General features: G+C 68.2%; 55 protein-coding genes (1 of these 55 running past the window's edge). 27 read left to right on the top strand and 28 right to left on the bottom strand.

Annotation, left to right across the window (positions count from 1 at the left end; all coding sequences use genetic code 11):
* Positions 1-1,149: the 5' portion of an acetyl-CoA C-acetyltransferase gene (locus DI276_RS46940; RefSeq protein WP_112276505.1), read on the bottom strand. The gene continues 57 nt to the left of window position 1, outside the view; the window shows 1,149 of its 1,206 coding nt (coding positions 1-1,149); it begins with the start codon at positions 1,147-1,149; the stop codon falls past the left edge of the window.
* Positions 1,150-1,202: 53 nt separating this feature from the next.
* Here DI276_RS46940 and DI276_RS46935 point away from each other — a divergent pair, with 53 nt between their 5' ends.
* Both DI276_RS46935 and DI276_RS46930 read left to right on the top strand, forming a co-directional pair.
* Positions 1,203-2,438, top strand: a complete 1,236-nt coding sequence (locus DI276_RS46935; protein WP_112276503.1) for a 3-oxoacyl-ACP reductase — start codon at positions 1,203-1,205, stop codon at positions 2,436-2,438.
* Positions 2,438-3,199 (top strand): MaoC family dehydratase, encoded by a 762-nt coding sequence (locus DI276_RS46930; RefSeq protein WP_112276501.1) that lies wholly within the window; start codon positions 2,438-2,440, stop codon positions 3,197-3,199. Before DI276_RS46935 ends, DI276_RS46930 begins: the two co-directional genes overlap by 1 nt.
* Here the strand turns inward: DI276_RS46930 and DI276_RS46925 are convergent.
* Positions 3,188-3,823: a TetR/AcrR family transcriptional regulator gene (locus DI276_RS46925; protein ID WP_112276499.1), complete on the bottom strand. Its 636-nt coding sequence runs from the start codon at positions 3,821-3,823 to the stop codon at positions 3,188-3,190. The genes DI276_RS46930 and DI276_RS46925 overlap by 12 nt on opposite strands.
* Before the next feature lie 101 nt (positions 3,824-3,924).
* Here DI276_RS46925 and DI276_RS46920 point away from each other — a divergent pair, with 101 nt between their 5' ends.
* Together DI276_RS46920 and DI276_RS46915 are read left to right on the top strand one after the other, a co-directional pair.
* Positions 3,925-4,554: an SCP2 sterol-binding domain-containing protein gene (locus DI276_RS46920; RefSeq protein WP_112276497.1), complete on the top strand. Its 630-nt coding sequence runs from the start codon at positions 3,925-3,927 to the stop codon at positions 4,552-4,554.
* 15 nt (positions 4,555-4,569) lie between these two features.
* Positions 4,570-5,784, top strand: coding sequence for an acyl-CoA dehydrogenase family protein (locus DI276_RS46915; protein WP_112276495.1), 1,215 nt, complete (start codon positions 4,570-4,572; stop codon positions 5,782-5,784).
* Positions 5,785-5,897: 113 nt separating this feature from the next.
* Here DI276_RS46915 and DI276_RS46910 read toward each other — a convergent pair whose 3' ends face one another.
* Positions 5,898-6,653: a class I SAM-dependent methyltransferase gene (locus DI276_RS46910; RefSeq protein ID WP_112276484.1), complete on the bottom strand. Its 756-nt coding sequence runs from the start codon at positions 6,651-6,653 to the stop codon at positions 5,898-5,900.
* A gap of 268 nt (positions 6,654-6,921) precedes the next feature.
* Entirely contained in the window at positions 6,922-7,332 is a 411-nt protein-coding gene (locus tag DI276_RS46905) for a hypothetical protein (RefSeq protein ID WP_157985381.1), read from the bottom strand.
* A 124-nt stretch (positions 7,333-7,456) separates the two neighbouring features.
* On the opposite strand from DI276_RS46905, the gene DI276_RS46900 reads away from it, so the two are divergent.
* Both DI276_RS46900 and DI276_RS46895 read left to right on the top strand, forming a co-directional pair.
* Complete coding sequence (locus tag DI276_RS46900; RefSeq protein ID WP_157985380.1) at positions 7,457-8,185, top strand: thermonuclease family protein; 729 nt, start codon at positions 7,457-7,459, stop codon at positions 8,183-8,185.
* 97 nt (positions 8,186-8,282) lie between these two features.
* Positions 8,283-8,783: a hypothetical protein gene (locus DI276_RS46895; RefSeq protein ID WP_112276478.1), complete on the top strand. Its 501-nt coding sequence runs from the start codon at positions 8,283-8,285 to the stop codon at positions 8,781-8,783.
* Here the strand turns inward: DI276_RS46895 and DI276_RS46890 are convergent.
* From DI276_RS46890 to DI276_RS46880, 3 genes are all read right to left on the bottom strand, one after another.
* Positions 8,746-9,075 (bottom strand): hypothetical protein, encoded by a 330-nt coding sequence (locus tag DI276_RS46890; protein WP_112276476.1) that lies wholly within the window; start codon positions 9,073-9,075, stop codon positions 8,746-8,748. The genes DI276_RS46895 and DI276_RS46890 overlap by 38 nt on opposite strands.
* Before the next feature lie 75 nt (positions 9,076-9,150).
* The gene (locus DI276_RS46885) at positions 9,151-10,071 is read right to left on the bottom strand and encodes a helix-turn-helix domain-containing protein (protein ID WP_112276474.1); all 921 of its coding nucleotides are present in this window, start codon (positions 10,069-10,071) and stop codon (positions 9,151-9,153) included.
* Positions 10,072-10,115: 44 nt separating this feature from the next.
* Positions 10,116-11,615 carry a carboxylesterase/lipase family protein gene (locus tag DI276_RS46880; RefSeq protein WP_112276472.1) on the bottom strand — a complete coding sequence of 500 codons (1,500 nt, stop codon included), beginning with the start codon at positions 11,613-11,615 and terminating at the stop codon, positions 10,116-10,118.
* An 84-nt stretch (positions 11,616-11,699) separates the two neighbouring features.
* Between DI276_RS46880 and DI276_RS46875 the strand changes: the two genes are divergently transcribed.
* The gene (locus DI276_RS46875) at positions 11,700-12,995 is read left to right on the top strand and encodes a pentapeptide repeat-containing protein (RefSeq protein ID WP_112276469.1); all 1,296 of its coding nucleotides are present in this window, start codon (positions 11,700-11,702) and stop codon (positions 12,993-12,995) included.
* On the opposite strand, the gene DI276_RS46870 is transcribed toward DI276_RS46875, so the two are convergent.
* From DI276_RS46870 to pdhA, 3 genes are read right to left on the bottom strand one after another with little or no spacing between them, the layout of a single operon-like run.
* Complete coding sequence (locus DI276_RS46870; RefSeq protein WP_112276467.1) at positions 12,989-14,362, bottom strand: dihydrolipoamide acetyltransferase family protein; 1,374 nt, start codon at positions 14,360-14,362, stop codon at positions 12,989-12,991. The genes DI276_RS46875 and DI276_RS46870 overlap by 7 nt on opposite strands.
* A 14-nt stretch (positions 14,363-14,376) precedes the next feature.
* Complete coding sequence (locus DI276_RS46865) at positions 14,377-15,402, bottom strand: alpha-ketoacid dehydrogenase subunit beta (RefSeq protein ID WP_030465748.1); 1,026 nt, start codon at positions 15,400-15,402, stop codon at positions 14,377-14,379.
* Positions 15,402-16,598 carry a pyruvate dehydrogenase (acetyl-transferring) E1 component subunit alpha gene (pdhA, locus tag DI276_RS46860; protein ID WP_112276465.1) on the bottom strand — a complete coding sequence of 399 codons (1,197 nt, stop codon included), beginning with the start codon at positions 16,596-16,598 and terminating at the stop codon, positions 15,402-15,404. Before pdhA ends, DI276_RS46865 begins: the two co-directional genes overlap by 1 nt.
* Positions 16,599-16,952: 354 nt before the next feature.
* Here pdhA and DI276_RS46855 point away from each other — a divergent pair, with 354 nt between their 5' ends.
* Positions 16,953-18,371, top strand: coding sequence for a M20/M25/M40 family metallo-hydrolase (locus DI276_RS46855; protein ID WP_112276462.1), 1,419 nt, complete (start codon positions 16,953-16,955; stop codon positions 18,369-18,371).
* Here the strand turns inward: DI276_RS46855 and DI276_RS46850 are convergent.
* Entirely contained in the window at positions 18,322-20,442 is a 2,121-nt protein-coding gene (locus DI276_RS46850) for a hypothetical protein (RefSeq protein WP_157985379.1), read from the bottom strand. The genes DI276_RS46855 and DI276_RS46850 overlap by 50 nt on opposite strands.
* Before the next feature lie 137 nt (positions 20,443-20,579).
* Here DI276_RS46850 and DI276_RS46845 point away from each other — a divergent pair, with 137 nt between their 5' ends.
* The 8 genes from DI276_RS46845 (at position 20,580) to DI276_RS46810 (ending at position 31,700) form a co-directional block, all read left to right on the top strand.
* Positions 20,580-23,234 carry an MGH1-like glycoside hydrolase domain-containing protein gene (locus tag DI276_RS46845; protein WP_112276458.1) on the top strand — a complete coding sequence of 885 codons (2,655 nt, stop codon included), beginning with the start codon at positions 20,580-20,582 and terminating at the stop codon, positions 23,232-23,234.
* A 240-nt stretch (positions 23,235-23,474) separates the two neighbouring features.
* Positions 23,475-24,287 carry a basic amino acid ABC transporter substrate-binding protein gene (locus DI276_RS46840; protein WP_112276456.1) on the top strand — a complete coding sequence of 271 codons (813 nt, stop codon included), beginning with the start codon at positions 23,475-23,477 and terminating at the stop codon, positions 24,285-24,287.
* Between the two features lie 72 nt (positions 24,288-24,359).
* On the top strand, positions 24,360-25,157 hold the full coding sequence (locus DI276_RS46835; RefSeq protein WP_112276454.1) for an amino acid ABC transporter permease: 798 nt from the start codon (positions 24,360-24,362) through the stop codon (positions 25,155-25,157).
* The gene (locus DI276_RS46830; protein ID WP_112276452.1) at positions 25,154-25,921 is read left to right on the top strand and encodes an amino acid ABC transporter ATP-binding protein; all 768 of its coding nucleotides are present in this window, start codon (positions 25,154-25,156) and stop codon (positions 25,919-25,921) included. Before DI276_RS46835 ends, DI276_RS46830 begins: the two co-directional genes overlap by 4 nt.
* A 5-nt stretch (positions 25,922-25,926) precedes the next feature.
* Complete coding sequence (locus DI276_RS46825; protein WP_112276450.1) at positions 25,927-28,035, top strand: hypothetical protein; 2,109 nt, start codon at positions 25,927-25,929, stop codon at positions 28,033-28,035.
* A gap of 51 nt (positions 28,036-28,086) precedes the next feature.
* On the top strand, positions 28,087-30,258 hold the full coding sequence (locus tag DI276_RS46820) for an NEW3 domain-containing protein (protein WP_112276448.1): 2,172 nt from the start codon (positions 28,087-28,089) through the stop codon (positions 30,256-30,258).
* Between the two features lie 27 nt (positions 30,259-30,285).
* Positions 30,286-30,789, top strand: a complete 504-nt coding sequence (locus DI276_RS46815) for a hypothetical protein (RefSeq protein WP_112276446.1) — start codon at positions 30,286-30,288, stop codon at positions 30,787-30,789.
* 11 nt (positions 30,790-30,800) lie between these two features.
* Entirely contained in the window at positions 30,801-31,700 is a 900-nt protein-coding gene (locus DI276_RS46810) for an ROK family protein (RefSeq protein WP_112276444.1), read from the top strand.
* On the opposite strand, the gene DI276_RS46805 is transcribed toward DI276_RS46810, so the two are convergent.
* Positions 31,688-32,467 (bottom strand): LamB/YcsF family protein, encoded by a 780-nt coding sequence (locus DI276_RS46805; protein WP_112276442.1) that lies wholly within the window; start codon positions 32,465-32,467, stop codon positions 31,688-31,690. The two genes, DI276_RS46810 and DI276_RS46805, sit on opposite strands and share 13 nt — an antisense overlap.
* A gap of 96 nt (positions 32,468-32,563) precedes the next feature.
* Here DI276_RS46805 and DI276_RS46800 point away from each other — a divergent pair, with 96 nt between their 5' ends.
* The 5 genes from DI276_RS46800 (at position 32,564) to DI276_RS46780 (ending at position 37,429) form a co-directional block, all read left to right on the top strand.
* On the top strand, positions 32,564-33,277 hold the full coding sequence (locus tag DI276_RS46800) for a GntR family transcriptional regulator (RefSeq protein ID WP_112276440.1): 714 nt from the start codon (positions 32,564-32,566) through the stop codon (positions 33,275-33,277).
* Between the two features lie 100 nt (positions 33,278-33,377).
* Complete coding sequence (locus DI276_RS46795) at positions 33,378-33,644, top strand: DUF3311 domain-containing protein (RefSeq protein WP_112276438.1); 267 nt, start codon at positions 33,378-33,380, stop codon at positions 33,642-33,644.
* Positions 33,644-35,278 carry a monocarboxylate uptake permease MctP gene (mctP, locus tag DI276_RS46790; protein WP_112276436.1) on the top strand — a complete coding sequence of 545 codons (1,635 nt, stop codon included), beginning with the start codon at positions 33,644-33,646 and terminating at the stop codon, positions 35,276-35,278. Before DI276_RS46795 ends, mctP begins: the two co-directional genes overlap by 1 nt.
* A gap of 70 nt (positions 35,279-35,348) precedes the next feature.
* Positions 35,349-36,590, top strand: coding sequence for a hypothetical protein (locus tag DI276_RS46785; RefSeq protein ID WP_112276434.1), 1,242 nt, complete (start codon positions 35,349-35,351; stop codon positions 36,588-36,590).
* A complete protein-coding gene (locus DI276_RS46780) occupies positions 36,587-37,429 on the top strand; it encodes a septum formation family protein (RefSeq protein ID WP_157985378.1) in 843 nt (280 codons plus the stop codon). Before DI276_RS46785 ends, DI276_RS46780 begins: the two co-directional genes overlap by 4 nt.
* A 287-nt stretch (positions 37,430-37,716) precedes the next feature.
* Here DI276_RS46780 and DI276_RS46775 read toward each other — a convergent pair whose 3' ends face one another.
* From DI276_RS46775 to DI276_RS46730, 10 genes are all read right to left on the bottom strand, one after another.
* Positions 37,717-37,929, bottom strand: a complete 213-nt coding sequence (locus tag DI276_RS46775) for a hypothetical protein (RefSeq protein WP_112276430.1) — start codon at positions 37,927-37,929, stop codon at positions 37,717-37,719.
* A 73-nt stretch (positions 37,930-38,002) separates the two neighbouring features.
* Complete coding sequence (locus DI276_RS46770) at positions 38,003-39,814, bottom strand: phosphoenolpyruvate carboxykinase (GTP) (RefSeq protein ID WP_112276428.1); 1,812 nt, start codon at positions 39,812-39,814, stop codon at positions 38,003-38,005.
* 306 nt (positions 39,815-40,120) lie between these two features.
* Entirely contained in the window at positions 40,121-40,807 is a 687-nt protein-coding gene (locus DI276_RS46765) for a hypothetical protein (protein ID WP_112276426.1), read from the bottom strand.
* 42 nt (positions 40,808-40,849) lie between these two features.
* Positions 40,850-41,455, bottom strand: a complete 606-nt coding sequence (locus DI276_RS46760) for a cupredoxin domain-containing protein (RefSeq protein ID WP_112276424.1) — start codon at positions 41,453-41,455, stop codon at positions 40,850-40,852.
* Positions 41,455-42,321: a cupredoxin domain-containing protein gene (locus DI276_RS46755; protein ID WP_112276422.1), complete on the bottom strand. Its 867-nt coding sequence runs from the start codon at positions 42,319-42,321 to the stop codon at positions 41,455-41,457. The genes DI276_RS46760 and DI276_RS46755 overlap by 1 nt, the downstream gene beginning before the upstream one ends.
* 25 nt (positions 42,322-42,346) lie before the next feature.
* A complete protein-coding gene (locus tag DI276_RS46750) occupies positions 42,347-43,231 on the bottom strand; it encodes a copper resistance D family protein (protein ID WP_112276419.1) in 885 nt (294 codons plus the stop codon).
* A complete protein-coding gene (locus tag DI276_RS46745) occupies positions 43,228-43,809 on the bottom strand; it encodes a hypothetical protein (protein ID WP_112276417.1) in 582 nt (193 codons plus the stop codon). Before DI276_RS46745 ends, DI276_RS46750 begins: the two co-directional genes overlap by 4 nt.
* A gap of 227 nt (positions 43,810-44,036) precedes the next feature.
* Entirely contained in the window at positions 44,037-45,857 is a 1,821-nt protein-coding gene (locus tag DI276_RS46740; protein WP_112276415.1) for a dynamin family protein, read from the bottom strand.
* Positions 45,854-46,219 carry a nucleotide exchange factor GrpE gene (grpE, locus tag DI276_RS46735; protein ID WP_112276413.1) on the bottom strand — a complete coding sequence of 122 codons (366 nt, stop codon included), beginning with the start codon at positions 46,217-46,219 and terminating at the stop codon, positions 45,854-45,856. Before grpE ends, DI276_RS46740 begins: the two co-directional genes overlap by 4 nt.
* Entirely contained in the window at positions 46,216-47,718 is a 1,503-nt protein-coding gene (locus DI276_RS46730) for a dynamin family protein (protein WP_112276411.1), read from the bottom strand. Before DI276_RS46730 ends, grpE begins: the two co-directional genes overlap by 4 nt.
* 54 nt (positions 47,719-47,772) lie before the next feature.
* Here DI276_RS46730 and DI276_RS46725 point away from each other — a divergent pair, with 54 nt between their 5' ends.
* Complete coding sequence (locus DI276_RS46725; RefSeq protein ID WP_112276409.1) at positions 47,773-48,222, top strand: hypothetical protein; 450 nt, start codon at positions 47,773-47,775, stop codon at positions 48,220-48,222.
* Here DI276_RS46725 and DI276_RS46720 read toward each other — a convergent pair.
* Both DI276_RS46720 and DI276_RS46715 read right to left on the bottom strand, forming a co-directional pair.
* The gene (locus DI276_RS46720) at positions 48,207-48,575 is read right to left on the bottom strand and encodes a GntR family transcriptional regulator (protein ID WP_112276407.1); all 369 of its coding nucleotides are present in this window, start codon (positions 48,573-48,575) and stop codon (positions 48,207-48,209) included. The genes DI276_RS46725 and DI276_RS46720 overlap by 16 nt on opposite strands.
* Positions 48,572-49,249, bottom strand: coding sequence for a hypothetical protein (locus DI276_RS46715; RefSeq protein ID WP_112276405.1), 678 nt, complete (start codon positions 49,247-49,249; stop codon positions 48,572-48,574). Before DI276_RS46715 ends, DI276_RS46720 begins: the two co-directional genes overlap by 4 nt.
* Before the next feature lie 115 nt (positions 49,250-49,364).
* On the opposite strand from DI276_RS46715, the gene DI276_RS46710 reads away from it, so the two are divergent.
* A complete protein-coding gene (locus tag DI276_RS46710; RefSeq protein WP_332874768.1) occupies positions 49,365-50,546 on the top strand; it encodes a sensor histidine kinase in 1,182 nt (393 codons plus the stop codon).
* 9 nt (positions 50,547-50,555) lie between these two features.
* Positions 50,556-51,212 carry a response regulator gene (locus DI276_RS46705; RefSeq protein ID WP_112276401.1) on the top strand — a complete coding sequence of 219 codons (657 nt, stop codon included), beginning with the start codon at positions 50,556-50,558 and terminating at the stop codon, positions 51,210-51,212.
* Between the two features lie 102 nt (positions 51,213-51,314).
* On the opposite strand, the gene DI276_RS46700 is transcribed toward DI276_RS46705, so the two are convergent.
* Genes DI276_RS46700 through DI276_RS46690 form a run of 3 tightly spaced genes read right to left on the bottom strand, consistent with a single transcriptional unit; the run spans position 51,315 to position 53,216 of the window.
* Positions 51,315-52,232, bottom strand: coding sequence for an SDR family oxidoreductase (locus DI276_RS46700; protein ID WP_232837401.1), 918 nt, complete (start codon positions 52,230-52,232; stop codon positions 51,315-51,317).
* Positions 52,213-52,689: a pyridoxamine 5'-phosphate oxidase family protein gene (locus DI276_RS46695; RefSeq protein ID WP_112276397.1), complete on the bottom strand. Its 477-nt coding sequence runs from the start codon at positions 52,687-52,689 to the stop codon at positions 52,213-52,215. Before DI276_RS46695 ends, DI276_RS46700 begins: the two co-directional genes overlap by 20 nt.
* Entirely contained in the window at positions 52,689-53,216 is a 528-nt protein-coding gene (locus tag DI276_RS46690) for a TetR/AcrR family transcriptional regulator (protein ID WP_112276395.1), read from the bottom strand. The genes DI276_RS46695 and DI276_RS46690 overlap by 1 nt, the downstream gene beginning before the upstream one ends.
* Before the next feature lie 47 nt (positions 53,217-53,263).
* Between DI276_RS46690 and DI276_RS46685 the strand changes: the two genes are divergently transcribed.
* Positions 53,264-54,052: an HAD family hydrolase gene (locus tag DI276_RS46685; RefSeq protein ID WP_112276394.1), complete on the top strand. Its 789-nt coding sequence runs from the start codon at positions 53,264-53,266 to the stop codon at positions 54,050-54,052.
* Here DI276_RS46685 and DI276_RS46680 read toward each other — a convergent pair.
* Positions 54,049-54,483, bottom strand: coding sequence for a PPOX class F420-dependent oxidoreductase (locus DI276_RS46680; protein WP_112276392.1), 435 nt, complete (start codon positions 54,481-54,483; stop codon positions 54,049-54,051). The two genes, DI276_RS46685 and DI276_RS46680, sit on opposite strands and share 4 nt — an antisense overlap.
* 133 nt (positions 54,484-54,616) lie before the next feature.
* On the opposite strand from DI276_RS46680, the gene DI276_RS46675 reads away from it, so the two are divergent.
* Positions 54,617-55,528: an ABC transporter ATP-binding protein gene (locus DI276_RS46675; RefSeq protein WP_112276390.1), complete on the top strand. Its 912-nt coding sequence runs from the start codon at positions 54,617-54,619 to the stop codon at positions 55,526-55,528.
* Positions 55,529-55,533: 5 nt separating this feature from the next.
* Entirely contained in the window at positions 55,534-56,289 is a 756-nt protein-coding gene (locus DI276_RS46670; protein WP_112276387.1) for a hypothetical protein, read from the top strand.
* Positions 56,290-56,456 lie beyond the last annotated feature (167 nt).

Below are 56,456 nucleotides of genomic sequence, written 5' to 3'. Positions count from 1 at the left end.
CCCGCGCCCGCTCCCCTTCTGGTGCAACAACTTGGCGAGCGTCGCCACGATGCGGGCGCCGGTGGCGGCGAACGGGTGGCCTGCCGCGAGCGAGGAGCCGTTGACGTTCAGCTTGGTCCGGTCGATCTCGCCGAGGTCGGACTCCCAGGCCTTCAGCGTGGCGAGCACCTGGGACGCGAACGCCTCGTGCACCTCGTAGAAGTCGAACTCCTGCAGCTTGAGGCCGGCCTTGTCGAGCATCCGCGGTGCGGCCTGGACCGGGGCCATGAGCAGGCCCTCGTCGCCGTGCACGTAGTCGACGGCCGCGGTCTCGGCGAACGTCAGATACGCGAGCACGGGCAGCTTGCGGGCCCGCGCCCACTCCTCGGTGGCCAGCAGGACCGCGGAGGCGCCGTCGGAGAGCGGAGTCGAGTTGCCGGCGGTCATCGTGTCGCCGAAGACCGGCTTGAGCTTGGCGAGCTTCTCGACGCTGCTGTCGGGCCTCAGGTTCTGGTCGCGCGTCAGGCCCAGGTACGGGGTGACGAGGTCGTCGAAGAAGCCCTCGTCGTAGGCGCGGGCCAGGTTCTGGTGGCTGCGCGCGGTGAGCTCGTCCTGGTCCTCGCGGGTGATGCCGTACTCGGCGGCGGTGACGGCCGCGTGCTCGCCCATCGACCTGCCGGTGCGCGGTTCGCCGTTGCGGGGCAGGTGCGGCACGACGTGGCTGGGCCGCAGCTTGGTCAGGAGGCTGACCTTGCGGGTGCGGTTGAACTCCAGCAGCAGCTTGCGGAAGTTCTCGTTCACGCCGATCGGGGCGTCGCTGGTGGTGTCGACGCCGCCCGCGATGCCCACATCGATCTGGCCGAGCGCGATCTTGTTGGCCACCGCGATGATCGCCTGCAGGCCGGTGCCGCACGCCTGCTGGAGGTCGTACGCGGGCGTGGCCGGGCTGAGCTTGCTGCCCAGCACCGACTCGCGGACGAGGTTGAAGTCGCGCGAGTGCTTGAGCACGGCGCCCGCGACCACCTCGCCGAGCCGCTCGCCCTGCAGGCCGAAGCGGCTGACCAGGCCGTCGAGCACCGTCGTGAACATGTCCTGGTTCGACGCGGTGGCGTACGGGCCGTTCGAGCGGGCGAACGGGATGCGGTTACCGCCGATGATCGCTACTCGCATGCCGCCATACTACCTACTAGCGGGTAGACTTACTAGCGAGTAGGTTGTGTGACGTGGACAGGTACCAGAAGTTCGCATCGTCGGGACTCGGCCGCCAGCTCGTGCGCAGGCTCGGCCTGCCGAACCCGTATCCACTGCGCCGCGACGCCGCGCCGGCCACTCCTGTGCTGGTCGGTGGCGCCGGTCGGTTGCCCTTTCTGAAGCAGCTGGAAACAGGTTCCGCTCCGTACGGCGCGTTGGTGTTCGACGCGTCCGACATCGCTTCTGTTTCCGACCTGCGGCAGCTGCACGACTTCTTCCACCCGGTGATCACGCAGCTCGGGCCGTGCGGGCGGGTGATCGTCATCGGGCGGTCGCCGGACTCCGTGGCGCAGCGCGCACTGGAGGGCTTCGTCCGCTCGGTCGGCAAGGAGCTGCGGCGGGGCGGCACGGCGAACCTGGTCCACGTGGCAGACGGCGCCGAGGACGGTGTCGAGTCGACGCTGCGGTTCCTGCTGTCCGGCCGGTCGGCTTACGTGTCGGGGCAGGTCATCCACATTTCTTCGGCTGCCTCTCCTGGAACTTTGGAGGGCAAAGTCGCGCTGGTCACTGGTGCCTCGCGGGGCATCGGTGAGGCGATCGCGTCGACGTTGGGGCGCGAGGGCGCGCACGTGATCTGCCTGGACGTCCCTGCGGCCGGGGAGGACCTGTCGAGGGTCGCGAACTCCGTTGGCGGGTCGGCGTTGCAGCTCGACATCACCGGGGATCCCGCGCGGCTGACGTCGTACCTGTTGGAGCGGCACGGCGGCGTGGACATCGTCGTGCACAACGCGGGCATCACGCGTGACAAGACGTTGGCGCGCATGGACTCCTCACTGTGGGACTCGGTGCTGGAGGTGAACCTCGCCTGCCAGGAGCGGATCAACGCGGCGTTGCTCTCCGAGGACGTGCTGCGGGACGGCGGACGTATCGTCGGGGTGTCGTCGATCGCCGGCATCGCGGGCAACGTCGGTCAGACCAACTACGCCACCTCGAAGGCGGGCGTGATCGGGATGGTGCGCAGTTTGGCGCCGGTGCTGGCCGCGCGCGGAGCCACGATCAACGCCGTTGCGCCCGGGTTCATCGAGACGAAGATGACCGCGGCCGTGCCGTTGCTGACGCGTGAGGTCGGACGACGGATGAACAGCCTGTCGCAGGGCGGGCTGCCGGTCGACGTGGCGGAGACCGTGGCGTGGTTCGCGGCGCCCGGTTCCGGTGGCGTGAACGGGAACGTCGTGCGGGTGTGCGGCCAGATGCTGCTGGGGGCGTGATGTTGCTGCGTGCCGCCCTCACGTCGTTCCGGCGCGGGGAAAGCCTGACCGCTGCGCCGGTTTCTTCGTCGTTCGACGTCTCGTTGAAGCATCTGGCGGCCTACAACTCGGTGTGCGGGTTCGGGTTGCGGGACGCGTTGCCGTTGACCTACCCGCACGTGCTCGGCTTTCCGTTGCAGATGAAGCTGATGACGGGTGCGGGCTTCCCGTTCCCGCTGCCCGGACTGGTGCACATCGCGAACCGGATCACGCAGTCGCGACCGCTGGCGTTGTGCGAACCGCTGGAGATCACGGTGTCCGCGCGCGATCTTCGGCCACACCCGCAGGGCACCCAGGTCGACGTGGTGACATCGGTTTCCGGCGTCTGGGAAGGCGTGTCGACCTACCTGCGGCGGACCGGGAGCGGATCTTCTCAGGGCGAGGAGTTGCAGCGGCCGATCGGATCGGCGGTGTGGCGGGTGCCCGCGGACATCGGGCGGCGGTACGGGGCGGTGTCCGGCGACCGCAACCCGATCCACCTCTACCCGTTGAGCGCCAAGCTGTTCGGGTTCAAGCGGGCGATCGCGCACGGGATGTGGACGAAGGCGCGCTGCCTGGCCGCGCTGGAAGGCCGGTTGCCCGAGGCGGTGAGCGTGGACGTCCGGTTCAAGAAGCCGCTGCTGATCCCCGGTCGCGTCGAGTTCTCCGCCGTCGAGGTTTCTGCCGGCTGGGAGTTCGCGGTGTGGAGCAAGGGACCCCACTTGCTCGGCTCAGCGACGTGACGGCGGGTGCCACACGTTGCCGTCGACGAGGTCGCCGAAGCCCATCCAGACCAGGTTCATGAGCCGCGCGGCGACGACGCCGGCGGGCTCCTCGGGGTGATCGAGCCACCACTCCGCGAGCGACTCACCGGCCCCGACGAGCGCGGCCGCCAGTGACTCGGCCTCGAGCTTGGTCGCCGGCGCCTTGGTGGACTGGGTGAGCAGCGCCGCGACCAGCGACACCGCGCGGCTGCGCATGTCGGTGAGCTCGACCGCGAACGGCCCGCCCTGGGTGGAGGCCTGCCGGTGCAGCACGAGCCAGCTCGCCCGGTTCTCGCCGACGAAGCCGAAGAAGGCTCTGAGCCCGCTCCACAGCTGCACGTCGGGTTCCTGGTCGGGCTCGACGCCGGTCGCGATGGCCTCCATCATCCGGGTGGCCTCCCGCCGGATGCAGGTCGCGAAGAGCTCTTCCTTCGACCCGAGGTAGGCGTAGAGCATGGGCTTGGAGATGCCGGCGACCTCGGAGATCTCGTCCATCGAGGCCGCGTGGAAGCCGAGCCGCGAGAACACGTCGACGGCGGCATCCATGATCTGCCGCTCACGCACTGCGCGTGGCAAGCGCTTGGCTCGACCTTCTGTGCGCATCACACCCCCTCGGTTCGGAGGAACAAGATTATCCGATCGGCTTGCCGCCGTACCTACTCGACAGTAGTCTTACTGGCGAGTAGGTACCAGGAGGTGTGTCAATGACGCTCGACCTCACCACCGAGGCGATCGCGAAGCTCAGCCCGGCCGAGCTGATCAGCACGTTGCAGCAGATCTCGCCGGACGATCCCGCGTTGAAGGACGTGAACATCGACGTCATCGCCCGCGGCATCGACCCGAAGAAGCTGGGCAAGTCCGACTTCGCCGCGTTGCTGAACGCCCTGGGCGCGTTGGCCGACGGCGGCGCGGACCTCGACCTCTCGAAGATGGACCCGGCCAACTTCGCCCGCATCATCTCGCGCGCCTCGAAGGACCAGATCGAGGCCGTCGTCGCGGACCCGGCCCTGCGCGTCCGCGTGCTGGACGAGGTGTTCCGGCGCATGGAGGTCCACTTCCGCGCGGACCGGGCCGGCGCCACCCGTGCCGTCGTGCACTTCCACGTGCTGGAAGACGTCTACGAGGCCATCATTGAAGACGCCACTTGTGTCATCAACAAAGGCGTCACGCGTGAGGCTCGCGCGATCGTGACTTTGACGCCCGCAGATTTTTTGAAGCTCGCGACCGGCAACGCCTCCGCCCCCGTGCTGTTCATGACGGGCAAGCTGAAGGTGAAGGGCGACCTCGGGTTCGCGGCCGGGTTCATGAGCCTGTTCAACATCCCGAAGGCCTGACGGAGAGGTTTTGCAGTGGGTGGCTTCTCGCTCGAACTGAACGAAGACCAGACCGACCTGCGCGACTGGGTGCACGGTTTCGCTCGCGACGTGATCAGGCCGGCGGCCTCGGAGTGGGACGAGCGCGAGGAGACGCCGTGGCCGGTGATCCAGGAGGCGGCGAAGATCGGCCTCTACGGCTTCGAGGCCCTCGCGACCTGGTTCGCGGACCCGATCGGGTTGTCTCTGCCGATCGCGACCGAAGAGCTCTTCTGGGGCGACGCGGGCATCGCGCTGTCGTTGATGGGCACCGGTCTCGCGGTAGCCGGCATCTTCGCCGGTGGTGACCCCGAGCAGCTGGCCGAGTGGGTGCCGGAGTGCTTCGGCGACGAGTCGGACCCGAAGCTCGCGGCCTTCTGCGCCTCCGAGCCCCAGGCGGGTTCGGACGTCGCCGGCTACCGGACGCGCGCCCGCTACGACGAGGCCACCGACGAGTGGGTGCTGAACGGCCAGAAGGCGTGGGCGACCAACGGCGGCATCGCGAACGTGCACGTCGTGACCGCGGTGGTGGATGCGTCTTTGGGCGCCCGCGGACAGGCCGGGTTCATCGTGCCGCCTGGCACGCCTGGGTTGTCCTCGCCCGGGAAGATCAAGAAGCACGGCATGCGCGCCTCGCACACGGCCGACGTGTTCCTGGACGACGTGCGCGTGCCAGGACGCTGCGTGCTGGGCGGTCGCGAACGGTTGGAAGCACGGCTGGCGCGGGCGCGCGACGGGTTGCGCGCAGGTGGCCAGGCCGCGATGGCGACTTTCGAGACGACGCGTCCGACCGTGGGCGCGATGGCCGTCGGTGTCGCGCGCGCGGCCTACGACTACGCCCTGGAGTACGCGAAGAACCGCGAGGCGTTCGGTCGCAAGATCATCGAAAACCAGTCGATCGCCTTCGACCTGGCCAACATGCGGATGGAGATCGACGCGTCGCGGCTGCTGGTGTGGCGGGCAGCGTGGATGGGGCGCAACAACGTGCCGTTCACCGCCGGCGAGGGCTCTATGTCGAAGCTCAAGGCTTCCGAGGTGTCGGTGTGGGCCACCGAGCGGGCGATCCACATCCTCGGTGGGGCCGGGTACACGCGGGAGCACCCGGTGGAGCGGATGCACCGGGACGCCAAGATCTTCACCATCTTCGAGGGAACTTCGGAGATTCAGCGGCTCGTCGTGTCCCGCATGATTTCTGGGATGCAGATCAAGTGAGTTGATCACTTCAGGCCGTCCTCAGGCCGTCTGACTGGACGGGGTCTTGCGAGGCTTGAAGACCCCGTCCACAGCGAGCCGCGCGGTCCGGCCAGGGGCCGAGAGCCCGTTGTCTACACCTTGCTCGCCACCACCATGTAGTTCTCGGCCTCAAGATCGAACGTGCTCACTTCCGTCCGAAGTCCGACCCGGTGCAGCTCGGCTTCGAGTTCCTCGTACCGGTAGGGCCAGCAGGACAGCAGTTCCGAGCGGACAAGAACCAACCCAGTCGCATCAACCTGGGCGATCGCAATCTCGATGTGGTGCTCCTCCTCCCAACGCGGCGCGATCTCCCAGCGGTAGACCACGACGGCATCGCGACCGTTCCGGCGGACGAGTCGGTCACTGATGTCCAGCCGGGAACCTCTGGCCCTCACGAGTTCCCACGTGCGGGAGGTGAGCACCAAGCGCCCGCCACGGCGCAAGAGCCGTGACATCGACTCCAGAGCAGCACCCCTGCCTGTCGCGCCCGCGGCATGGTGAAGCGAGTTGCCAACGCAGAACACCATGTCGAACGTGCCGTCCTCGAAATGGTCAGGCAACTCTTCCCAGCTCGCCCGCACGGCCCGGACGGATGCCCCGAACTCCTCGGACAGCTCCGCAGTCCGACGAACCATCGCCTCGCTGGCGTCAGTTGCGACAACCTGCATGCCACGACCGGCGAGGCCAACCGCCAACTGTCCGGTCCCGCACGAACAATCAAGGACGTGAGCGTTCGACGGCAGGAAACTGAGGGCATCGTCGAACGACGCAGCGAACTCGGCCGGCGCCAGCTTCGCATCGGAGATGAGCCACTCGTACACCTCGGCAAGCGCGTCATAACCCGTCACAACTGCTACCTCCGTCGCGCGGCAGACTCACGGTGGCAGATCAGTACATCAACGGAGCAAGTCGATTCACCAATGGTTTGCAGGGGCAACCCGCCGCTATGCCGCTGAGCGGTCGTTCAGGAACGCGGCGGCAGATCGAAGCCACTCCAGCCGATAGGCGGGGCAGCTCTGCGCAGGCCAAGGCCACGTCGGCCGAGAGCCACGCTGCGTAACAGGGCGCATGGCCAGTGACGTGAGCGAGCGGCCTGCCGGCCGCCCGCTCTTTCGCTCAGCAGGACAAGCCGCTCCGCCCGGTCACGCCCATCTGGCCGACCTGCACGGTGGCGACGGCGGCCGAGCACTTGTCGTTCAGCACCTTGCTGAACGTCCACACGTCGCGCTGGTTCGTCGCACCCTGCTCCGGCGTGGTGGACGTGCCGTCCGCACTCAGCCTGACCGACGCGCGGAACGGCGTGTCGGCGTGCACGCGGACGTGGCCGAACTTGCCGCCGCAGCCTTCCCACTGCTTGATGGTGGCGAGCTGCGTGTCGCCGCGCTTCACGAAGCCGGTCTTGCCGATCTGCACCGCGCTCTGGCAGTTCGGCGGCTTGATGATCACCGGCGGTTCTACTACCGCCTGTGCGGCGCCCCCGAGGAGCAGGGCCAGGCCGGTCGTCGCGATTCCCAGTTTGATCAGCACGTCCTGACCTTGGACGGTCGCGGCAAGCATCCGGTTAGCCGACGGTAAATCTGCGAACGCGTGGAGTAACGCCGCGTCTCACTACTCCGATCAGCCCAGTAGGTCGGCGTTGGGGGGGATCGAGATGCTCCCGAATGTGTACGTCATGGCCGCTGCGGTGCTGGCCGGTGCCGCGGGCAGCGCGTACGTCGTGACGGTTGTGGACCGGCCGCGGGTGGTGGTGGTCAGCCATGTTGTGCGCGTGGTCGACAGCGAGACGGTCGAGGTGCGCGAGGGTGATCGCGTCACGCAGATCAAGCTTGTCAACGTTGATGCGCCTGCTGCGGACGAGTGTTTGCACGAGGAGTCACGGAAGCGGTTGCGCGAGCTGCTGCCGGAGGGGACGGCCGTGACCGTCGTCAGGGAAGGGCAGTTCGCCGCGTTGTCCACACAGGACGGACGGCTGGTCAACGCCGCGCTCATCGCGGACGGGCTGGCCGTGCCGACGGTCAACGGGACGCGGTTCCTCGACCAGGCGAAGGTGGCGAACCACGCGGCCGCCCAACGGAAGAGCGGGCTGCATTCGCCTGAGGTGCCGTGCACGTTGGCCGGACAGGTCAAGGCGATCACGGAGGCTGCGGCGGTCGTTGAAGCGCAGCCGTTGAAGGCGACCAAGACCGAGTTGACGGTTGCGGCGGACACGGCCAAGACAGCGATCGCGCTGGTGGACCAACTGGCCAAGCCCGGTGGGCTGACGTGGGACGCGGTGGCGCCGGTGGAGCAGACGGTGTTGCTCGCGAAGGTCACCAAGGCGGTGCCGACGTTGTACCGCAAGGAGGCCGAGCTGCGGAACGTCGTCAAGGGACTGAGGTAGTGGCCCGCCGTTCCCCTGCGCCGGCGGGCCGCCACCAACCTCTCGGTTTGCGGTTATGGCCCGGTAAAGGTCCTGGTTGGACATATCCTGCCGAGCCATGAAGCAGTTGCAGCGGGCCGCGGCAGGGATCGCCGTCGTCGACGCGCTCGTGGTGGTGTCGACGGTTTTGCCCGGCGCGCCGCTCTTGCCGATGTGGATGACCATCGTCGCGTGCGCGTTGACGATCGCGGTGCTGGTGCTGACGATCAGCAAGGTGCGCGGACTGCGGGTCAGCGGGCTCAAGGAGTTGTTCGGGCACCTCAAGTCGGGCTTGCCGGCCTGGGCGGTCGTGCTGGTCGCCGTCGCGTTCTACGGCGGGTGGATCATCGCGCTGGTCACGCTGGCGAGCGGTGCCACGGCCGGCAACCTCAAGCACGAGAACGGGCAGTACACCTCGACGCAGCGCAAGGTCGTGCGGGTGCTGACCGAGGAGCAGTACGTGCGAGCGCAGGCCGCGAACCAGCGGATGTTCTGCGCCGGAGCGATGGCTGTCGCGGCCGGCGCGCTCGCGCTGGGTGCGATCAGGCAGGCAGCGGCAGGATCGTCGCCACGCGCTTGAGCTCGCGGTGGTGCACGGCGAGCAGCACGACGTCGTCGGCGCGGCGGAAGTGCAGCACGACGAAGTTCGGGTGCGGCGGGTCCTGGTCGACGATCTGCTCGACCCGGCCTTCCTCGGGGCTGAAGACGATCCGCTCGTCCCAGATGATCTTCGAGGGGCCGAAGAACAGTTCGCCCTCCTGCCAGCGGCCGTCCAGGAAGACGTCGCCGTCGCCGCGCGAGTTGTCCTCGCCGCTCGGCCCGAAGGCCTCCGCGAGCGCGCCACCGAGCACTTCGAACAGACCGGACATCATGATCCCCCTTCGTTGCCACAGGAACGAGCTGGGCGCCCAGCTGGTTCCCGCAGTGACGCAGGCGACACCGGCGACTCAGCCGAACGGCTGACCGGCCTCGCGCAGCCAGGCGCGCTCACGGGAGTGGTCCGGCATGGCGGGCCACCCGTTGATCTTCGCGATCAGCACCCAGTAGCGCTCGGCCCGCGGATCCGCGAAGTCGGAGAGCTCTCGCAACCGCTCGACGAGCCGTTCGTCGTTCGGCAGGTTCAGCGCCTCCGCCCAGTTGGCGTTCACGCGGTTCACGACCTCGCGAGCTTCCTCGGACTCCGGCGCGATGCCGGCTTCCAGTGCCGCACGGGCCTGGTCGATCGCGAAGTTGAACGCCGCCATCTGGTCACCCTGCGGCGGGCTCATGTCCTCGCCGCCACGGCGCTTTTCCTCGTGCTGCTGGGACATCCGCTTGACCGACGCGCGGAAGTCCTGGTCCTGCACGAGTTTCGCGAGCTCGACCCACGCCTCCAGCTGCTCGGTCGTCGGGTCGTCCGGCAGCTCGACCCGCACGGACCGCATGTGCTGCTCGAACTGCGGATCCAGCTCGTACGGCCCGAACACCTCCTCGAAGAAGTCGTCGAGGATGCGCTGGCGCTCCTCGTCCGTCATGCGTGCCAACTCGTTCATCAGTTCCATCTCCCCTCCCTTTGCGACCGCGCGCAAGACGGCACGGCGGAGCCGCAACGTCTTCATCTGCGCGTCGATCGCGTCTGCATGGGCCCGCGCCACGTCGGTCACCGTCACCTCGCGGGCGAGAATCCGCCCGGCGGTCGGCAGGTCGACACCCAGATCCCGCAATGTGCGGACGAGCTTGAGCTTCGCGACCGCCTCACCGTCGTACGTCCGGTAGCCGCCGACCGTTCTGGCAGTGGGCGGGATGAGGCCCTGGTCGGAGTAGAACCGGATCGTTCGGACGGTGAGGCCGGTCATCTTGGCCAGCTCGCCGATCTGGTAGCGCGTCACGGGGACAACTCTGAACCCTCCAGCGACTGGAGAGTCAAACCCGATTAACCGATCGAGTTCCAGAAACCACAGTTGTGCCTGGTCAGGGCATTGATCTGGCCGACGCGGTCCAGCGCGTACTCCTGGATGTTGCCGCTGGCGAAGCGCGCCCAGCCGGGCTTGCCGGTGCGGGCGAACGTCGTCCAGTCGCGGATCATCGTGGCCGCGAGCCGCTGCTGGGCCGGGTTGAGTTCGAAGGTCGGGATGTCGAAGAAGTAGGCGAGCTCCAACGAGTGCGCGGCGCCGGCCGGGAAGCCCTCGGGCAGGATGTCCTTGAACCACCCGACGGGCGCGGTGCGGTCGGCGAACTCGTAGCCGTACGTCGGCGTGTAGCGCGAGAGCAGCCGATCATCGGCGAGTTGGTTGCACGCCCACACGCCGTCGGTGAGCACAGCGCCGTACGCCAGCCGTGCAGACTCGCCCGCCGGGTACTCGGCAGCGATCTTGGCAGCCTTCTCCGTGCCGTACGCCTGCTCCAGCAAACCCTGGTAGTCGAACGGTTCCGGCACGGTCGCGGACGTCAGCCTGCCCTCGTCCCGGGTGTTGCCCCAGATCACCGGCACGCGGTTGAAACGTCCGGACTCGAGTGCCTCCACGGGATTCACCGGCAGCACGCTGTTGCCGGTCACGACCGGCGTGGCGCCGCGGTCGACGGCGGTGAAAGCCGTGGCGGGCAACGAACGCAGGCACGCGACGTTCCCACAACCGAGCTGAGTCGAGATCTTGCGCGCGTCGGTCGCGGCCGCATCCTTGGTGATCCACGGAGCACCGGCGGGCTTGCCGTGGATCACGCCGTTGGCACCCCACGTCGTGGAGCAGCCGCCGCTCTGCGCGATGGCCTTCTGGAACAGCCCACGCGACCGCGGCGACGTCACGTGCGCACACACGTCGAACGCACCGCCGGACTCGCCGAAAACGGTGACGTTGCGTGGATCTCCACCGAACGCGGCGGCGTTGCGCTGCACCCACCTCAGGGCCGCCTGCTGGTCCTCGATGCCGTACGCACCCGAGTCCGGCAGGTCCGGATGCCCGAAGAACCCGAAGAAGCCGAGCCGGTAGTTGATCGTCACGACCACGACATCGCCCTGCACGGCAAGGCGTCCGGTACCGAACCCGGAGCCGGACAGGTAGCTGTTGCCGCCGCCGTGGATGTACACCATGACCGGCTTGCGCCCGTGCCGCGACGGCGTGGTGACGTTGAGGTACAGGCAGTCCTCGGTGCTGCTCGGCTGGCCGGCGCCCGCTGCCTGAGCGCAGGCAGAGCCGGGCTTGGTGGCATCACGTGGCGTGGTCCACGGGGTGACGGGCCGCGGTGAACGCCACCTGAGCTCGCCCACCGGCGGCGCCGCGTACGGAATTCCTTGATAGAGCTGGTGATCAGCGAGAACGGTGCCGCGCACGGGACCGGAGTCGGTGCGCACGAGACCGGGTTCGGACGCGTGCGCCACACCCACCGGACTCGCCAGCAGGGCCGCGGCGATCAACAGAGACAGTCGCTTGTTCATACCCAGGCGTCGAACCAGGCGGCCGCGGATCGACATCGGCGGTCCCGCACATACCGCGGTTCTCGGTAGGGCACGATCACCTGCGTGGGTTGGATCACCTGGCAACACGTGGCTGCGGGGGCGCTGGCCGTGGTGTGGCTGTTGTTGCTCCTCCGGCGCATCGGCCTGCCGTCTCGCCGACAACGGCGAACCAGCAGCAACGACGCCCAGGTCCCGGTGTGGATGTCGATCGTCGGCTGGCTGCTGATCGCCGCACTCGTGGCCGCGGTGGCCGGCGGCGGACTGCTGTGGTTGCTGGGCTGGCCGAAGCTGCCGAAGCAGGCGGCGTTCAGCACGACCGAGATGCTCGACCTGCTCAAGATCGGGCTGGCCGTCGTGGCCGGGTTCGGGGGTGTGGTCGCGCTGGCGGTGAACTACCGCAAGCAGCGCGTCACCGAGGCAGCCCACGTGCACTCGCTCAACCAGGAGGAACGCGAGCGCACCAAGCTGTTCAACGAACGCTTCAAGGTCGCCACCGAGTTGCTCAACGGAGATCAGGCCGGCCTGCGCATCGCCGGGGTCGCCGCGATGGCCGGGCTCGCCGACGACTGGGAAGCCCAGCGGCAGATGTGCGTGGACACCTTGATCGACCACCTGAAACTGCCCAAGGACGACAACGACTCGGAAGTGACCAGCAAGATCTTCCGAGCGCTGCGCGAACGGCTCGGCACGCATCTGCGACCAGGCCCGTGGTCACCGCTGAACTTCGACTTCAGCGGCCTGAAATTCGACGAGGCCGACTTCAGCGAGCGCACGTTCGAAGGCGAGGTGATCTTCGATGGTGCCGAGTTCACCGGGGACCACACGTCGTTCGAACGCACGGCGTTTCACAACGTGCTGAGCTGTCACGGCACCAGGTTCATCAAGACCAACGTGAGCTTCCGCGATGCGCTCTTCAACGGAGACCCACCGGAGTTCGTTGGTTGCACGTTCGAGCGGACGAGGCTCGACCTGCGCGGTAGCGAACTGCGCAGCAGGCGGATGTACTTCTACCGCTGCACCTTCACGCTCTCCGACCTGGACGCCGAGAACATGCGCGTGGACACCGCAGCAGTGCGGATCGAGCACTCGACACTGGTCGACAGCACCCTGAACTTCACCGACGTGCTGGGCGCGACCGACGAACGCGGTTCGCTCGGCTACCTCTTCATCGAGGGGTGCGAACTGACGGGAAGCGACGTCATGTTGCTGCCTCTCGATCCCGAGCACCAGTTCGTGTGGCTGCGGGACAACACGTTCACAGGCGGAAGCGTGTACGTCTACGAGGATGCCCCGACGTGGCTGAAGATTCGTGGTGAGGAGCCCGCAAGACTCCTCACCACGTCGACCGAATCTCAGTAGGTCATCGCGATGCCGGGCTCGGCCAGCAGCGCACCGACGTCCGCCAGGAACTGCGAGCCCTGCTGGCCGTCGACCACGCGGTGGTCGAACGACAGCGCGAGCTGGCAGATCTTGCGGATCTTGATCTCGCCGTCGACCACCCACGGCATGTCGCGGATCGCGCCGAGGGCGAGGATCGCGGACTCACCGGGGTTGAGGATCGGCGTGCCGGTGTCGACGCCGAAGACACCGACGTTGGTGATCGTGATGGTGCCGTTCATCATGTCGGCAGGTGCGGTCTTGCCGTCCCTGGCGACGGTCGCGAGCTCGTCGAGGGCGACCGCCAGTTCCTTCAACGACATCCGGTCGGCGTCGCGGACCTTCGGCACCACCAGGCCGCGCGGCGTGGCGGCCGCGATGCCCAGGTGGACGTAGTCCTTGTAGACGATCTCGTTCGCCGCGCTGTCCCACGTCGCGTTGACGTCGGGCGTGCGGCGGGCGGCGAGGATGACGGCCTTGGCGCAGAACGCGAGCGGCGTCAGCTTCACGCCGCGGAACTCCGGTGCGTTCTTGAGCTTCGCGCGCAGTTCCATCATCGGCGTGACGTCGACCGTCAGGAACTCGGTGACGTGCGGCGCGGTGAACGCGCTGTCGACCATGGCCTGCGCGGTCGCCTTGCGCACGCCCTTGATCGGCACCCGGCGCTCGCGCGTGCCGTTGTCCACAAAGGACAGGGCAGACGGAGCGGCAGGTGCGGCGACGGCGCTTTCGACGTCCTCACGCGTGATCACGCCGTCGGGGCCGGAGCCCGTGAGCGCGTACAGGTCGACGCCGAGGTCCTTGGCCAGCTTGCGCACCGGCGGCTTGGCCAGCGGCACGTACCCGCCGGGCGCCTGGACCGGAGCCGGTGCGGCAGGCGCCGCAACGGGAGCAGGAGCAGGCGGAGCCACCACGGCAGCGGCCGGAGCAGCAGGAGCCGGGGTGTCCTTGCGGGCCCGGCGCTTGGCCGTACCGGACTTCGGGCCGTAGCCGACGAGCGTCGCGATGCGCCCGCCCGGCATCTCCTCGCCGATCTTGCCGGACGAGGTGCCGTTCGCCTCTGCCGCGGCAGGAGCGGGGGCAACGGGCGCGGCCGCGCCACCGGGGTCGGTGTCGATCGTGATGATCGGGACGCCGACCTCGACGGTCTGGCCGGGCTCGACGAGCAGCTCGGTCACGACACCGGCCCACGGGCACGGCAGCTCGACGGCCGCCTTGGCCGTCTCGATCTCGACGATGATCTGGTTGACCGTGACGGTGTCACCCGGCTTGACGTGCCAGGTGAGGATCTCGGCCTCGGTCAGCCCCTCTGCCGTGTCGGGCAGGGGGAATTGCTTGTACTGCGGCATTTCCGTTGTTCCCCTTACCAGGCGAGAGAGCGGTCGACGGCGTGCAGCACCCGGTCGAGATCGGGGAGGAACTCCTCCTCGAGCTTCGACGGCGGGTACGGGGTGTCGAAACCGGTCACCCGCAGCACCGGTGCCTGCAGCGAGTAGAAGCACTCCTGCTGGACCTTCGCTGCAATCTCGCTGGCGATCGAGGACTCGGACGGCGCCTCGGACACGACGACCAGCCGGCCGGTGCGGCGCACCGACTCGAACACGGGCGCGAGGTCGAGCGGCGACAGCGTGCGCAGGTCGATGACCTCCAGCGACGTGCCGTCCTCAGCAGCCGCGTTGGCGGCGTCGAGAGACGTGCGCACCATCGGGCCGTACGCGACCAACGTGGCGTCCGTGCCGGAACGCAGCACGCGCGACTCGAACAGCTTGCCGGGCTGGGCCGTGGTGTCGACCTCGCCCTTCTCGTAGTAACGGCGCTTGGGCTCGAAGAACAGCACCGGGTCGTCGCAGTCGATCGCCTGCTGGATCATCCAGTACGCGTCGGCCGGGTTCGAGCACGAGACGACCTTGAGGCCGGCGGTGTGCGCGAAGTACGACTCGGGCGACTCCGAGTGGTGCTCGACGGCACCGATGCCGCCACCGAACGGCACGCGGATCACGATGGGCATCTTGATCTTGCCCTGCGTGCGGTAGTGCAGCTTCGCGACCTGCGACACGATCTGGTCGAAGCCCGGGAAGATGAAGCCGTCGAACTGGATCTCGCACACCGGGCGGTAGCCGCGGATCGCGAGGCCCACAGCCGTGCCGATGATGCCGGACTCCGCGAGCGGCGTGTCGAGCACGCGCTGCTCACCGAAGTCCTTCTGCAGACCGTCGGTGATTCGGAAGACACCACCGAGCTTGCCGATGTCCTCGCCCATCATGATGACCTTGGGGTTGGCCTCCATGGCCGCCCGCAGGCCCATGTTGAGCGCCTTCGAGATCGTGAGCGTCTGCACCGGGGTCGCCGGGGCAGCTGCGGTCGAACGATCCATCGTCGGAGCAGCCATCAGTGCTCACCTCCAGCAAAACCCGAGACGTAGTCGAGGAACTCATCGCGCTGTGCTTCGAGGACGGGGTTCCCCTCCGCGTACACGTTGCTGAAGATCCGCTCCGCGGGCGGATCGGGCATGTTCGTGCAGAACTCCCGCAACTCCTCGCCCAGCTTGTCCGCGTCCGCCTCGACGCTGTCGAAGAACTCGTTGTCCGCCCACTGCTGGCGGACCAGGTAGACCTTGACCCGCTCGATCGGGTCCTTGAGCTTCCACATCTCCAGCTCGTCCGACAGCCGGTAGCGGGTCGGGTCGTCGGAGGTGGTGTGCGCGTCCATCCGGTAGGTGAACGCCTCGATCAGGATCGGGCCGTTGCCGTGGCGGCACTCGTTCAGCGCCCACTTCGTGACGGCCAGCGTCGCGAGGACGTCGTTGCCGTCGACCCGGATGCCGGGGAAGCCGTAGCCGCGGGCGCGCTGGTACAGCGGCAGGCGCGACTGGCGCTCGGTGGGCTCGGAGATGGCCCACTGGTTGTTCTGGCAGAAGAAGACGAGCGGCGCGTCGTAGACAGCCGCCCACACGAAGCCCTCGTGCACGTCGCCCTGGCTCGTCGCGCCATCGCCGAAGAAGCACATGGTGGCTTCGCCGTCGTCGTCGCCGACCTTGCCGTCGAACTTCTGGCCCATCGCGTACCCGGCCGCGTTGAGGACCTGGTTGCCGATGACGATCGTGTACGGGTGGAAGCGCTTCTCGACCGGGTCCCACGTGCCCTGGTCGGTGCCGCGGAAGATGCCGAGCAGCTCCGTGGGGTTGATCCCGCGGGTCCACGCGATGCCGTGCTCGCGGTAGCTCGGGAAGGCCATGTCGGTCTCGCGCATCGCGCGGCCGGCGCCGATCTGCGCGGCCTCCTGACCGAGCAGCGGCACCCAGATGCCGAGCTGGCCCTTGCGCTGCAGCGCGTTGGCCTCGCGGTCGACGCGGCGGATCAGGACCATGTCGCGGTACAGACCGCGCAGCTCCTCCGGCGTGATGTCGATGTCGAAGTCCGGGTGCGTGACCCGCTCACCTTCGGGAGTGAGGAGCTGCACCAGGTCGGCGCCACCCTCGTCTGTCGCTCGCAAGCCTGCGATCACCTGTTCCGCTGTCGGTTTTGCGGCAGTGGCGGCCGGCGCTGCGTCCGGCTCAGGGTGCGTCCATTGCTCAGGGGACGACATGCGCCTTCTCCTCTGTCTCTCCGACCGCCTGATCGCTCGTGACGACCTCGTGCGGCGACGTCGGCGGTCGCCGCCAACCCTGTGGGGCCGGAGGCAGCCGTCGACGGTGACGGTGGCTTACGACCACATCCTGACACGGCCTCACCTGTGTTGGTGAGACCCGTCCCACTTCGTAACACACAAGTCAACGTTCTGATCAGCGACAACAGTCGGAGGTTCGACTTTTTGTCCTCCGACTAGGCTGTTCGATTACCGGACGCAGCTGTCCCAGTTACCGATCGTTAACTTCGGCGGAGGTCTCCACGGACACGGTTCTGCACGCGAGCAGAGGCGGAGTCGTGACAGGATCGAGAGGTGGACCGTTCAGTTGTGACCAGCACCGTCCGGACGCTCTGGGACTCCGACATCGTCCCGAGCCTGTCTCAGCTCGTCGCCGTGCCGGCGATCTCGCCCGCGTTCGACCCGGCCTGGGAAGAACACGGCGAACTGGCCGCCGCGATCTCCCACGTGCGCGCCTGGATCGAGTCCCGCGCGCTGCCCGGCGCGGTGCTGGACGTCGTCCAACTGGCGGGACGCACGCCGCTTCTGGTGGTCGACGTCCCCGCGTTTGGTAACGCGGGCGACGACACGGTGTTGCTCTACGGACACCTCGACAAGCAGCCGCCGGTGGGTGGTTGGGGTCCTGGCCTCGGTCCGTGGACCCCCGTGCTGCGTGACGGACGTCTCTACGGGCGTGGCGCGGCGGATGACGGTTACTCCGGTTACGCCGCGATCGCCGCTCTCGAGGCCGTGCGCGCAGCAGGCGGCTCACACTCTCGTTGCGTCGTTTTGCTGGAGACCGGCGAGGAGTCGGGTTCGCCCGATCTGCCCGCGTACCTTTCGCATTTGTCCTCGCGGCTGGGCCAGGTTTCTTTGGTGGTGTGCCTGGACTCCGGTGGCTCGGACTACGACCGCATGTGGCTGACCACGTCGCTGCGCGGGTTGGTGCAGGTCACGCTGACCGTGCGCGTGCTGGAGGGTGGACTGCACTCCGGCATGTCGTCCGGCATGGTGCCGTCGTCGTTCCGCATCGCGCGGGTGCTGCTGGACCGGCTGGAGGACTCGTTGACCGGCGAGATCCTCGTGCCGGAGATGCACGTCGAGATCCCTGCCCATCGCCTGGCCGAGGTTCGTGAGGCCGTCGAGGCTGCGCCGGGTGCTCTGTGGGGTCCCGTGCCGCGTGTTGGTGACCTTCAGCCGATGTCCTCCGACGAGGTCGAGCAGGCGCTGGGCACCGGCTGGCGGCCGACGTTGTCCGTGACGGGTGCCGACGGCCTGCCGTTGCCCGACGACGCCGGCAACGTGCTGCGACCGTTCACGTCTTTGGTGCTCTCGTTCCGGTTGCCGCCCACGGCTTCGTCGGCTCGGGCCTTGGAGGCGGTTCGTGAGCGGCTGACCACGGATGTGCCCTACAACGCGACTGTCGAGCTGTCTCGGGTCGAGGCTGCTGACGGGTGGAACGCGCCGGAGCTCGCGCCGTGGCTGTCGGCGGTTTTGGACGACGCCGGCAAGGAGGTCTTCGGCGCGCCTTGGCGGACCGTGTCGCTCGGTGGGTCGATCCCGTTCATGGGGCTGCTGCACGAGGCCTACCCCGAGGCGCAGTTCCTGGTGACCGGTGCGGTTGGGCCGGACTCGAACTGCCACGTGCCGGACGAGTGGCTGCACCTGGCGCATGCGGCTCGGATCACTGAGGCGGTTGCTCTGGTGCTGGACGCTCAGGCGTCGCAGCGCTGAACTCCTCCAGCAGGGCCAGGCCTGTTGCCGGGTTGCTCCCCGCGTACCTGCGCGCTCTCGCGAGCGCGTTGACGTGCGCGGGGACGACCTCGGTCAGGTCGTTGGTGAAGTAGTCGCGTACGACGGCCAGGAACTCGATCCGTGCGGCGGCGAGGTCGCGCAGGTTCCTTGTCGCGGAGTCCTCACCGTCGTAGGCCGCCTGGATCGCCTTGCGGAAGACGCGCAGATCATCCACCGGGTCGGCGAGCACTCGCAGGAGTCCTGTCACCCCGTCGCCGCTCTCCACGGCGGTCAACGCGTCGCTGGTCGTCTTGCACACCCTGTCGAGCTCGTCGGCGGCCAGCTTCGCGGCGACGACCTCCAGCCTCGTGCCCGGTCGCTGCCGGACGATCGCGCGCGCCGATCTGGTCAGTTGGCGGGCCAGGCCGCCGGAGAAGACGTAGGCCAGCGCCACGAACGACTCCGGCAGCCCGTCCACCGACCTGCTGAGCAAAGGCCGCGCCAGGTCGAAGTCCAGGTAGTCCACGCGGACGACCTCGTCGAAGGAGCTGTCGAACACGCTGCGCAAGCCGGTGCCCGCCAGCTCGAAGTCGTGCTGGGCCTCGGTGGAGACGGACATCAGGTAGTAGCAGCCGGGCACGTCGAAGATCGCCTTGATCTCGTTCAGGAACCTGCGCGCGGGCTCACCGGCGCCGATCCGATCCATCTCGTCGATGGCGATCACGACGCGGACCGGCGCCAGCGTCTTCGCGGCGGTGCGGACGAAGTGGCGGAAGTCGTCCACCACCTCGGGGAACGTCGCCGGGCGGCCGGCCAGGCTGACGCCGCGCTTGAACGCCATCTCGACGCCGCGAAAGCCGATCTTCCCGCTCGACTCGCCGCTGTGGGTCTGCACGTAGGCGATGTCGCGCAGCCCTTGTTGAGCTGACCTGGCGAGCAGCATCGAATCGGTCGGCGACGTCCACCACCAGTCGCGCCGCCCGGCTCGCTCCACCGTGTACTCGTCGACATCGCGCAGGTGCGTCAACACCGCCTGGCAGGCACGCGCATACAGGTGCAGCACGAACTCCCTCGGCACGTAGTCGACCGGCGCCGCTACCAGGATCGTGAGGTCCGCCGGTTGGTTCGCTTTCCGGTAGGCGCCCTGGCAGAACGCTCGCAGCACGCTGGTCTTGCCCGCTCCGCGGGGTCCGGCGAGGGCGAGGCTCCCGGCGTCGAGGGTGTCGACGAGCGCGGCCAGCTCCCAGCCCGCCTGCACGGGTTGATGGCCGATCATCGAACCGCCCTTGAGCAGGCGGTGCGCATCGGTGAACGCCAACTCGTTGCCGAGCACGACCTGCCTGCTGCTCCGCTCGGCACGCATGACGGGCAGCACGCCCTCGTTGAGCACCGCCGCTCGCCACCCGGCCAGAGCCGGCTCGACCGCGGCGAGTTTGGCCATGGCTCTCCTGGACGGCAGGACGGTCCGCAGCGCCGGCCGCATTTCGTGGGCCAGGCCCAGGGCGATCGCCAGGGCGAAGATCTGCTTCTTGACGGACTCGGGCCCATCCAGGCCGGCCTCCATGAAGTAGTAGGTACCGGCGGCGCAGCTGACGAGAGCCCACCAGCGCGCGATCACCTTTCCGCCGTAACCTGCGGACGCCAACGCCATCGCGGCGAGCGAGATGCCGAGCACCAGCGGTACGAGGCGCCAGTCACCGGCGAGCACAGGACTCCGCTCCCAGATCACGCCCACGGCCGCCCAGGACAACGCGGGTATCACCACGACGAAACCCCACCGCCAGAACACGGCCCGGCGAGCAGCCCACTCGACGGTGGCGGCCTTGGTGGCGGACCGGCGGGCGGCGACGTAGTTGTCGTGCTGGGCCGACGCGGACGCCATGATCAGCGGTTTGGCCACCCGCAGCACGCGAATCTCGCCCTCGTCGGGGGCATGCTCCTCTGACGCGGCCTTCACCGCCCACTCGAAGACGTCGTCCTCGCTGTCGTCGCGCGCCACACCGACGCGTGACCTTCTGGGCGAGCGCGATTGTGCGTTGCTCGGTGGTCCGCCGTTGTTGTCGCGCGCCATCCCAGCATGCTGGCGTCATTCGGGTGCGATCGAAAATGGGCCGTTCAGGTCACGCTCAGCCGAGCTTTTAGTGAGGAATAACTCAGACAAGACGTGGGCCCGACCAGCCGTCTGACCTGGTGTCTCACACTGGGGCGATGGGCGAACATGCGGAACGGGCGCGTCTCGCGGAGTCGGAGACACCGACTTCGCCGTGGCGGCTGTGGGGGCCGTACCTCTCGGGTCGCCAGTGGGGCACCGTGAGAGAGGACTACTCACCGGAGGGCGACGCGTGGGCGTCGTTTCCCTTCGATCACGCTCGTGCGCGCGCTTACCGGTGGGGTGAGGACGGCATCGCGGGGATTTGCGATGTGCACGGGTTCCTCAACCTCGCTGTCGCCCTGTGGAACGGCAAGGATCCGATCCTCAAGGAGCGGTACTTCGGCCTCACCAACGACGAGGGCAACCACGGTGAGGACGTCAAGGAGCACTGGTGGGTGACGGACGGGACGCCCACGCACTCGTGGATGCAGGTGGTCTACCGGTATCCGCAGAAGGAGTTCCCGTACGGGCAGCTCAGGGAGATGGCGCGGAACGCCGGCCGGGAGAACCGGGAGCCTGAGCTCGCCGACACCGGGGTGTTGGACGAGAACCGGTTCTTCGACGTCCAGGTCACCTACGCGAAGGCTGACACTGACGACATCTGCATCGAGATCAAGGCGACCAACCACGGGCCCGAGGACGCGCCGCTGCATCTGTTGCCGCAGCTCTGGTTTCGCAACACGTGGGCCTGGGGGCGGGACCAGCGGCCGTGCCAGCTCGTCGCGAGCACGACGGCCGGGCGCAAGGTCACCGCTGACCACGGCAACCTCGGCCGGTACACGCTGCACCTGGACGACTCGCCGTCGATGCTCATGACGGACAACGAGAGCAACGAGATGTCGCTCTTCGGGGCTGAGCGGAATCCGAGTCCGTGGACCAAGGACGGCATCTGCAACTACGTCGTGCACGGGAGCACCAGCACGTGTCAGGTGGTCGGGCCGGACGACGCCGGGGCGGCCGGGACGAAGTTCGCGGCCTGGTACTCGTTCGACCCCGTGGAGCCGGGCGAGACGGTGACGGTTCGGCTGCGGCTGATTGGCGGCGACGGGCATCTGGACCCTTTTGGGCCGAGCTTCGAAGAGACGCTCCAAGCGAGAAAGCTCGAGGCCGACGAGTTTCACGACGCCATCGCGCCCGGCACGAACGCGGAGGAGAAGCACGTGCTGCGGCGCGCGCTGGCCGGGTTGATGTGGACCAAGCAGCACTACCGGTTCCGGACGCGCGACTGGCTCGACGGCGACCCGACCAAGCCCGAAGCTCCCAGTTCGAGACGTACGCCCGAGGCGCGCAACGTGCACTGGCGGCACCTCGACGTCGCCGACGTGATCTCCATGCCGGACGAGTGGGAGTACCCGTGGTTCGCGGCGTGGGACCTCGCGTTCCACACGATTCCGTTCACGTTGGTCGACCCGGCGTTCGCGAAGGAGCAGCTGCTGCTGTTCTGCCGTGAGTGGATGATGCACCCGAACGGCCAGATTCCCGCGTACGAGTGGGAGTTCGGCGACGTCAACCCGCCGGTGCACGCGTGGGCCGCGTTGCAGGTGTACCGGGCGGACGGCAGCAAGGACCGGCAGTTCCTCGCCAAGATCTTCCACAAGCTGCTGCTCAACTTCTCGTGGTGGGTGAACCGCAAGGACGCGGACGGCAGCTACCTGTTCGAGGGCGGGTTCCTCGGCATGGACAACATCGGGCCGGTCAACCGGTCGGAGCCGATGCTGGGCGAGTGGCGGCTCGAGCAGTCGGACGCGACCTCGTGGATGGCCGCCTACAGCCTGCACCTCATGCAGATCGCGCTGGAGCTGGCGCGCGATGACGAGTCCTATGAGGACGTTGCGACGAAGTTCGTCGAGCACTTCCTGTCGATCGCGGAGGCGTTCACGCACTTCGGGTCGTCGGGCAGCGGCATCTGGCACGACGAGGACGGGTTCTGCTACGACCGGGTCTCGCGCCGACACCCGGACGGCAGCGTCGAGTCCGAGCCGGTGCGCGTGCGGTCGATGGTCGGGTTGATCCCGCTGCTCGCGAGTGCCGTGCTCGAACCGTGGGTGCTCGAAGAGCTGCACGGGTTCACCAGCCGGTTGGAGCACCTGCTCAAGCGCCGGCCGGAGCTGCGGCAGTTCATCACGTTCCACTACGAGCGCGGCGCGTTCGTGTCGTTGCTGGACGAGCACAAGCTGCGGCGCGTGCTGCACCGGATGCTCGACGAGCACGAGTTCCTGTCGCCGCACGGCATCCGCAGCCTCAGCGCGGCTCACCGCGAGGGCCTCGAGGTCAAGGTCGCCGGCCAGGACCACCGGATGGGCTACGAGCCGGGCGAGTCCAACACGCCGATGTTCGGCGGCAACTCGAACTGGCGCGGCCCGATCTGGCTGCCCACCAACGCGCTCCTGGTCGAGGCGCTCAGGACGGTCTGCGCGTTCCACGACGGCGCGTTCCAGGTCGAGATGCCGACGCACTCCGGCCGCCGGCTCACCGCAGGCCAGGTGGCAGACGAGCTGAGCGATCGGCTGATCGGGTTGTTCCTGCCCGACCACGACGGACGCAGACCGTCGGACGGCAAGCGCATCGAGGCGTCGGAGTCACCGCTTTGGCGCAAGCACGTCACGTTCAGCGAGTACTTCGACGGCGACACGGGCGAGGGTCTCGGCGCGACCCACCAGACCGGCTGGACGGCGCTGGTGGCGGGCCTGTTGACCGATCGTTCCCGGTGAACGGCCCGTTCCGTGATCAAATTCTGATCAAGACTCGCTGCGAATCGTCACCATTCGGGTGCAATACGTGCAGACGTTGTGTGATCTAGGCCAATTCGCGCAATGATTTGCGTCCGGAGGCCCGAATTCACACAAAATTGTTGCGTTGAAGTGGCCTGTAACACGCACGTGCTGTCCACCACGTCACCCGAGTGGCAGGATCCCGTTCACTCGTCCGCAACAGTTACGAGGAGTGACGCAGTGGCTGGTCGAACCAGGCAGTTGATGGCCATGATCCCGGCATTGGGGCTGGCCGTGATGGCAGCTTCAGGCTGCGCGACTCCCGTGAACCAGGGTTCTGGCAACTCGGGCGTGCAGCTGGTGCAGAGCGGCAAGCTCGTCACCTGCACGCACCTGTCGTACAAGCCCTTCCAGTTCAGCGAGGGCGACAAGACGGTCGGCTTCGACGTCGACCTGGTCGACCTGATCGCCAAGGACCTCGGGGTCACGCAGCAGATCTTCGACACGCCGTTCGAGACGATCACGTCCGGCACGTCGTTCAACGCGAACCAGTGCGACCTGGCCGCGGCCGGTATGACGATCACCGACGAGCGCAAGCAGGCGATCGACTTCTCCGACCCGTACTTCAACGCCGAGCAGGCGCTGCTGGTCAAGAAGGGCTCCGGCCTCAAGTCCCTCGCGGACCTCAAGGGCAAGAAGCTCGGCGTCCAGCAGGACACCACGGGTGAGAAGTACGCGAACGACAACGCGGCCGCCAACGGCTACACCGTCGTGCAGTTCGAGGACCTGCCGCTGTCCGAGACGGCCGTCCGCACCGGCGCCGTCGACGCGGTGATCAACGACAACGGCGTGCTCTACGACTACGCCAAGGAGTTCCCGGACACCGAGGTCACCACGGAGTTCCCCACCAACGAGAAGTACGGCATCGGCGTCAAGAAGGGCAACACCGCCCTGCTGACGAAGATCAACGACGTGCTCAAGAAGGCCAAGGACAACGGCGAGTACGACAAGATCTACGAGAAGTGGTTCGGCAAGAAGCCGACGTCCAAGTAGTCGCTTCTCCGGGGCCGGTGCAGCTAGCGCCGGCCCCGCCGCTTGTCCGAACCACTTTTGCTAGGAGCCGCAATGGCTATGTCGAAGCGCCAGCGCGCGCAGTACATCCGCTTCGCGCAATACGGCGTGCTCATCGTCGTGATCCTCCTGGTCGCCTTCCTCGCGGACTGGGGCCAGATCAGGCGAGCGTTCTTCAACACGGAGATCGCGGCCTCGATGTTCCCCAACGTGATCACGGTCGCGTTGAAGAACACCATCATCTACACCGCGCTCGGCTTCGGGTTCGGCCTCGCGCTCGGCCTCGTGCTCGCGCTGATGAAGCTGTCGTCGGTCGGCCCGTACCGCTGGATCGCGACCGTCTACATCGAGTTCTTCCGCGGTGTGCCCGCGCTGCTGGTCTTCATCGGCATCTACTACGGCGTGCCGATCGCGTTCCAGCTGCAGTTCCCGCCGCTGACCACGGTCATGCTGGCGCTCGGTGGAGTCGGCGCCGCCTACATGGCCGAGACCATCCGCGCCGGCATCCAGGCCGTGCCGAAGGGGCAGGTCGAGGCCGCGCGATCGCTCGGCATGTCGCAGGGCCGCGCCATGATCACGATCGTGATCCCGCAGGCGTTCCGGATCATCCTGCCGCCGCTCACGAACGAGCTGATCCTGCTGACCAAGGACTCCTCGCTCATCTACATCCTCGGCCTGTTCCGCGAGCAGTACGAGCTCACCAAGTTCGGCCGCGAGACGCTGAGCCGCAGCCCCTCGCTCACGCCGATCCTCATCGCCGGCCTCTGTTATCTGATCATCACACTGCCGCTCGGATACCTGTCGCGGTACCTGGAGAAGCGCACGGGCGGGAAGAAGGTGTCCGTCGTATGAGCGACATCTGCGTCGAGATCACCGGGCTGAAGAAGTCGTTCGGCCCGCTGGAAGTTCTCAAGAACATCGACCTGACCGTCAACCGCGGAGACGTGGTCTGCATCATCGGGCCGTCCGGCTCCGGCAAGTCGACGTTGCTGCGGTGCGTGAACGTGCTGGAGGAGCCGAACGGCGGCAAGATCGTCGTCAACGGCACCGAGCTGACCGATCCCGACGTCGACATCGACCGGGCTCGGACGAAGATCGGCATGGTCTTCCAGGGCTTCAACCTGTTCTCGCACCTCAACGTGCTGAACAACCTCATGGTCGCGCAGCGCAAGGTGCTCAGGCGCTCGGAGAGCGAGGCCCGCGAGGTCGCGCTGCGCAACCTCGACCGCGTGGGCCTGCGCGACAAGGTCGCCTCGATGCCGGCGCAGCTCTCCGGTGGTCAGCAGCAGCGTGCGGCGATCGCCCGCGCGCTGTCGATGGACCCCGAGGTGATGCTGTTCGACGAGCCGACCTCGGCGCTCGACCCGGAGCTCGTCGGTGACGTGCTCGGCGTGATGCGTCAACTGGCCGACGAGGGCATGACAATGCTGGTCGTGACGCACGAGATGCAGTTCGCCCGCGAGGTCGCCGACAAGGTGATCTTCATGGACGGCGGCTACATCGTCGAGGAGGGCCCGGCTGCCGACGTGATCGGCAACCCGCAGGAGGAACGCACCCAGTCGTTCCTGGCCCGCGTGCTCGACCCGACGCACCACGGGCCGAAAGACCCGGAGTAGCCCAGGTGGCCAGGGGGAAGGTCGCCGCGGCGGACGTGCTGCGGGGGCTGTTGGGGGAGAACGACAACTCAAGTGGTGGCGGGTGGCGGTTGCCGCGGCGCAAGCCGAGCACCCCACCCGTCATCCGCGTGGTGGACCGCGTGGTCACCGACGTGCTCGACCTGCGCGCGGTCGAGGTGCCCTACGTGCTCGAGTTCGAGCGCTGCCAGTTCGAGTCGGCGCCGGACCTGCGGCAGGCGAACCTCGCCGGCATCTCGTTCCACGACTGCGACCTGCCGGGGCTGGAAGCGCGCAACCTCAGCAGCAGCAACGACGTCTCGCTGCTGGGCTGCCGCATCTCCGACCTGGTCGACCTGACCGACGCCGAGATCGCGGGCTCACTCCTGTTGCGGGACAGCAGGTTCAGCGTCCCCGGCGGGTTGTGCGTGCACGGCGACCGGCTGACCGTCGCCGGCGCGTTGCTCGGGTTCGGCATCCACACCGAGGGCGAGATGCGGCTCGCGGGTGCCCGCATCGGCGGCAACGTCAACCTCGGCAGCGCGGTGCTGGAGAACGCCAACGGCCTCACGTTGAACGGCAACGGCATGCAGGTCGGCGGCAACCTGCTCGGCGCGTTCACCTCGCACGGCGTGGTGTTCCTGGCCAACGCGCGGATCAGCTCGACGTTGTCGTTGAGCCGCGCGATGCTCTCGCGCGGATCTGAGTTCGTCGACACGACCGACCCGCACGCCGACCCGTCCGCGACGCTGATCCTCGACCGCGTCGACGTCTCCGGCGACCTGGAGCTGGACCGCGGCTTCACCAGCGCGGGCACGGTTCGTGCGGTGAACGCCCGCGTCGGCGGCACGTTGTCGCTGGCAGACGCCGTGCTGGACGCCGTGTCGCCGCCGTCGGTGGGCAACGATCCGACCGGATCGGGCCGGGCGTTGCACGTCGACGGCGCGGAGATCGGCGGCGACATCGTCGGACGCGGCGTGCAGATCAAGGGCCAGCTGCGCATGGTCGACACGCACGTGCGCGGCAGCATCACCATCGAACGGGCCACTGTGGACAATCCGGCCGCGGACGCCCTGCTGACCAACCGCTCGCAGATCGGCAGCAACTTCGTGGTGCGCGAGTCGGAGATCGCCGGCGGGCTGGAGCTGCGCGGCATCACCGTCGGCGCGAACCTCGACCTGCGCGGCAGCCGCCTGATCAAGCCGGGCAAGTACCGGCACCAGCCGCGCGAGAAGCCGTCGCTCGACATCGGCGGCGCCACGATCGGCCGCGACCTCATCTGCGCGCGTGGCGAGAAGGAGTTCGTCGCGCACGGCGGCGTGCGGTGCCGGCGCGCGACCATCGGCCGCATGGCCAACTTCAACGGCGCGGTGCTCGGCTACAAGCTCGACAGCCACGCGTTGAACGCCATGGGCATGCAGGTCCAGGAGCTGATGCTCAACGTGGTGTCGCCGCCGAAGGGCCTGGTGACGCTGCGGCAGGCGCGCTGCACGTCGTTGGACGACAACGAGAACTTCTGGAACGCCACGGGGTTCATCGACCTCGACGACTTCCGCTACGACTCGCTCGCCTACCCGATCGACCTGCGCGACGACGCCCAGGTCCAGCAACGCCTGCGCTGGCTGCGGCACGCGATGCGGCGCAGCTACCGGCCGCGGCCGTACGACCAGTTCGCCGAGATGCTGTCCGCCGCCGGCAACGAGGAGCACGCCTCGACCGTGCTGATCGAGAAGCAGCGGTTGCGGTACCGCGCGGTCGCCGAGGGCATGCGGTTCTTCGGTCCGTTGGTGCTGGTGTGGAGCTTCCTGCAGCGTTCGATGGTCGGTTACGGCTACCGGCCCGCCCGCGCGTTGGGATGGCTGATCACGGCGTGGGCGGTGGGCAGCATGTGGTTCCAGTTCAAGGGGCCGCTGGAGGTGATCAACGCCGATGACCGCCTGCCGTGGAACGCGTGGCTGTACACGATCGACCTGGTCGTGCCGATCGTCGACTTCGGCAACAAGAACCGCTGGCAGACGCCCGGGGCGTCGCAGTACATCGCGTCGGGGTTGATCGTGACGGGCTGGATCCTGGCCACCACCGTGGCTGCCGGTATTACGCGGATGCTCAAGAGATAAGGCCACCATCGGGGTATTTCCCCTGCTCGTGAACGATGGTGCGATCGTTCGGTGATCTCCGCCGAGTCCACCGAGCTCTTCGTCGGGCCTCGGACCGCACTGCTGCAGGTGGTGCGGGTGACCTCGCCTACGTTGGCCGGACCGGTGCACGCGCACGTCTCCGGGCCCGGTCTGCACTCGGCGCGGCACGGCGGATCGGCGGCGGCGGGTCCGTTCGGCTACGAGGTCGCGGTCGACGTTTCTGAGCACTCCCCCGGTGCCGTCGTGCCTGCTCAGGCCGTGGTGAGGTCTGCTCTTGGCGAGGAATCCTGCTCGTTCTCGCTGGTCGTGGGCACTCCGGGGTGGACGGTGCACCTCGTCGGGCACGTCGCGGGGGATGCGCCGTTCGACGTGTTGCGGGCGCATCTGGACCTGGCGCTGACCGATCCCGCGTACCGGTTCGCGGTGACTTCGGTCGAGTTGCTGCAGCCGTACTGGGACACGTTTCCGCAGCACCGGTCGTTGCTGCTGCGGCTGATCTCCGAGGGACGGGTGGAGGTCGTCGGGTCCGAGTCCAATGTGGTGGGTGTGGCGCCGTTGCTCGCTTCGCTGCCTGCTGGGGTGGCGTTGGCCGCCTCTTCACTGGGTGAGGCCGAGCGGGAGGTCTACTCGTCGTTCCTGGCGCTTCGGTCTGCTGCACACTCGCCGCACGTGCTGCTGCCGGTCGGGCCGCCGCGGTCGTTGCCTTCGCCGTGGATGACGGCGATCCACCACGACTGGAGCGCGCGCTACACATGGCCGCGGATCATCTGCTCGTTGCCGCGCGACTACTACGTGCGCGGGTCCGTGCCGGTGCCGCCTGCTCCGCTCGACGACTCACCTGCGGCGGTGTTGGCCTCGCACGCCGCTCGGCTGACCGGGGCGGCATATCCGGCTGCTGCACTTGCCCGTGCTGCGGTGGCTCATCCTCGGGAGGCCTTCGACCTGCAGTCGGACGTCATCGATCGGTCACTGGCGGCGTTGACGTCCACTGTGGACTCTTCTGTTGTCGTCTGGAACGCGTCGAGCGTGCCGTGCACTGATGTCGTGTCCGTGCATCTGCCTTTGGCGCGCAACGTGCATGTTGCGTACGACGGCGAGGCTTTGCCGACGTTGGTCGACGGGAACACGGTGACGTTCCTGGCGCGCGATGTGCCGGCTGTCGGGTGGCGGACCTACTCGTTGGTCGACGACGACGTGGATCACGGGTGGAAGCGCGGCTACGGCAACGAGATCGCCTCCACTCACTACGTCCTGACGTACGACCCGATCGCTTCCCTGGTCGCTGTCGACGGACCGGCGTTGGAGGCTCCTCGGCTGACCGGCCCGGTGACCGTCTGGCACAGCGAGGTCGGCGAGAGGATGGTCGGGTCGTCGACGTTCACGTTGTGGCACGAGGTCGACCACCTGGGGCCGTCGCAGCTGGTGGGCGTGCTGGGGTCGCGTTCGCCCTCGTGCGGCTCACTACCTGCCGTGGCTTCTCGGCTGTCGGCCGCCGGGCCGCCGCTCGGGCCGACCGAGCCTGCCGTCACGCCGGTGTTCGCGCGGTACTGGCTGCACGAGCCCGCGCCGTTGGGCGGGCTGGCGGCGAACGTGCGGCTGGAGGTGCTCAGCCCGACGCGGCTGCGGGTGGTCGCGGTGTCGGACGGCCCGGCGTTCGACGGCGTCGTCCGGCTGGTGCTGCCGGAGGGGTGGTCGGCCTCGTGGGAGTCGTTGCCGGTGTCGCTGCCCGCCGGCGGGTACGTGGCGGCCGAGGTGCGGGTGCAGGGGCCGCGGACGCCCGGCTGTTATCCGGTGCGGGCGGTGCTGGAGGGGCTGCCGTTCGAGGTCTACGACGTGGTGCTGCTGACCGTGCCGGAGTGGGACTTCGAGGATCCCGTCGAGGTGCTGTGGGTGGCTTCAGCGCCTGCGGTCGTGTCGGTTTCCGCTGGCTCCTCTGCGGTGCTGCGGGTGGTGCTGGCGTCTGCGCTGGGCGGGGATCTGCCGGTGCAGGCTCGGGTGTTGTCGCCGCGCGAGTCGTGGGAGTTGGTCGGGCCGTTCTGCGTCGGCGGCGTGTTGCCTGCTCACGGGCGGTTGGCGCTCGACTTCACGGTCTCGGCGCCTTCGTGGGTGTCGGCCGGGTCGTGGTCGGCGGTCGTCCGGGTGGCCGCCGGTGAGCTGGTGCGGACCACCTCCGCGATCCGCCTCGAAATCACTTCCGGGTGAGCCGACAAGATCCCTAGGATCCGGCCGATGTCTGCGGAGTTGGTGCGGTTCGCGCTCGAGTGCGCGGCGCCGCAGCGGGAGGAAGCATTGCTCGCGCTGGTCGAGGCCGGTTCGAGCGAGGTCATCAAGGTCTGCGGCCGGTTGTTCCGGGACGACGACGGACTGGCTGGCCGGCTGCTGGCGCGCCTGACCGACGACACGACCGCGGAGTCGCTGATCGAGGACCTGCGGACCGGCGGCGTGCCCGGCGTGCCGTGGATCATCGCGGCGGAGGCGGTGGCGGAACACGGCGCACTCGCCGTGCCCGCGCTGGTCGCCGCACTGGAGTCGTTCCCGCTGCCCGCGCAGCAGACGGACCACTGGATGCGGCACGAGTCAGCCAAGTACCACCTGATGCACGCGCTCAAGAAGATCGGGCCCGCCGCTTCGGCCGCCGTCCCGGTGCTGGAGTCGATCAGCACCGACGACGAGGCGTACCGCGACACCAGGTGGCAGGCGGCGGAGGCGCTCGACGCGATCAACCACGGTTAACATGGATCACCGTGACTGATCTGGTGCTGGCACTGGACTTCGGCGGCACCAAGATCGCTGCCGCGCTGGTGGACCCCTCTGGCTCTGTGGTGCGGTCGTCGCGGGTGCCCACTCCCGCCGTCGATCCGTGGGACGCGGTCGTGTCCGTGGTGTCGTCGGTGGTCCGCGGTGACGCTGTCGCCGGCGTCGGAATCGCTTCTGCCGGGCCGGTGGACACGGTTCTCGGCACCGTTTCGCCGATCAACGTGCCCTCCTGGCAGGCGTTCCCGCTGCGGTCGGCGGTGTCGTCGCTGTTCCCGGGGGTGCGGGTCGAGCTGGCCGGTGACGGCGTGTGCATGGCGCTGGGCGAGCACTGGCGCGGGGCCGGGCAGGGCAGCACGTTCATGGTCGGGCTGGTCGTGTCCACCGGGGTCGGCGGCGGGCTGGTGCTGGACGGGCGGCCGTTCGGCGGGCGGACCGGGAACGCCGGGCACATCGGTCACATCGTCGTGGAACCCGATGGCGCGCCGTGCACGTGCGGCGGGCGCGGGTGCGTCGAGACGGTGGCTGCCGGGCCTCGGATGGTGGCGTGGGCTCGTCGGGCCGGGTGGCAGGCTCCGGACGACGCGGATGCGGCTGTGCTGGCTGCTGCGGCGCTGGCCGGCGACGAGATTCCGCTGGAGGCGTTCGACCGGGCTGGTCAGGCTGTCGGGATGGCGATTGCCGGGGCTGCTGCGGTGTGCGACCTGGAGCTCGCGGTCATCGGGGGTGGGGTGGCTCAGGCCGGGGAGCTGCTGTTCGAGCCGGTGCGGCGGGCGTTGAAGACCCATGCCGGGTTGTCGTACCTGGACGGGCTGGAGGTTCGGGCGGCGAAGCTGGGCGGGGAGGCCGGGCTGGTGGGGGCTGCGGCCCTGGTGCGTCAGACCGCCTGACGGGTGTGGCGGAGCGGCGACTCCACCCGTCCGACCGCGACGCCTGCCGACTCCAACGCCGCCCGGACCGTGCGAGCGATCTCCACGGCGTTCGGGGTGTCCCCGTGCACGCAGATCGAGTCGGCCGCGATGCGCACCGGCCGTCCGCTGACGCTGCGGACCCAGCCCTCGGTCGCCAGCTGCACGCAACGGGCGGCGATCTCCGCCGGGTCGCGCAACACCGCGCCTGGTTCGCCGCGCGGGACCAGAGTGCCCGCTGACGTGTAGGCGCGGTCGGCGAACGCCTCGTGCCACACGCGCAGGCCGGCCACCGAGGCGCGCTTCAGCCACACGGCGCCTGGCGGACCCAGCACGGCGAGCGTTGGGTCGAACAAGCGGACTCCGTCGACCACGGCGTCGGCTTGGGCCTCGTGGCGGACCAGGGCGTTGTAGAGGGCGCCGTGCGGCTTCACGTAGGACACCCGTGTGCCGGCGGCACGCGCGAAGGCCGATAGCGCGCCTAGTTGGGCCAGGACTTCGTTGGTCAGCGTGTCCGGGGCGACGTCGATGAACCGGCGGCCGAAGCCTGCCAGGTCGCGGTAGCCGACGTGGGCTCCGACGGCTACGCCTGCTTCGGCGGCGAGGGTGCACGCTTCGCGCATCGTGTCGGCGTCGCCCGCGTGATACCCGCACGCGACGTTTGCGCTGGTCACGATGGACATCAGGGCACGGTCGTCGCCCAGGGTCCAGTGGCCGAAGCCCTCGCCGAGGTCTGCGTTCAGGTCCATGCCGTCCTCCTCCGCGCACCAGCCTTGTTGGATCGTAGGATTGTTGAACGATTTGACGATACTGCAATAGAACGATCCTGCAAATAGACTTGGCAGGTGACCGAGACGTGGGTGTCGACGCTGGCGCAGGGCAAGGCCGAGTTGGAGCGCGCGAGCACCGCGCAGAAGGTCGCGGACATGCTGCGCGAACGGGTGCTCGACGGTGAGCTCGCGCCGGGTCTGCGCCTCAGCGAAGAAGCCATCGGCGGCGCGCTCGGGGTCAGTCGCAACACGTTGCGCGAAGCGTTCCGGCTGCTCACCCGCGACCGGTTGCTGGTGCACGAGCACAGCCGCGGGGTGTTCGTCCGCAGCCCGACCGGCGACGACGTGCGCGACCTCTACGCCGCGCGCCGGGTGATCGAGTGCGGTGCGCTGGCGAAGTGGCCCGACGTCGACGACGTCCGGCGCAACGCGGTTCGGATGCCGATCGAGGAGGCGACCGCGCACGGGACCAGGAAGGACTGGGCGAAGGTCGGCGCGGCCAACATCCGATTCCACCGCGGGATCGTCGGGCTGGCCGGGAGCCATCGGCTGAGCGAGGAGTCCGACCGGCTGTTCGCCGAGCTCATGCTCGCGTTCCGGGTGGTCAGCGACCCCGAGCGGCTGCACATGTCGTACCTGCCGCTCAACCGGGAGATCGTCGAGCTGCTGAACTCCGGTGACGTCGGCGGAGCGATCGGCAAGCTGCGGGCGTACTTCGACCTCGCCGAGGCGGACCTCGTCGAGCAGCTGGCGCAGGCCCAGGCAGGGTTGGCGCCGCAGCAGTCCTAAGGGAGTGTTAAGCGGCGTGCAACGATTCCGATCTCGGAGCTGACGGCACGTGTCATCAGGCCTAACATCCGCGCAACACCGCGTACACGGAGGGCCCACCATGCCGTCGGATCCCAAGACCGGCTTGCGCTGGAGCAACTGGAACCTGCTGCTGATAGTTCCGCTGCTCATGCTCATCACGCCGTGGTTCAACTTCGACCAGCCCCGGCTGTTCGGGATGCCGTTCTTCTACTGGTACCAGTTCGCGTTCGTGCCGCTCGGCGTGTTATGCGTGGCCCTGGTCTACATCAAGACCAAGGACCAGCCGGTCGTCACCGGTAAGCCGGACAAGCTGGGCGTCGACGACCTGGACGAGGGAGCGAACTGATGCAGTGGACCGAGCTGATCGTTTTCAGCGTCCTCTTCCTGCTCGTCACGGTCATGGGCTTCGTGGCCGCGCGGTGGCAGAAGGGTGAGACCCTCGAGCACCTCGACGAGTGGGGGCTGGGCGGCCGCAAGTTCGGCAGCTGGATCACGTGGTTCCTGGTCGGCGGCGACCTCTACACCGCGTACACCTTCGTGGCGGTGCCGGCGCTGATGTTCGGCGCGGGAGCGACTGGCTTTTTCGCGTTGCCGTACACGGTGATCCTGTACCCGATCGTGTTCCTGCCGCTGGTGCGCATGTGGTCGGTGAGCCGCGTGCACGGCTACGTCACGCCGGCGGACTTCGTGAAGGGCCGCTACGGCTCGCACTGGCTGGCCTTGCTGATCGCCGTCACCGGCATCTTCGCCACCATGCCGTACATCGCCCTGCAGCTGGTCGGCCTCGAAGCCGTGCTGCGCAGCATGGGCCTGAACGGCAGCGGCGTCCTCGGGCACGCCCCGCTGTTCGTCGCGTTCGTGATCCTCGCGGTCTACACGTACCAGTCCGGCCTGCGAGCGCCCGCACTGATCGCGTTCGTCAAGGACATCCTGATCTACCTGGTGATCCTGGTGGCGATCGTGTACCTGCCGTCCAAGTTCGGCGGCTGGGGCGAGATCTTCAACGACGCCGACGCCAAGTTCAAGGCGACCCCGGCGCCGGGCGACGGCATCCTGCTCAACGCCAACAACCAGCTGCAGTACGCGACGCTGGCACTCGGCTCCGCCCTCGCGCTCTTCATCTACCCGCACTCGCTGACCGGCATCCTGGCCAGCCGCGGCCGCAACGTGATCAAGCGCAACATGGTCGCGTTGCCGGCGTACTCGCTGGTCCTGGGCCTGCTGGCGCTGCTCGGCTACGTCGCGATCAGCGCGGGCACCAAGCCGATCGTCAACCAGGCGACGGGCCGGCCCGACACGAACACGATCGTGCCGGAGCTCTTCGGCGCGAACTTCCCGTCGTGGTTCGCGGGCATCGCGTTCGCGGCCATCGGCATCGGCGCGCTGGTGCCCGCGGCGATCATGTCGATCGCTGCAGCGAACCTGTGGACGCGCAACGTCTACAAGGAGTACATCCACAAGCGCGCCACCCCGGCGCAGGAGGCCAAGCAGGCCAAGCTCGCCTCGCTGGTCGTGAAGTTCGGCGCGGTCGCGTTCATCGTGTTCATCGACCCGCAGTTCTCGATCGACCTGCAGCTGATCGGCGGCGTGATCATCCTGCAGACGCTGCCCGCCGTCGCCATCGCGCTCTACACCCGCTGGTTCCACGTGTGGGGACTGGTCTCGGGCTGGGTCGCGGGCATGGCCTACGGCATGTACCTGCTGTACCTGATCCCCAGCGCCGACGGTTCTCGCAAGCACTTCGGCAGTTCCGCGCTGGCACTGGAGAAGCTGTCGATCTTCGGCTGGAACCCGTTCGAGGGGTCGAAGATGGCGATCTACGTCGGCATTCCCGCGCTGACGATGAACCTGCTGGTCGCGGTGGTCGTGACGCTGATCGCCAAGAAGATGCGCGTCTTCAACGGCACTGACCAGACCGATCCGTCCGACTACCACGTCGACGAGGACAGCCCGCGGGTCAAGCCCGTCGCGGCCCACTGAGACGCAGCAGTTAACGACATGGGCCACCCGTCGGTTTCGGCGGGTGGCCCTTTCCGTTGAGATCAGTGGCGTGAAAATCATCGCCGGACTCGTCATCGCGGCAGGCCTCGCGGTCGTGCCGGGCATCGCCCACGCCCAGGACACCAACTGCTACGACACCACCGTCCCGCTGACCGTCGAGGAGCAGCGGCTCGACGACACGCTCGTCGCGGGTGGTCCCGCCGTCGGTCCCGCGCTCGTGCGGCTCGCCGGGTTCGACAGCCGCGTCACCGACTTCACCACGAAACTCTGCCGCCAGGTCGTGCCGAGGCAGGCACAGCAGTTCGTGGCCCGTGAAGGCAACGCGCTGTGGAAGGCCGCCGTGGCCCGCGCGCAAAGCACGACAACGTTGGCACACGACGCTTACGACGACCGTCCGCTCTACTGGGCCCGTTTGCAGCTCACCACCGCGTTGCGCCAGTGGCAGCCGCGGTTCGCGCTCTCCACACACGACCGCGCGAAGCTCATCCAGCAGTTCGACTGGGCCTCGCGCGGACTGAGCGACTCGGCGTTCGCTCCGCGTCCCGGCGTGCGCAAGATCGCGGTGACCGGCTTCGACCCGTTCCAGCTCACCGGGACCAACGTGCGGCGCGCCAACCCGGCGGGTGCGGCGGCGTTGCAGCTCGACGGCCGGGAGATCACCACGCCGACGGGCAAGGTCGTGCTCCAGGCCGCTGTGCTGCCGGTGCTGTGGGGCGGGTTCGACGAGGGCGTCGTCGAGCAGTTCTACGGAACGGCGCTGGAGCAGAAGCCCGATGCGTTCGTGACGATCAGCCAGGGCAGGCCCGGCAAGTTCGACATCGAGCGGTGGGCGGCGCGCTGGCGGGGCGGATTCGCCGACAACAACAACGTCGGTTCGTACGGCAGCGTCCCGAACGCCGCCGGCTGGCCGCAGCCGGTGAACGAGTTCATCGAGACCTCGCTGCCGTTCCAGAAGATGATCGACGCGGGCACCGGGCCGTTCCCCGTGGTGCTGAACCGGAGCTTCTGCGAGTGGGTCGTCGTCGGCTCCCAGCAGGAGTGCCGCACGGACGAGCCGACGCCTGGTCGGGTCGCGGCCGTCGGTGGCGGCGGGAACTACCTCTCCAACGAGAGCATGTACCGGGCAAACCGCGTGCGAATCGGTTACGGCGCAACGAATGTCCTCGGCGGACACCTCCACACGCCGGTGCTCGGCCAGCCGGTCGACCCGGCCGCTCTGACAGACGCGGCGTTCGAAAAGCAGCGTCGGGACATCGCCGATCAGGTCAAGGCCCTAGTCTCTGTGGTGTGACTCGTGTGCGGCTGGCGGTGGCAATGATCCTGAGCGCGGTGACTTTGAGCGCCTGTGCCATCCAGGTCGGAGGTCAGGCCGTACCCGGCCCGATGCCGTCCACCGCCGCCGCAGACGCGCCGACGCTGCCCAAGGTGGGGCAGTGCATGAACTCCTCCGAGCTCAAGGCGGTCGACTGCGCCGCGAGCCACGACGCCGAGGTCATGCTGGTCGGCGAGATGACCGGGCTGCCGTCGGCCTATCCGGACACGCAGACGCTGCGCAAAGCCGCGCTACCCCCGTGCTACGGCGCGATCAACGACTACCTCGGCAGCCCGGACGCCGGTGCGACCCGCCTGCAGGTGTGGACGTTCTGGCCGAACGAGGCGGGGTGGAAGAAGGGCGAGCGCTGGCGGCTCTGCACCGCCGTCGAACTCACGCCCGACGGGAAAGCGTTGCCGCGCAAGGGTGCTCTGAAGGGCGTGCTGAAGGGTGCCAGCTTCAACACGTTCCAGATCTGCCTGAGCGGTTCGCCGTCCAAGGACCCCGACGTGAAGCCGACGGCCTGCAACGGCCCGCACATGGCAGAGGCCGTGCCCGCCGGAATCGTGCCGCTGGGCAAGAACACCGACCCCACGCCGTCCAAAGAGCAGATGAGCGCCGTCGCCAAGGACAAGTGCACCAAGGCCGTGCACGACTACCTGGGTTCGGACAAGCGCACGGACGTGTTCCCAGCGTGGCGCATGCCCGGATCCCAGGGCTGGTCAGAGGGTTGGACCTACGCGATCTGTTACGCGGAGGCCACCAAGACCTTCAACAACACGCTCCTCGGCATCCGGGACAACCCGCTCCCGAACTGAGCCGGCGACCACGACCATCAGCACCGCGGCCAGGGACAGCACCAGCATCGCGACTCCTGCGGCGACCCCCACGGCACACCTCCCTCTCCTCCGGTGACGATCTTCGTGACCGCCATCACACAAGTAAGACGTTCCCGGAGAGGGGCAGGTTCATTCCTGCGTCAAGACCGTTTTGGAAAGTTGTGGAGAACTGTCCACCGGCTGTCCACAGCTATCCACAACATGTGCACAGAGCCGTCCACACCTGTGGACAACTTCGTCTCAAAAGGACGGTGAGCTGCACTGATTCAGAGAAGATTGCTGCACAGGACCACACCGGCAGCGGTACCGATCGCTAAACCGGCGAGGAAGACGAGCGTGAAGCGCCACCACGGCGTGCGCGCCGGCGGGGCGGGCGGCACCGGGTAGTAGCGCACGATGCCCTTCGTGGGGCCGACCTCGACATCGCGCCTGGTGCCGTCGTAGTGGAGTCCGCCGAGGAAGTCCTCGTCCTGCATCACACCACTAGTAGTACCTCAAAAGATGACCCAGCGGTCGCCGTTGACCGCTGGGTCACCAAACACCTCAGAATGATCAGCCGAGGCGCTGCTTCAGGGCCTCCAGCTGGTCGCGCAGCGTGGTCGGCACCTTCTCACCGATCTTCGCGAACCACTCCTCGACCAGCGGGATCTCGGCGCGCCACTCGTCGGCGTTGAACTCGAGCGCGGCCTCGATGTCCTCGACCGGCGCGTCCAGGCCCTCGAGGTCCAGGTCGGCTGCCGTCGGCACGTAGCCGATGGGGGTCTCGGTGGCGGCGGCCTTGCCCTCGATGCGCTCGATGGCCCACTTCAGGATGCGCGAGTTCTCGCCGAACCCGGGCCACAGGAAGCGCTTGTCGTCGCCGCGGCGGAACCAGTTGACGTAGAAGATCTTCGGCAGCTTGTCGGCGTCGGCGCGCTTGCCGAGGTCGACCCAGTGCTGGAAGTAGTCACCGGCGTTGTAGCCGATGAACGGCAGCATCGCCATCGGGTCGCGACGCACGACGCCGGTCTTGCCGACCGCGGCGGCCGTGGTCTCCGACGACAGCGTGGCGCCCATGTAGGTGCCGTGCTGCCAGTCGCGCGACTCGGTGACCAGCGGGATCGTCGTGGCGCGGCGGCCACCGAAGAAGATCGCCGAGATCGGCACGCCCTTGGGGTCGTCCCACTCCGGCGCCTTGATGTCGCACTGCTCGATCGGCGTGCAGTAGCGTGAGTTCGGGTGCGCCGCCAGCTCGTCGCCGTCCGGCGTCCAGTCCTGGTGCTTCCACGAGGTGAGGTGAGCCGGAGCCTCGCCGATGCCCTCCCACCAGATGTCGCCGTCGTCGGTCAGGGCGACGTTGGTGAACAGCGAGTTGCCCTTGGCGATGGTGCGCATCGCGTTCGGGTTCGTGTGGTAGTCGGTGCCGGGCGCGACGCCGAAGAAGCCGTTCTCCGGGTTCACCGCGTAGAGGCGGCCGTCCTCACCGAAGCGCATCCACGCGATGTCGTCGCCGAGGGTCTCGACCTTCCAGCCGGGGATGGTCGGCTCGAGCATCGCGAGGTTGGTCTTGCCGCAGGCCGACGGGAACGCGGCGGCGATGTAGTACGCCTTGTTCTCCGGCGAGGTGAGCTTGAGGATCAGCATGTGCTCGGCGAGCCAGCCCTCGTCGCGCGCCATCACGGACGCGATGCGCAGCGAGTAGCACTTCTTGCCGAGCAGGGCGTTGCCGCCGTAGCCGGAGCCGAAGCTCCAGATCTCGCGGGTCTCCGGGAAGTGCGAGATGTACTTGGTCTCGTTGCACGGCCACTGCACGTCCTGCTGGCCGTCCTCCAGCGGGGCGCCGAGCGAGTGCAGCGCGGGGACGAAGTCCGCGTCCTCACCGAAGAGCTCGAGGGCCTTCGTGCCCATGCGGGTCATGATGTGCATGGAGACGACGACGTACTCCGAGTCCGTGATCTCGACGCCCAGCATCGGCTTCTCCGCGTCGAGCGGGCCCATGCAGAACGGGATCACGTACATCGTGCGGCCACGCATGCAGCCCCGGTAGAGCTCGGTCATGATGGCCTTCATCTCGGAAGGGTCCATCCAGTTGTTCGTCGCGCCCGAGTCCTCCTCGCGCACCGAACAGATGTACGTCCGCTCCTCGACGCGCGCGACGTCGCTGGGGTCCGAGGCGGCCCAGAACGAGTTCTGCTTCTTCTTCAGGGGCACGAACGTGCCGGCGTCGACGAGCTTCTGCGTCAGACGGTCCCATTCGCCCTGGGACCCGTCCGCCCAAACAACCTCGTCGGGGCAGGTCAGCTCAGCGACTTCCTGAACCCATGCGAGCAAACGCGCGTGGTTGGTCGGTGCGTGTTCGAGACCGGGAATGGTCACTGCCGTCATCTCGTCTCGTCTCCTGACTGAACGCCTCGGCTGCCCGAGGACGCGCGGTGGGTCGTCCGGTGTGGGGACTTCGTCGTCCTCGGGAATAGCTCCAGACGCCCGGTGCGGCCGGGCGTGCGTGGAAGGGGATGGATCGAGGTTAGCCCGGTTAATGGCGGGTAACGCACCCCCAGCCTGAGGCTTCTCTCACAAAACCGATTCTGGAATCGATTCAGCACTCGGACGGCGTTAAGGCGCGCTTGAGGCGGGAAAAACACAAGAGGCCCCGGTGCGGTTCTCACCACACCGGGGCCTGTGACCTGCGCTTCAGTTCGGGCTGATCCACTGCCCGGTGGTGGAATCGATTCGGACGACTCCCTCGAACCGTTCTTCCTCGAACCAGTCGTCCGACTCGTCCAAAATGCCGCTCTTGGAGTCGGTCACGTACCGGCCGTCGGCCTCGATGTGCCCGTGCTCGACCTCAACCCAGTCGTCACCTCGGTGTTCCGACATCGTGACCTCGCCCGATCGGGTGATCTCGGTCGCCACGTCGGCCCGTCCGTCGCCGTTCTTGTCGGTGAACAGCCAGGTGTCCCCGTCGTCGTCCCGCACCACGGCGGTGTCGGCCCTGCCGTCGCTGTCGGTGTCCTCGGTCGCCTGGCCGACCTTTCGCTCGCCTTCGTCGGTGTCCACGACAATGGTCTGCTCAGGCGCGGAATTCGTCTTTTGTTGCGTTGAGTCGTTCGGGTCGACGGCAACCCACTCGCCGGAATTCTCCTCGAACCGCGCCTGGCTGAGGAGATTGCCGTCCTTGTCGAACGTGCTCATCAGATCCGCGTCGCCGTCGCCGTTCGTGTCGGTGAACGCGAGGTGGCCACCGTCATCGGTCTCGACGACGGCGGAGTCGTTCGTGCCGTCCTGGTCGAGGTCGAAGGTGACGTCGGCGGTGTACTCCTCGTCCTCGACGGTCACCTTCAGCTCGGCGTCGGCCGCACCGTTCTCGTCGATGTACACCGGGACACACCTCCTACTGCTCATGTACCGGTATGACCCACGTTATGCCGGTTCGGTTCCCTCGCCAACCTCCCTGCGCTCAGGACGGGAGCCGATCATCAGCAGGCACAGCGTGGTGACCGCGGCCACCAGCCCGGCGAGGAGCAGCATCGGGGGCAGACCGGGTGACGCCGGCGGTGGTGCCGCGACGGCCGCAGCGGTGGTGCTCGTAGTCGCGGTCGTGGTCACCGGTGCTGCTGCTCGGGTGGTCGGAGCGGGTTGCTGGACGACGGGTTGCGGCACTGGTGGGGGTGGAGCGGCGGTCGTCTCCTGGGCGAGGACGACGATCTGCGCCCGCATGTCCGGGTGCACTGAGCAGATGTAGTCGAATGTGCCCGGTTGGGTGAACGTGAAGCTCCACGACTGGCCCTGGGCCAGCATCGGCGAGCGGAAGGTGCCGCCCGCGACGTCGTGCGACGCCTCGTCCTGGTTCGTCCACGTGACGACGTCGCCCACCCGCACGGTCATGGTGGCCGGCACGTAGGCGTAGCGCGCGATCGGGATCTGGTGCGTCGTGGCGGCGGCCGCCGTGCTGAAGGCGCCGAAGAATCCAGCGCTGGTCAGCACGGCGAACGCGGCCAGGACAACGCCGGCCAGGCCGCGTTTCATCAGCAGATCGCCTGGTTGAACGCCGGGTCGAGCATCTGCTCGAGCAGGACGGTGTGGGCCTTGATGTAGTTGTCGAACGCCAACGCGTCCTGCACTTGCTGCAACGGCGACGTCTCCAGGTGTGCCGCCTTCAGGTGCGCGATGAACGGCGCCAGCACGTCACGGTCGAGCGACGAGTTGAGAGCCGGGTCGAGCATCTGTTCCAGCAGCACGGTGTGCGCCTTGATGTAGTTGTCGAACGCCAACGCGTCCTGCGCCTGCTGCAACGGCGACGTCTCCAGGTGCGCCGCCTTCAGGTGCGCGATGAACGGCGCGAGCGTTTCCTTCTTGACGCAGCTGGGGGTTCCGCTCGGCGGTGTGGTCGTCGTCGGGCTGGGATGCGTGGTCGGATGGCCGGTCGGCGGGGTCGTCGTGGTGGGCGGGGTGGTGGTCGGTGGCGTGGTCGTGGGAGGGGTCGTGCTGCCGTTGACCGTGACCGACGCCTTCATGTCCGGGTGGATCGAGCAGTAGTACGAGTACGTGCCCGCCTTGGTGAAGGTGTAGCTGAAGGTCTGCCCCTGCTGGAGCGTGGGCGAGGTGAACTTCTCCGGCCCGTTGGTGACGACCACGTTGTGCGGTGCGGTGTCGTGGTTCGTCCACACGACGGTGTCGCCCGCGTTGATCGTCAACGTGGCCGGCTGGAACGCGTAGCCCATGATCTCGACGGAGGTCGAAGACTGGGCCGCCGGCGCGGCCTCGCCCTGCTGTGCGGCGAGATCGACGCCGACCGGAGCCGCCTGCCCCGGACCGACCAGGCTCAGACACAGCGCGGTTCCGGCTATGCCGAGTGCCGCGACCAGCACGGCGAACCGGTTTCCTTTGTCCACAGTGGACTTCCCTTCTTCTGCGGGGTCAGCGACCGGGTCCGGTCGTGACGAGGAAGGCGGCCACGCCCAGCACGACGACGGCGAGAACCGCCTCGGCGGTGACCGACAGCGCGAGCGCGCGGGTGGTCGGGGCGACGCTCAGCCGCCGGTCCACCCAGGTCTTGCTCGCGAGTCCGAGGAGCAGCAGCACGGCGAAGAGCGCGAGCTTGATCAGCAGGAGCTGGCCGTAGCCGGTGTGCAGCAACGAGTTCAGCGAGCCGACCAGCCGCCACGCGAGCACGGCGCCCGCCACCGTGAGCACCGCGACGGAGACCACGGCGAGGCGCGAGTAGCGCGGCAGCACGGCGATGAGGACGTCCCGGTCGCGGGCCGGCAACACGGCGAGCAGGAGCACCATCAACCCGCCGACCCACACGCAGACCACGAGCAGGTGCACGAACACGACCGCCTGACCCCAGCCGGGCAGGTCGAGGGCGTGACCCGTCATCCCGTTGGTGCGCAACACCCCGAGCGCGACCGCACCCGCGCCGACCCGCCACGACCACGACCTCGCGGCCCGTGCCCCGCGCCGGGCCAGGTCGGCGAGCACGACCAGTGCGAGCAGCCACAACATCGTGCGGGCGAACCACACCCGGCCGAACGGGGCGTCGAACAGCGGCACCAGCACGGACCAGCCGAACGCGGCGGACGGCGGCCGTCCCGCGACCCAGGCGGCGTTGAAGGCGAGGCTCGCGACAGTGCCGACGAAGCCGCACAGCCAGCCGAACGCGATCAACCGCCTGGCCCGTGCGGTGTCCGCGCCGTCGGGCCACAACAACGCGATGAACGCCATGCCGCCGACGAAGAGTGTCGTGCCGACGTAGTCGAACGACCTGGCGAACAGGAACCACGACTTCGCCGCCTCGGTCATGGCGTGTCCAGCAGTGCCGTGACGCGGTTGGTCTTCTCGTCCACCACGAGCGAGCACGTCGTGCCGAGCAGGTCGTCGAGCAGCTTGACGGGATCACCGAGCAGCGGAAGCTCCACAAGGGACAGTCGCTCGGCCTTCTTCGTGCCTTCCGGGAGTTCGTGCACGAGCGGCAGGTCGTCGAGCAGCTCCAGCAAACCCAGCTCGCGCAGCAGTTTGGTGATCGCACCGACGTCACACGGTTCCGACGGCTCGGTCGTGGGCGGGGTGGTCGGCGGCTTGGTCGGCTTCGTCGTCCCCGGAGGCGTGGTGGGGTGCGGATGCGTCGGCGCCGGCACGTGCGGCCCCGCGGGCTGGTGCGGGATCGGGGCCGGGTTGTGCGCCACCGGTTGCGGCACGTGGGCTGCTGGTTGATGCGGCTGCTCGGTCGGTGACGGGATCGGCGCCTGGGCGTGGTGGTCCGGCTGGCTGACCGTGCTCTGCGCTTGGGGGATGCGGCCGATGCCCGACGCGAACCCGAGCACGACGACCACGGTGCCCACCAGGGTCGCCGCCACCACCTGGTCTCGCTGCAGCTTCATACCGCAAAAGCGAATCAGTGCCGAATTAACCGGCATTCCCAATTCATGACGGAACAGTGAACTAGCATCGGCCGCAAATGTTTTGTACCAGTGCATGTCCGGACACACAAATTTAAGTTGCCCTGACAACAGTGCCCTGAACAGCCAAAATGAGCATTGCTCAATTAAGTTTGCACGATCTCACAGATGACCCGTAACCGGTGTGCACACCGCTCGTTGATGGTCTTTCAGGCCCGGTCGCGAACCGACCGAATGCGGCCGAGCAGTTCCTCGGCTTTGGCGCGGCCCGACTCCACCTCTGCCAGCTGCCTGGTCACCGACTGCAGCTCGCGGCCCCGTTCGCCGGCCTCCATCCGCAACGCCCGGTCGACCTCGCGCAGTTCGGCCTCGATGGCCTCGATCCGCTTGGCCAGTGCCTCGTCCAACGCCAGCGACAGGGCTTGTTCCGCCTCGATCAGCTGCTCGGCGGCCAGCTGGTCCACGGTGGAGCGCGCGTCGGCGATGGCGTCCGAGAGCCACTGCTTGACGTGCTGCTTCTCGGCGGTGTGGGTGCGGGTGCGGGCCATCCACCAGCCGGCGCCGAGGCCCAGCGCGATGGTCACCGGCAGGACGATCGGGTTCAGCACGGCGATGCCGAGGCCGGCCAGCGGCATGACGGCCAGCTTGCCCGCGCCGAGGCCGCCGGAGACGCCCATGAAGACCAGCAGCTTGTCCTCGGCGGTCGGTGGGCGCTTCTCCTTGGGGCGCAGCACGACCGGTGGTTGCTCGCCGCGCGCGAACTGGCCGCGGATCAGGGTCAGCTCCTCGGCGCTGAACATGGTCGCGAGGACGGCGTCGGTGACCTGGGCCAGGCGCACCGACAGGGCCGTGGAGATGCGGCCGGAGACGACCTGCAGAGCGGTGTCGACCTGCTGCGGCAACGACGCCAGCGCGGTGCGGTCGGCCGAGTCGATGGCCTGGCGGTACCAGGTCTGCAGGTCGCGCATCTGGCGGGAGATCTCGTGGGAGTTCTCGACGCGGGCGCGCTGGATCTCGCCGCGGAGGCGGACCTGCCAGCCTCTGGTCGAGGAACGGCGTTCGGTCTGCAGTTCCTCGCGCCGGGCGCGCAGGACAGCAGCCTCGTCCTCGCCCACGGACAGAGCGCGCTTTTCGTGTTCCAGCCGCACGACCAGCTCGTCCAGCACGGTCGAGAGGGCGCGCAGGGCGTTCGCCTCGGCCAGCATGCCGGCGCGACCGGCCACCAGTTCCTGCAGGAAGGTCTGCAGCGCGGCGACGCCGGAACGCTCGCGGAGCATGGCGGCGGCGTCCGGGTTCGGGGCCTGCGCCGCCATCTCGAACATGCGCGACGACACGGGGTGGAAGACGGCGTCGGCGAAGCGCGGAGCGTGCTCGGCCAGCAGGGCGCGATCGGCGTCGAGGACCTGGCGCCAGCCGCGGTACTGGTCGGTCTTGGTCAAGGCGAAGACGACCGTTTCCACGCGGTCGCCGACGCGCTTGAGGAAGTCCAGCTCGCCGCGTGTGAAGGGGGACGAGGCGTCCACGACGAAGACCAGGGCGGTGGCCGAGGTGACGGCTTCGAGGGCCAGTTCGCCGTGCACCGACTCCAGGCCGCCGACGCCCGGAGTGTCCACAACGGACATGCGTTCCAGCAACGGGATCGGGGCGTCGACCTCGACGTAGCGCGGCGGGAGCTCGCCGTCGGGCAGCTCGTGGGCCGCGGAGACCCAGTTGATCAGGGCGGGCAGCGGGAACGTCACCGGGGCGAGCAGGCCGGGGTAGCAGGCGCGGGCCGCCCAGTCAGCGCCGTGCTGGAACACCAGGTAGGTCGAGGTGGCCACGTCGGCGTCGACCGGCGACAGGCCTGGCGTGGCCAGCAGGGCGTTGACCAGCGAGGACTTGCCGCGGTTGGTCTCGCCGACGATGACCACGGACGAGACTTCCGGAGCCGTCCGGCGCACCACCCAGTCAGCCATCGACGGGTCGAGCTCGCGCACGAGAGAGGTGAGGCGTTCGCGCGTCTGGCGGACGGTCTGCGAGAGGTTGCTCATCGGGCCGTGTAGACCGTCACGATCGGGGCCCGCAGCACGCGGCCGCGGTCGCAGAAGCCGGGCACCTCGGTCTCGGCGACCAGGCCCTGCAACGACAGATCATCCGTGGGCACCGTGCCACCTGCCTCGTGCCGCGACGGGTCGAACCGTTCACCGTCGGCGCGGACGGACACGACCCCTATGGTCGACAGGCCTTCCTCGATGCGCTCGACCACACCCGCACTGGCGCGGTCCAGCGCGTACAGGCACAGCTGGACCAGCGCGCGGCGTTCGGCCAGCGCCTGGTCGAGCAGCTCGTCGGCAATGGTCTCCACACCGTCGTCCGACGCCACGGCGGTCGGATCGGTTCCACTCACGCTCATCGGTGCCCCCCAGCACGTAGTTGCTGCCAAATGAGGAAATACGCCCGGTGGACGACGTGCGCCACTCGAGCCTGTGCCGGAGTCGCGCCGAACGAGGCGAACGAACGCCACCAACCAGCACGTTCCAGCGCGTACGCGACCAGTTCCGGCAACGGCCGGCCGGTCAGCCCCAGCTGCCCTGGCACGTCCGGGGTGCTGCCGACGCGCAGCACCTCCTCCGTGAGGTCCGGTGCCAGCGTCACCGCACCGGACGACACCAGGGTCAACGCCTCCAGCAGCCGCAGCTGGTGTGCCTCCGGCCGGGCCAGCAGCACCTCGATCGCGTCGTGCACGCGCTGCCGTTCGCCGGGATCGCCCGAGGCCAGCGACGTGACGGACGCCAGCGCGGCCGCCGCCTTGATGCCGTCGGCACGGGCCCGGAACACCGCGTCGAGCCGCCCGCGAACGGCAGCGAACCCGGAGGCGTCGAACAGCACCCGCCGCAACGCGCCCGCGGTCAGGCCGGGTTCGGCGTCGAGCGCAGCCAGGGCGCGACCGATGCCGTACAGGTCCAGCTTCTCCAGCAGCCGGGACCGCACGCCCGCCGCGACCTCGCAGTCCCACGACGTGAAGAGGTCGCCGGACATCAGCATCATCGTGCGGGTGTCCGCGTCGAGTGCGGCCAGCTGCCGCAACGCCTCCGCGTCGGCGGAGGTGAACTCACCGGTCTCCGCGGACTCGGCGAGCAGGCTGATCACCGGCAGCACGTCCGCCACCCGCGGCTTCAGCAGCTCGGCCTGCTTCCCGGCCAGGATCTCCGCGGCTCGCCAGACGTCACCGTCCGAGCCTTCGACGGTTTCCGGTGCCACGGCGTCGACCTTGTTCAACGCGGCGATGGCGTTGACCGGTCCGGCCTCACGAGAAGCGGTGGCGGCGGTGAAGGCCGCGATCGTCGAGTGGTCGTCCGCGCGCACGCCCTGCGTCACGACGTAGAGCACTGCCTCGGCACCCGCGACTGCGTTGCGGGACACCGGATCCAGCAGTTCCTCGGTGCGGGCGACGGAAGCCGCGTCCAGCGACCCGAGCCCTGGGGTGTCGATGACGGTGAAGTCGCGCAGCACGGCGTTCGTCAGGTACGCCTCGATGTGCGAAACGCCTTCCACGCCAAGCGAAGCGGGGATCATGCCGTTGGCGTCGAACGGCAGCACCTGCCGTCGTCCGTCCCGCAACACCACTTCGATGCGGTCGACCGTTCCGTACTGATAGCGCGTCACGAGCCGTGTGCACTCGCCGACGTCGGTGGGCGCGACCCGCCGTCCGATCAACGCGTTGACCAGCGTCGACTTACCGGACTTGATCCGCCCGGCCACCGCGACCTGCAGCGGCGCGTGCAGGCGGCGCAACACTTCCTGGAAGCCGGCGGCGGTCTGCTGGGAGACCTGAGGTTGCAGGGCAACACACAAATTGGCCACCGCCGCGCACAGCGGTCCGGCCAGTTGTTGTCCTTGCAACGCCGTCACGGGCACTGATCGTGCCACGGTTTGTACGCGTGCGTGCGCGGGTAGCCACAGCTCATGGGTGACAGCTACGTGACGTTCCTAGTGCTGGGGATCGTCCTGGTCGTCGTTGACGGCCAGCTGATCTACCACAGCGGCAAGGGGTACTTGAGGCGCGCGGCGTACGACGACGAACAGGCCGGCGGCATGATGAAGCTGACGGCGGTGCTGTTCCACCTCGTCGTGCTCGGACTGCTGGCGCTGGTGTCGGTCATCGACATCAACACCGGTGACCCGGTCAAGAACGTGGTCGTGAAGCTGGGCGTGGTGCTGTTGCTGCTGGCATTGGCTCACGGCGTCACCATGGCGATCCTGGCCAGGATTCGGGATCGCCAGATGCAGCAGCAGCTCGCGGACCAGATGGCCGAGGAACACCGCATCTACGAGGAGCGGCAGGAGGAACGCCACTCCCACGTGAGCGAACCGCGACCCGCACCCAAGATCGAGTCGCCTTACTCAGCCACGTAGTGGGCACGCACGGCGTCCAGCGCCTCCCCCTCGCTGGCGCCGAGTGACCGAGCGACGGCGACGAACTCCGCCGCGGCGGCGGAGAGCGGGTCCGGTGCATGCGAAGGCAGGGCAGCCACCACGGTGCCCTGCCTTCGTCCTGTCGTGAGCACGCCCTCGGTCTCCAGCTCCCGGTACGCCCGCGCGACCGTGCCTGCGGCGAGCCCGAGGTCGGCGGCGAGCTGCCGGATGGTCGGCAACCGCGCTCCGACGGGCAGCACCCCACCGCTGATCAACCTGACCAGTTGGTCGCGGACCTGACGCCACGGCGCAACACCGTTGTCGATGTCGACGACGATCTTGGGAGCGGTCACTGGTTGATCTTCGCCCGCTGCGGTTTGGTGTGTGCCATCGCGATCCACACGAGGATCCCGATGAACTCCCACTTCCCCGGTACCAACGCCCAGGCCACCGCCGCCCCGAGCCCGGCAGAGACGTGCACACTGCGGGTGCGCAACGCCATGTCGACGCGCAGGTCCCCGCTGGCAGGACGGGCGACGGCCGCCCAGGTGATCACAGCGACCGCTGCCGCGGACAGCACGAGCCACCCCGCCCGCTGCCACTGCTGCTCGAGGCAGAGGTGGACCAGGACGCCGAGGACGATCACCAGGTACAGGACCAGCACAGCCGTCGACGCGACGTCCGCGAGCCTGCGCGGGGTGAGCGACGCCACCCGCTGGGCACTGCGAGGCGGCCGCAACGCGATCAACTCGGCGAGCAGCGCACCACCGAGGACGACGATCACCAGGTGGGTCGTCATCTCAGGTTTGAAGTCCGGGCCGAACGCGCCCGCCAGGTAGATCCACGGGTAGAGCAGCCGACGCTTCCGCAGGTAGCGCACGGCATCCGTGACCTGTGCCTCCGTGGGATCAGCCACCTGCCACTTCTTCAGCAGGCGCTTGCCCGTCGACGGCGTCGGCCAGAGCATCATCGTCAGCACCAGGCCGGCGGCGCCCAGGTACACAGCGGTCCAGGCCCACTCGGGCATCGCGCCCCCCAAACTTTGTATCAACCCCTCGGCACAATAACTCACACTGAAGTCGTACGGAGCGTCATTCCGTGGCGCGACGCGCGGAAGTTCGACCCGCACCTAACCTTGTCCGGTGCGGAGGTTCAGCCTGTGGATGAAGGCTCACCCGGCGTTCGGGGACTCCCTGATCGCCGGGCTCTTGTTGATCTTCGACATGGGCGTGGCGGCCTCCACAGCCGAGCAAGGGGTGTCGTTCTCCGCGTTCCTCGCCGTCACGTTGCTGATGCTCGGGCCGCTGCCGTTCCGGCGCTACCACCCGCTCGGCACCAGCTACCTGATCCTCGCCGGCGCGTTCCTGCAGCTCTTCACACATGGCGGCGGCATCGAGTTCGGGGTGCCGGTCCGCGCATCGGACTTCGCGCTGGCCATCGCGCTGTACACGCTCGTCGCGTACACGGGCCGCAAGTCGGCGTTGATCTACTCGGGCTGGCTGCTCGCCGGCACGTTGCTCTGGGCGATCTTCCAGGTCGGCGATCTCCAGGCCGTGTTCCTCGTGTTCATGGTCTTCGTGATCTTCGGCTTCAGCTGGGCGATGGGCGAGTTCGTCGGAGCGCGCCGCGCCTACCAGAGCGAGCTGGAGCAACGGCTCAAGCTGCTCGAGACCGAACGCGACCAGCAGGCCAAGATCGCGGTCGGCGAGGAGCGCTCCCGCATCGCCCGCGAGCTGCACGACGTGGTCGCGCACGCGGTGAGCGTCATGATCGTCCACGCGGACGGCGCCGCCTACACGATCAGGTCGCAGCCGGAGGTCGCGGAGAACGCGGTCCGCACGATCGCGGACACCGGCCGCCAGGCGCTGACCGAGATGCGGCGCCTGCTGGGCGTGCTGCGCAGTGAGGACGCCGAGACGCAGTGGGCCCCGCAGCCGGACGCACGCGGCGTGGTCGAGCTCGCCGAGAACACCCGTGCAGCCGGCGTGCCGGTGCGGCTGGAGATCACCGGCGACGTCGACGACCTGCCCGCCGGCGTGGGCCTGAGCATCTACCGGATCGTGCAGGAAGCGCTGACGAACACCATCAAGCACGCCGGGACGGGCACGACCGCGTTCGTGCGCCTCGCCCGCACACCGGAGGAGCTGCGGCTCGAAGTCGTCGACAACGGCTTCGGCACACCGCACGACGTGGTCAAGGTGTCCGGCGGCAACGGACTTATCGGCATGAGGGAAAGGGCTGCGGTGCTGGGCGGCGAGTTCGAGGCGGGCCCCAACCCCGGTGGGGGATGGCGCGTGCGCGCGAGCTTTCCACTCGCCGCATAGGGTGATCGAGTGATTCGGGTGCTGCTGGTCGACGACCAGGAACTCATGCGCATGGGCTTCCGCATGGTGCTGGGGGCGCAGGAGGACATCGACGTCATCGGCGAGGCCGCCGACGGTCTCGATGCGGTGCAGATGGCCGACAAGCTGCGCCCCGACGTCGTGCTGATGGACGTCCGCATGCCCGTGCTGGACGGCGTGGAGGCGACCAAGCGGATCACCGCGGCCGACACGGCCAAGGTGCTGGTCATGACCACGTTCGACATGGACGAGTACGCGTTGTCCGCGCTGCGCAACGGCGCCAGCGGGTTCCTGCTGAAGGACACGCCGCCGTCCGACCTGGTGTCGGCCCTGCGCGCGGTCGCGTCCGGCGATGCGGTCGTGTCGCCGTCGGTCACCAAGCGGCTGCTGGGCCGGTTCCTCGGTGACGGCGGCGGAGAGCTGCGCGACGCCACCGTGCTGGACGTGCTGACCGAACGCGAGCGCGAGGTGCTCGTGCTCATCGCGAAGGGCCTGTCCAACACGGAGATCGCCCGGAAGTTGTTCTTGTCCGAGGCGACGGTGAAGACGCACGTCGGCCGGATCCTCGCGAAGCTGGAGCTGCGAGACCGGGTGCAGGCCGTGGTGCTGGCCTACGAGACCGGTCTCGTCCGCCCCGGCGACGCGTAGGGCCTGTTTCCCAGGTCCGTGTTCGCGATAGCCGGGGCTGGGGTGGCCCCTGGGGGCCACCTCAGCCGCGACTCTCATCGAACGAGACCTGGGAAACACGCCCTACCGGTACTGCTCCGGGTCAGCCTCGACGGTCTGACCCGCCATCCGCGGCTTCACCACCTCGTCGTACCAACGACCCCAGTCGGGCTGCGAGCCGTCGAGGTCGGTGAACCCGTACTCGCGCTTGAGCCGCCACGACGACAGGCACTGCCCGGCGAACCGCTTGCGGTCCTTGTCGGCCGCGAGGTGTGCGATGCCCCTGCCGAGGTAGTGCGGAGTCTCCGAGATCGCGTAGTCCGGCACCTTCTCGATCGCGTCGCGCCAGTTCTCCTCGGTGACCCCGAAGCCCTCCAGCATCTGCTCGGACCGAAGGAACCCCGGCGTGGCGGCGAGTGCGGTCACGTTCGGGAAGTCCTTGAGGTCCTTCGCGAGCACCTCGCCGAACCTGCGCACGGAGTTCTTCACCGCGTCGTAGGCGAGGTTCACGAAGTACGCCTCACCGTCCTCGCCGTCGGTCACCTCGACGACGAGGCCGTCGTCGGACTTGATCACCAGTGGCATCAGCTTGTGGATCGCCACCAGGTGCGTCTCGACGCCGTTGCGCCACATGTGGAGCTGCTTCTCGAGGTCGTGCTCCCAGAACTTGCCCCACTCGACGAGGTTCTCGCCGCCCCAGGCGTTGTCGACGAAGATGTCGAGCTTGTCGATCTTCGCCGCGAACGCGTCCACATCGGACGGATCGGTGAAGTCGCACCGGACCGCGATGCCCTTGCCACCGGCCTTGGTGACCAGGTCCGCGGTGTCCTCGATCGTCTCCGCCCGGCCGACCTCGGACTGCTGTGAGCGCGTCGTGCGTCCACCGACGAACACCGTCGCGCCCGCCGCGCCCAACTCCACCGCGATCGCCCGGCCCGCACCCCGCGTGGCGCCCGTGACGACGGCGACCTTGCCGCTCAAATCAGGGCTTCTTCGCGACACGTCGAACTCCCCTTCCTTCGTGCCAGGACAGCACGACCATCTCGTCCCCCTCGACGGTGATCGACACGACCTCGGTGACGTTCAACCGGAACAGGTCGAGCTCATCGGGATTCCAGCCGGTGCGCTCGTACAGGTCCTTCAGGTAGTCGGCCTGGTCGGTCCAGAACTCGGCCGTGCCGCTGATCTTCGCGTCGCCCGCCTCGGTCATCGAGGCCGTGGTCGTGTTGCAGTGCAACGAGAACCGCGGATCCCGGCGCAGGTCACGCGACTTCAGCGAGTCGACCATCATGCCTGCCCACAGCGCGCCGCGCGCGAAGTCCGGCTCCACCCCGCTGATCCGCGGCGCGCCGTCCTTGCGCAGGGTCGCGATCAACGCGTGCCGGTCCGCCGCGAACCTGCTCTGCACGAACGCGGCCAGGTCGGGCTGTTCGGCCGCGAACTCGGCCCAGGTTGCCATCAGCGCATTCCCTTCAACACCAGATCGATGTCTTCCTCCATGCGTGCCAGGAGCTCTCCGCGTGGTCTGATCGACCAGTCCATCGAGGTCCCGTAGACGAGCGCGGCCAGCACTCTCGCTGCGTTCGGCGGCAACTTCTCCGCCGCGCAAAGGATCTCCAGTTCCGACTCCAGCACCGCGTAGTGCCTCGCGAGCAACGCCCTCAGCTCGGGATCGATGAGATCGACGCCGAGCTGTGCGAGGTTGTTCGTGGCGATCGCCGGATCGGCGAGCCGGTCGAACCAGGTCAGCAACGCCGCTCGCACGTTGCCCTGCTCCCGCATCCTCCTGACGACCTCTTCCGTGCCGGCTCGGGTCAACGCCTGCAGCAGGCCGCTCTTCGACCCGAACCGCTTGGCCACCGCCCCGACCGACACCCCGGCCTCCGCCGCCACGTCCGCGACCGTGAACTCCGGTCCGCGCCGGTCGATGACCGCCGCGGTTGCACTCAGAATCCGCTCGTCGGAGATGGTTCTCGGTCGCGCCACCCAGTTAGTGAACCATAATTCACTAACCTTCGCATAGGGTGGGGTCAGTGAACTGGAGACCGCGCCTGGTCGCGTTGGACATCGACGGAACTCTCACCGCTGTCGGCTCGAACGACATCTCGCCCGCTGTTCAGTCCGCCGTCGCGCGCGTGACCGAACACGGTGCATCGGTCGTGCTCTGCACCGGCCGCAGCCTGATCGGCACCACCCCGGTCGCACCTCAGCTGCCCGTGTCCATGGCCCTGTGCTCGAACGGCGCGGTGTGGTGGGACACGGCGCGCGACGAGATCGTCAAGCGCACGACGTTCGAACCGGGTCCGACGATCAAGACCCTGCAGGCGTTGCTGCCGGGCGCGGTGTTCGCGGTCGAGCAGACCGGCGTCGGCAACCTGTCGCTCGGCGACTTCCTGCCGGGCGACCTCTGGGGCGTCACGACTTCCGCGACGTTCGACGAGATCGCGGCCGTGCCGACGCCGCGACTGGTGATGCGCTGGCACGACCGCACACCGCCCGAGCTCGCGTTCGCGGTGCGGGAGCTGGAACTGCCGGGCGTCTCGTGGCACGTCGACCACACCGAGGCGTGGCTGACCGCGGTGCCGCCCGACGTCACCAAGGGCTGGGCGCTGGAGGAGCTGCGGATCTCGCTGGGGATCAGCGCTTCGGACACGCTCGCGATCGGTGACGGCACCAACGACGTCGAGATGCTGCGGTGGGCGGCGTGCGGGATCGCGATGGGTCAGGCGCCGGCGACCGTGCAGGCAGCCGCCGACGCGGTGACCGGCACCGTGCTGGAGGACGGTGCGGTGCAGGCGTTGGAGCGCTTCTTCCCCGCCTAGTCCGAGACGTCGACCTTGGCGACGACCTTGTCGATCTTCACCCGCACCACCAGCTCGCCGGGCACGCCGTTGCGTTCGGCGTAGACGTCGGCCTGGTCCGCGCCCATGTAGCGGGCCGCCGTCCGGCCGGCCCAGTACTTGAGCTGCTCCGGGTCCTCGTCCACCAGAGCGCGGCCCGTGATGGTCACGAAGTTGAACGGCGGCGTTTCGTCGTCGAAGCACAGGGCCACCCGGCCGTCGCGCAGGATCGACTTGCCCTTGATGGTGTCGCGGCCGGTCAGGAAGACGAGGTCCGGGCCGTCGAGGTCCACCCAGACCGGGGCGACGTGCGGCGACCCGTCCTTGCGGGTGACGGCTAGTTTGCCGGTGCGCGCTGGCTTGGCCAGCACGAACTCGCGCCACCAGCCTTCTGGAGCTTCCGTGTAACCCATGGGCTGCATTCAACTACGACTGAGGTAGGGGCACAGAACTACTGAAGTTGACGGTGGTCGCAGACTGCTGGGCGATGTGGCTGCACCCCTCGGAACAGGAGAGTTGTCTCCGACACCGAGAGGGGAAACGCCAATGATCGAGGCAATCGGCCTCACCAAGAGATACGGCAGGACGGTCGCGGTCGACGACCTGTCGTTCACCGTCCAACCTGGACGGGTGACCGGGTTCCTCGGTCCGAACGGCGCCGGCAAGTCCACCACGATGCGGATGATCCTCGGGCTCGACCGACCGACGGCAGGCCGCGTGCTGATCGACGGGAAGCCCTACACCGAGCTGCACCGTCCACTGCGGACGGTTGGCGCGCTGCTCGACGCCAAGTGGGTTCACCCCAACCGGTCTGCGCGGGCTCACCTCAAGTGGCTCGCGGTGTCCAACAAACTGCCGGCCAAGCGGGTCGACGAGGTGCTGGACGCGGTCGGGCTCACGCAGGTCGCCGGCAAGAAGGCCGGTGGGTTCTCGCTCGGCATGTCGCAGCGGCTGGGGATCGCCGCGGCGCTGCTCGGTGACCCGCAGGTGTTGTTGTTCGACGAGCCCGTCAACGGACTGGACCCCGAGGGCATCCTCTGGATCCGCACGTTCATGCAGAACCTCGCCGCCGAGGGCCGCACGGTCCTGGTGTCGAGCCACCTGCTGTCGGAGATGGCCCTCACGGCCAGCGAGCTCGTGGTGATCGGCAGGGGGAAGCTGATCACGCAGAGCAGCACGGCTGAGTTCATCGACCGCTCAACGGGTAACTCCGTGCTTGTGCGCAGTCCTCAACTCTTCAAGCTCGGGCCGCTGTTGGTCGACAAGGGCTTCACGGTTCGTGACGGCGCGGACGGGGCGTTGTCCGTATCGGGTGCCACTAGTGACCAGATCGGTGACATCGCCGCAGCTAACGGTGTTGTCCTGCACGAACTGAGCCCGCAGCGCGGCTCGCTCGAAGAGGCGTTCATGCAGCTGACCGGCGATGCTGTCGAGTACCACGCAGAGATCGGGAAGTGAGTCTGATGACCCTGTTGGCAGTTGAGAGAATCAAGCTCTTCTCGACCCGCTCGCCGTACTGGTGCACCGCTCTCGCCCTGGTGCTCGGCGTCGGCCTCACCGCGATCATCGCGGGCACGACCGAGAACGGCCAGATGTCGATCGGCCTGACGCAGTTCGGCAGCAGCCAGCTCGCGCTCGCCGTGGTGCTGGTCATGTCGGCGCTCGCGGTCACCACCGAGTACCGCTTCAGCACGATCCGCGCCACGTTCCTCGCGGTGCCGAACCGGATCTCCGCACTGGTTGCCAAGACCGCGGTGGTCGCGTTCATCGCCGGTGCCCTCGGCGAGATCATCGCGTTCGGTTCGTGGGGCATCGCCAAGGTGATGCAGCCGACGGCGGACCTCGCGATCAACACGGGCGCCGAGTGGCGGCACGTCGCAGGTGTCGGACTGCTGTACGGGATCGGCGCGATCCTCGCGATCGCGGTCGGCATCCTGGTCCGCCAGACCGCCGGTGCCGTGGCGATCCTGCTGGTGTGGAACATGCTGCTCGAAGGCCTCATCGGGATCATCCCGAAGGTCGGCATCAAGATCCAGGCGTGGCTGCCCTTCCAGAACGCCAACCACTTCCTGCAGCTCGGTGGGGGCAACCCGGCCGAACAGCCGGGCGCGGGGATCGACTTCAAGCTGAGCCAGTGGGGTTCGCTGGCCTACTTCGCCGGCATCGCCGTCGCACTGCTGGTGGTCGCACTGATCGTCGCGAAGCGGCGGGACGCGTGACCAGTTCTGAATAAAGGGGGAGCGGGACGCAGGCCATCCGTCGGGGGTGTGGCCTGCGTCCCGGTCAGTTCTTCGAGCGAACGGGAGTTTCAATGATCGTGTCAAGCGACTTGGGCCGTGAGCTGTGGTGAGCGATGGAACTCCCGGCCATCGCGCAGCAGTGCCCA

It is taken from the genome of Lentzea terrae (genome assembly GCF_003265345.1).
Classification (GTDB): Bacteria; Actinomycetota; Actinomycetes; order Mycobacteriales; family Pseudonocardiaceae; genus Lentzea; species Lentzea terrae.
Note: the sequence above shows the minus strand (reverse complement) of the source record. Positions and strands in the feature narration are given on the sequence as shown.

Bases quoted from the DNA above. Each gene is read 5' to 3' on its own strand.
- DI276_RS46865 (WP_030465748.1), bottom strand. From the start codon at position 15,402: ATGGCTGCTCCGACGATGGATCGTTCGACCGCAGCTGCCCCGGCGACC.
- DI276_RS46740 (WP_112276415.1), bottom strand. From the start codon at position 45,857: ATGAGCAACCTCTCGCAGACCGTCCGCCAGACGCGCGAACGCCTCACC.
- DI276_RS46830 (WP_112276452.1), top strand. From the start codon at position 25,154: ATGAGCGACATCTGCGTCGAGATCACCGGGCTGAAGAAGTCGTTCGGC.
- DI276_RS46930 (WP_112276501.1), top strand. From the start codon at position 2,438: ATGTTGCTGCGTGCCGCCCTCACGTCGTTCCGGCGCGGGGAAAGCCTG.
- DI276_RS46695 (WP_112276397.1), bottom strand. From the start codon at position 52,689: ATGGCAACCTGGGCCGAGTTCGCGGCCGAACAGCCCGACCTGGCCGCG.
- mctP (WP_112276436.1), top strand. From the start codon at position 33,644: ATGCAGTGGACCGAGCTGATCGTTTTCAGCGTCCTCTTCCTGCTCGTC.
- DI276_RS46805 (WP_112276442.1), bottom strand. From the start codon at position 32,467: ATGGACCTGAACGCAGACCTCGGCGAGGGCTTCGGCCACTGGACCCTG.
- DI276_RS46835 (WP_112276454.1), top strand. From the start codon at position 24,360: ATGGCTATGTCGAAGCGCCAGCGCGCGCAGTACATCCGCTTCGCGCAA.
- DI276_RS46750 (WP_112276419.1), bottom strand. From the start codon at position 43,231: ATGACCGAGGCGGCGAAGTCGTGGTTCCTGTTCGCCAGGTCGTTCGAC.
- DI276_RS46850 (WP_157985379.1), bottom strand. From the start codon at position 20,442: ATGGCGCGCGACAACAACGGCGGACCACCGAGCAACGCACAATCGCGC.
- DI276_RS46745 (WP_112276417.1), bottom strand. From the start codon at position 43,809: ATGAAGCTGCAGCGAGACCAGGTGGTGGCGGCGACCCTGGTGGGCACC.
- DI276_RS46670 (WP_112276387.1), top strand. From the start codon at position 55,534: ATGACCCTGTTGGCAGTTGAGAGAATCAAGCTCTTCTCGACCCGCTCG.
- DI276_RS46880 (WP_112276472.1), bottom strand. From the start codon at position 11,615: ATGAACAAGCGACTGTCTCTGTTGATCGCCGCGGCCCTGCTGGCGAGT.
- DI276_RS46675 (WP_112276390.1), top strand. From the start codon at position 54,617: ATGATCGAGGCAATCGGCCTCACCAAGAGATACGGCAGGACGGTCGCG.
- DI276_RS46770 (WP_112276428.1), bottom strand. From the start codon at position 39,814: ATGACGGCAGTGACCATTCCCGGTCTCGAACACGCACCGACCAACCAC.
- DI276_RS46715 (WP_112276405.1), bottom strand. From the start codon at position 49,249: ATGCCCGAGTGGGCCTGGACCGCTGTGTACCTGGGCGCCGCCGGCCTG.
- DI276_RS46890 (WP_112276476.1), bottom strand. From the start codon at position 9,075: ATGATGTCCGGTCTGTTCGAAGTGCTCGGTGGCGCGCTCGCGGAGGCC.
- DI276_RS46925 (WP_112276499.1), bottom strand. From the start codon at position 3,823: ATGCGCACAGAAGGTCGAGCCAAGCGCTTGCCACGCGCAGTGCGTGAG.
- DI276_RS46870 (WP_112276467.1), bottom strand. From the start codon at position 14,362: ATGCCGCAGTACAAGCAATTCCCCCTGCCCGACACGGCAGAGGGGCTG.
- DI276_RS46895 (WP_112276478.1), top strand. From the start codon at position 8,283: ATGAAGCAGTTGCAGCGGGCCGCGGCAGGGATCGCCGTCGTCGACGCG.
- DI276_RS46920 (WP_112276497.1), top strand. From the start codon at position 3,925: ATGACGCTCGACCTCACCACCGAGGCGATCGCGAAGCTCAGCCCGGCC.
- DI276_RS46900 (WP_157985380.1), top strand. From the start codon at position 7,457: ATGCTCCCGAATGTGTACGTCATGGCCGCTGCGGTGCTGGCCGGTGCC.
- pdhA (WP_112276465.1), bottom strand. From the start codon at position 16,598: ATGTCGTCCCCTGAGCAATGGACGCACCCTGAGCCGGACGCAGCGCCG.
- DI276_RS46815 (WP_112276446.1), top strand. From the start codon at position 30,286: ATGTCTGCGGAGTTGGTGCGGTTCGCGCTCGAGTGCGCGGCGCCGCAG.
- DI276_RS46760 (WP_112276424.1), bottom strand. From the start codon at position 41,455: ATGAAACGCGGCCTGGCCGGCGTTGTCCTGGCCGCGTTCGCCGTGCTG.
- grpE (WP_112276413.1), bottom strand. From the start codon at position 46,219: ATGAGCGTGAGTGGAACCGATCCGACCGCCGTGGCGTCGGACGACGGT.
- DI276_RS46725 (WP_112276409.1), top strand. From the start codon at position 47,773: ATGGGTGACAGCTACGTGACGTTCCTAGTGCTGGGGATCGTCCTGGTC.
- DI276_RS46680 (WP_112276392.1), bottom strand. From the start codon at position 54,483: ATGGGTTACACGGAAGCTCCAGAAGGCTGGTGGCGCGAGTTCGTGCTG.
- DI276_RS46795 (WP_112276438.1), top strand. From the start codon at position 33,378: ATGCCGTCGGATCCCAAGACCGGCTTGCGCTGGAGCAACTGGAACCTG.
- DI276_RS46845 (WP_112276458.1), top strand. From the start codon at position 20,580: ATGGGCGAACATGCGGAACGGGCGCGTCTCGCGGAGTCGGAGACACCG.